This is a genomic window from Lentzea sp. NPDC102401 (assembly GCF_044765805.1).
GTDB classification, from domain to species: domain Bacteria; phylum Actinomycetota; class Actinomycetes; order Mycobacteriales; family Pseudonocardiaceae; genus Lentzea; species Lentzea sokolovensis.
Window position 1 is genome coordinate 1 of sequence record NZ_JBIWKS010000024.1, and the last position, 53,665, is coordinate 53,665.

General features: G+C 68.1%; 65 protein-coding genes (1 of these 65 cut by a window edge). 38 read left to right on the forward strand and 27 right to left on the reverse strand.

Annotated features, from left to right (window positions below):
- Positions 1-134: 134 nt before the first annotated feature.
- Positions 135-2,318, reverse strand: coding sequence for a P-loop NTPase fold protein (locus ACIRG5_RS46525; RefSeq protein WP_402917628.1), 2,184 nt, complete (start codon positions 2,316-2,318; stop codon positions 135-137).
- 98 nt (positions 2,319-2,416) lie between these two features.
- Between ACIRG5_RS46525 and ACIRG5_RS46530 the strand changes: the two genes are divergently transcribed.
- The 5 genes from ACIRG5_RS46530 (at position 2,417) to ACIRG5_RS46550 (ending at position 6,899) form a co-directional block, all read left to right on the forward strand.
- A complete protein-coding gene (locus tag ACIRG5_RS46530; RefSeq protein WP_402917631.1) occupies positions 2,417-4,048 on the forward strand; it encodes a circularly permuted type 2 ATP-grasp protein in 1,632 nt (543 codons plus the stop codon).
- Positions 4,049-4,061: 13 nt separating this feature from the next.
- The gene (locus tag ACIRG5_RS46535) at positions 4,062-5,009 is read left to right on the forward strand and encodes an alpha-E domain-containing protein (protein ID WP_402917634.1); all 948 of its coding nucleotides are present in this window, start codon (positions 4,062-4,064) and stop codon (positions 5,007-5,009) included.
- 2 nt (positions 5,010-5,011) lie between these two features.
- Entirely contained in the window at positions 5,012-5,854 is an 843-nt protein-coding gene (locus ACIRG5_RS46540) for a transglutaminase domain-containing protein (RefSeq protein WP_402917637.1), read from the forward strand.
- A 174-nt stretch (positions 5,855-6,028) separates the two neighbouring features.
- Positions 6,029-6,748, forward strand: a complete 720-nt coding sequence (locus ACIRG5_RS46545; protein WP_402917640.1) for a DUF5753 domain-containing protein — start codon at positions 6,029-6,031, stop codon at positions 6,746-6,748.
- The gene (locus tag ACIRG5_RS46550) at positions 6,723-6,899 is read left to right on the forward strand and encodes a DUF397 domain-containing protein (protein WP_093600601.1); all 177 of its coding nucleotides are present in this window, start codon (positions 6,723-6,725) and stop codon (positions 6,897-6,899) included. The genes ACIRG5_RS46545 and ACIRG5_RS46550 overlap by 26 nt, the downstream gene beginning before the upstream one ends.
- Here ACIRG5_RS46550 and ACIRG5_RS46555 read toward each other — a convergent pair.
- On the reverse strand, positions 6,884-7,312 hold the full coding sequence (locus ACIRG5_RS46555) for a type II toxin-antitoxin system PemK/MazF family toxin (protein WP_402917644.1): 429 nt from the start codon (positions 7,310-7,312) through the stop codon (positions 6,884-6,886). The two genes, ACIRG5_RS46550 and ACIRG5_RS46555, sit on opposite strands and share 16 nt — an antisense overlap.
- Before the next feature lie 83 nt (positions 7,313-7,395).
- Here ACIRG5_RS46555 and lepA point away from each other — a divergent pair, with 83 nt between their 5' ends.
- Both lepA and ACIRG5_RS46565 read left to right on the forward strand, forming a co-directional pair.
- Complete coding sequence (gene lepA / locus ACIRG5_RS46560) at positions 7,396-9,231, forward strand: translation elongation factor 4 (protein WP_319978692.1); 1,836 nt, start codon at positions 7,396-7,398, stop codon at positions 9,229-9,231.
- 57 nt (positions 9,232-9,288) lie between these two features.
- Positions 9,289-9,825 carry an EF-hand domain-containing protein gene (locus tag ACIRG5_RS46565; RefSeq protein ID WP_402917647.1) on the forward strand — a complete coding sequence of 179 codons (537 nt, stop codon included), beginning with the start codon at positions 9,289-9,291 and terminating at the stop codon, positions 9,823-9,825.
- A 6-nt stretch (positions 9,826-9,831) separates the two neighbouring features.
- On the opposite strand, the gene ACIRG5_RS46570 is transcribed toward ACIRG5_RS46565, so the two are convergent.
- Both ACIRG5_RS46570 and ACIRG5_RS46575 read right to left on the reverse strand, forming a co-directional pair.
- Positions 9,832-10,194 carry a PPOX class F420-dependent oxidoreductase gene (locus tag ACIRG5_RS46570; RefSeq protein ID WP_402917650.1) on the reverse strand — a complete coding sequence of 121 codons (363 nt, stop codon included), beginning with the start codon at positions 10,192-10,194 and terminating at the stop codon, positions 9,832-9,834.
- Complete coding sequence (locus ACIRG5_RS46575) at positions 10,191-10,778, reverse strand: dihydrofolate reductase family protein (RefSeq protein WP_402917653.1); 588 nt, start codon at positions 10,776-10,778, stop codon at positions 10,191-10,193. The genes ACIRG5_RS46570 and ACIRG5_RS46575 overlap by 4 nt, the downstream gene beginning before the upstream one ends.
- Positions 10,779-10,867: 89 nt before the next feature.
- On the opposite strand from ACIRG5_RS46575, the gene ACIRG5_RS46580 reads away from it, so the two are divergent.
- The gene (locus ACIRG5_RS46580; protein WP_360041804.1) at positions 10,868-11,329 is read left to right on the forward strand and encodes a helix-turn-helix domain-containing protein; all 462 of its coding nucleotides are present in this window, start codon (positions 10,868-10,870) and stop codon (positions 11,327-11,329) included.
- A gap of 37 nt (positions 11,330-11,366) precedes the next feature.
- Positions 11,367-11,978, forward strand: coding sequence for a class I SAM-dependent methyltransferase (locus ACIRG5_RS46585; protein ID WP_402917656.1), 612 nt, complete (start codon positions 11,367-11,369; stop codon positions 11,976-11,978).
- A 54-nt stretch (positions 11,979-12,032) separates the two neighbouring features.
- Here ACIRG5_RS46585 and ACIRG5_RS46590 read toward each other — a convergent pair whose 3' ends face one another.
- Both ACIRG5_RS46590 and ACIRG5_RS46595 read right to left on the reverse strand, forming a co-directional pair.
- Positions 12,033-12,260, reverse strand: coding sequence for a hypothetical protein (locus tag ACIRG5_RS46590; protein ID WP_319978659.1), 228 nt, complete (start codon positions 12,258-12,260; stop codon positions 12,033-12,035).
- 73 nt (positions 12,261-12,333) lie between these two features.
- Positions 12,334-12,765, reverse strand: coding sequence for a phosphohydrolase (locus ACIRG5_RS46595; RefSeq protein ID WP_402917659.1), 432 nt, complete (start codon positions 12,763-12,765; stop codon positions 12,334-12,336).
- 98 nt (positions 12,766-12,863) lie between these two features.
- Between ACIRG5_RS46595 and ACIRG5_RS46600 the strand changes: the two genes are divergently transcribed.
- The 4 genes from ACIRG5_RS46600 (at position 12,864) to ACIRG5_RS46615 (ending at position 18,578) form a co-directional block, all read left to right on the forward strand.
- A complete protein-coding gene (locus ACIRG5_RS46600) occupies positions 12,864-14,336 on the forward strand; it encodes a chitinase (RefSeq protein ID WP_402917662.1) in 1,473 nt (490 codons plus the stop codon).
- 129 nt (positions 14,337-14,465) lie between these two features.
- The gene (locus ACIRG5_RS46605) at positions 14,466-15,512 is read left to right on the forward strand and encodes an NAD(P)H-dependent flavin oxidoreductase (RefSeq protein ID WP_402917665.1); all 1,047 of its coding nucleotides are present in this window, start codon (positions 14,466-14,468) and stop codon (positions 15,510-15,512) included.
- Between the two features lie 10 nt (positions 15,513-15,522).
- Positions 15,523-17,046 (forward strand): DUF885 domain-containing protein, encoded by a 1,524-nt coding sequence (locus ACIRG5_RS46610; protein WP_402917668.1) that lies wholly within the window; start codon positions 15,523-15,525, stop codon positions 17,044-17,046.
- Positions 17,046-18,578: a DUF885 domain-containing protein gene (locus ACIRG5_RS46615; RefSeq protein ID WP_402917671.1), complete on the forward strand. Its 1,533-nt coding sequence runs from the start codon at positions 17,046-17,048 to the stop codon at positions 18,576-18,578. Before ACIRG5_RS46610 ends, ACIRG5_RS46615 begins: the two co-directional genes overlap by 1 nt.
- Here the strand turns inward: ACIRG5_RS46615 and ACIRG5_RS46620 are convergent.
- Both ACIRG5_RS46620 and ACIRG5_RS46625 read right to left on the reverse strand, forming a co-directional pair.
- Complete coding sequence (locus tag ACIRG5_RS46620) at positions 18,553-19,971, reverse strand: amino acid permease (RefSeq protein ID WP_402917674.1); 1,419 nt, start codon at positions 19,969-19,971, stop codon at positions 18,553-18,555. The two genes, ACIRG5_RS46615 and ACIRG5_RS46620, sit on opposite strands and share 26 nt — an antisense overlap.
- 69 nt (positions 19,972-20,040) lie before the next feature.
- On the reverse strand, positions 20,041-21,009 hold the full coding sequence (locus ACIRG5_RS46625; RefSeq protein ID WP_402917676.1) for a zinc-binding dehydrogenase: 969 nt from the start codon (positions 21,007-21,009) through the stop codon (positions 20,041-20,043).
- A gap of 70 nt (positions 21,010-21,079) precedes the next feature.
- Between ACIRG5_RS46625 and ACIRG5_RS46630 the strand changes: the two genes are divergently transcribed.
- The 4 genes from ACIRG5_RS46630 to ACIRG5_RS46645 are packed head-to-tail and all read left to right on the forward strand — an operon-like array spanning position 21,080 to position 22,458.
- Positions 21,080-21,292 (forward strand): hypothetical protein, encoded by a 213-nt coding sequence (locus ACIRG5_RS46630; RefSeq protein WP_402917679.1) that lies wholly within the window; start codon positions 21,080-21,082, stop codon positions 21,290-21,292.
- On the forward strand, positions 21,289-21,738 hold the full coding sequence (locus ACIRG5_RS46635) for a ribonuclease domain-containing protein (RefSeq protein ID WP_402917682.1): 450 nt from the start codon (positions 21,289-21,291) through the stop codon (positions 21,736-21,738). Before ACIRG5_RS46630 ends, ACIRG5_RS46635 begins: the two co-directional genes overlap by 4 nt.
- Positions 21,735-21,998 (forward strand): barstar family protein, encoded by a 264-nt coding sequence (locus tag ACIRG5_RS46640; RefSeq protein WP_402917685.1) that lies wholly within the window; start codon positions 21,735-21,737, stop codon positions 21,996-21,998. The genes ACIRG5_RS46635 and ACIRG5_RS46640 overlap by 4 nt, the downstream gene beginning before the upstream one ends.
- Positions 21,999-22,041: 43 nt before the next feature.
- A complete protein-coding gene (locus tag ACIRG5_RS46645) occupies positions 22,042-22,458 on the forward strand; it encodes a hypothetical protein (RefSeq protein ID WP_402917688.1) in 417 nt (138 codons plus the stop codon).
- Between the two features lie 9 nt (positions 22,459-22,467).
- On the opposite strand, the gene ACIRG5_RS46650 is transcribed toward ACIRG5_RS46645, so the two are convergent.
- Positions 22,468-23,238: an enoyl-CoA hydratase family protein gene (locus ACIRG5_RS46650; RefSeq protein ID WP_402917691.1), complete on the reverse strand. Its 771-nt coding sequence runs from the start codon at positions 23,236-23,238 to the stop codon at positions 22,468-22,470.
- A gap of 62 nt (positions 23,239-23,300) precedes the next feature.
- Here ACIRG5_RS46650 and ACIRG5_RS46655 point away from each other — a divergent pair, with 62 nt between their 5' ends.
- Both ACIRG5_RS46655 and ACIRG5_RS46660 read left to right on the forward strand, forming a co-directional pair.
- Positions 23,301-23,915 (forward strand): DJ-1/PfpI family protein, encoded by a 615-nt coding sequence (locus ACIRG5_RS46655; protein ID WP_402917693.1) that lies wholly within the window; start codon positions 23,301-23,303, stop codon positions 23,913-23,915.
- Positions 23,902-24,354: a MarR family winged helix-turn-helix transcriptional regulator gene (locus ACIRG5_RS46660; protein WP_402917696.1), complete on the forward strand. Its 453-nt coding sequence runs from the start codon at positions 23,902-23,904 to the stop codon at positions 24,352-24,354. Before ACIRG5_RS46655 ends, ACIRG5_RS46660 begins: the two co-directional genes overlap by 14 nt.
- Before the next feature lie 30 nt (positions 24,355-24,384).
- On the opposite strand, the gene ACIRG5_RS46665 is transcribed toward ACIRG5_RS46660, so the two are convergent.
- The 4 genes from ACIRG5_RS46665 to ACIRG5_RS46680 form a co-directional block, all read right to left on the reverse strand.
- Entirely contained in the window at positions 24,385-24,999 is a 615-nt protein-coding gene (locus ACIRG5_RS46665) for a cyclase (protein WP_402917699.1), read from the reverse strand.
- A 302-nt stretch (positions 25,000-25,301) separates the two neighbouring features.
- Complete coding sequence (locus tag ACIRG5_RS46670) at positions 25,302-25,790, reverse strand: hypothetical protein (RefSeq protein WP_402917702.1); 489 nt, start codon at positions 25,788-25,790, stop codon at positions 25,302-25,304.
- A gap of 45 nt (positions 25,791-25,835) precedes the next feature.
- Positions 25,836-26,453 (reverse strand): response regulator, encoded by a 618-nt coding sequence (locus tag ACIRG5_RS46675; protein ID WP_402917705.1) that lies wholly within the window; start codon positions 26,451-26,453, stop codon positions 25,836-25,838.
- Entirely contained in the window at positions 26,450-27,553 is a 1,104-nt protein-coding gene (locus ACIRG5_RS46680) for a sensor histidine kinase (RefSeq protein ID WP_402917708.1), read from the reverse strand. Before ACIRG5_RS46680 ends, ACIRG5_RS46675 begins: the two co-directional genes overlap by 4 nt.
- 112 nt (positions 27,554-27,665) lie before the next feature.
- On the opposite strand from ACIRG5_RS46680, the gene ACIRG5_RS46685 reads away from it, so the two are divergent.
- Positions 27,666-27,842 (forward strand): hypothetical protein, encoded by a 177-nt coding sequence (locus ACIRG5_RS46685; RefSeq protein ID WP_402917711.1) that lies wholly within the window; start codon positions 27,666-27,668, stop codon positions 27,840-27,842.
- Here ACIRG5_RS46685 and ACIRG5_RS46690 read toward each other — a convergent pair.
- The 10 genes from ACIRG5_RS46690 to ACIRG5_RS46735 form a co-directional block, all read right to left on the reverse strand.
- Entirely contained in the window at positions 27,839-28,534 is a 696-nt protein-coding gene (locus ACIRG5_RS46690; RefSeq protein WP_402917713.1) for a sirohydrochlorin chelatase, read from the reverse strand. The genes ACIRG5_RS46685 and ACIRG5_RS46690 overlap by 4 nt on opposite strands.
- Positions 28,531-29,403 (reverse strand): ABC transporter permease, encoded by an 873-nt coding sequence (locus ACIRG5_RS46695; RefSeq protein WP_402917716.1) that lies wholly within the window; start codon positions 29,401-29,403, stop codon positions 28,531-28,533. The genes ACIRG5_RS46690 and ACIRG5_RS46695 overlap by 4 nt, the downstream gene beginning before the upstream one ends.
- Positions 29,387-30,163, reverse strand: a complete 777-nt coding sequence (locus tag ACIRG5_RS46700) for an ABC transporter ATP-binding protein (protein WP_330270247.1) — start codon at positions 30,161-30,163, stop codon at positions 29,387-29,389. Before ACIRG5_RS46700 ends, ACIRG5_RS46695 begins: the two co-directional genes overlap by 17 nt.
- A 31-nt stretch (positions 30,164-30,194) precedes the next feature.
- Positions 30,195-31,283, reverse strand: a complete 1,089-nt coding sequence (locus ACIRG5_RS46705) for an ABC transporter substrate-binding protein (protein WP_402917720.1) — start codon at positions 31,281-31,283, stop codon at positions 30,195-30,197.
- On the reverse strand, positions 31,258-32,604 hold the full coding sequence (locus tag ACIRG5_RS46710; protein ID WP_402917723.1) for a sulfate adenylyltransferase subunit 1: 1,347 nt from the start codon (positions 32,602-32,604) through the stop codon (positions 31,258-31,260). The genes ACIRG5_RS46705 and ACIRG5_RS46710 overlap by 26 nt, the downstream gene beginning before the upstream one ends.
- On the reverse strand, positions 32,605-33,504 hold the full coding sequence (gene cysD, locus ACIRG5_RS46715; RefSeq protein ID WP_402917726.1) for a sulfate adenylyltransferase subunit CysD: 900 nt from the start codon (positions 33,502-33,504) through the stop codon (positions 32,605-32,607).
- Entirely contained in the window at positions 33,501-34,196 is a 696-nt protein-coding gene (locus ACIRG5_RS46720) for a phosphoadenylyl-sulfate reductase (protein ID WP_402917729.1), read from the reverse strand. The genes cysD and ACIRG5_RS46720 overlap by 4 nt, the downstream gene beginning before the upstream one ends.
- Positions 34,193-34,351, reverse strand: a complete 159-nt coding sequence (locus ACIRG5_RS46725) for an Insertion element protein (protein ID WP_090006108.1) — start codon at positions 34,349-34,351, stop codon at positions 34,193-34,195. Before ACIRG5_RS46725 ends, ACIRG5_RS46720 begins: the two co-directional genes overlap by 4 nt.
- Positions 34,348-36,027, reverse strand: coding sequence for a nitrite/sulfite reductase (locus ACIRG5_RS46730; protein ID WP_402917732.1), 1,680 nt, complete (start codon positions 36,025-36,027; stop codon positions 34,348-34,350). Before ACIRG5_RS46730 ends, ACIRG5_RS46725 begins: the two co-directional genes overlap by 4 nt.
- A 110-nt stretch (positions 36,028-36,137) precedes the next feature.
- Positions 36,138-36,224 carry a putative leader peptide gene (locus ACIRG5_RS46735; RefSeq protein WP_402917845.1) on the reverse strand — a complete coding sequence of 29 codons (87 nt, stop codon included), beginning with the start codon at positions 36,222-36,224 and terminating at the stop codon, positions 36,138-36,140.
- 172 nt (positions 36,225-36,396) lie between these two features.
- Between ACIRG5_RS46735 and hemW the strand changes: the two genes are divergently transcribed.
- Positions 36,397-37,605, forward strand: coding sequence for a radical SAM family heme chaperone HemW (gene hemW, locus ACIRG5_RS46740; RefSeq protein ID WP_402917735.1), 1,209 nt, complete (start codon positions 36,397-36,399; stop codon positions 37,603-37,605).
- Here hemW and ACIRG5_RS46745 read toward each other — a convergent pair whose 3' ends face one another.
- Positions 37,606-37,800, reverse strand: a complete 195-nt coding sequence (locus ACIRG5_RS46745) for a hypothetical protein (RefSeq protein ID WP_402917738.1) — start codon at positions 37,798-37,800, stop codon at positions 37,606-37,608.
- A 125-nt stretch (positions 37,801-37,925) separates the two neighbouring features.
- Between ACIRG5_RS46745 and hrcA the strand changes: the two genes are divergently transcribed.
- The 6 genes from hrcA to ACIRG5_RS46775 all read left to right on the forward strand — a co-directional run bounded on the left by hrcA (position 37,926) and on the right by ACIRG5_RS46775 (position 42,955).
- Positions 37,926-38,948, forward strand: coding sequence for a heat-inducible transcriptional repressor HrcA (gene hrcA, locus ACIRG5_RS46750; protein WP_319978632.1), 1,023 nt, complete (start codon positions 37,926-37,928; stop codon positions 38,946-38,948).
- A 43-nt stretch (positions 38,949-38,991) separates the two neighbouring features.
- Entirely contained in the window at positions 38,992-40,140 is a 1,149-nt protein-coding gene (dnaJ, locus tag ACIRG5_RS46755) for a molecular chaperone DnaJ (protein ID WP_319978691.1), read from the forward strand.
- Complete coding sequence (locus ACIRG5_RS46760; protein ID WP_402917741.1) at positions 40,137-40,868, forward strand: 16S rRNA (uracil(1498)-N(3))-methyltransferase; 732 nt, start codon at positions 40,137-40,139, stop codon at positions 40,866-40,868. Before dnaJ ends, ACIRG5_RS46760 begins: the two co-directional genes overlap by 4 nt.
- Positions 40,869-41,372: 504 nt before the next feature.
- Entirely contained in the window at positions 41,373-42,029 is a 657-nt protein-coding gene (locus tag ACIRG5_RS46765; protein ID WP_402917744.1) for an alpha/beta hydrolase family protein, read from the forward strand.
- Positions 42,030-42,038: 9 nt separating this feature from the next.
- Positions 42,039-42,629, forward strand: a complete 591-nt coding sequence (locus ACIRG5_RS46770) for a TetR/AcrR family transcriptional regulator (RefSeq protein WP_402917747.1) — start codon at positions 42,039-42,041, stop codon at positions 42,627-42,629.
- A gap of 8 nt (positions 42,630-42,637) precedes the next feature.
- Positions 42,638-42,955 carry a histidine triad nucleotide-binding protein gene (locus ACIRG5_RS46775; RefSeq protein ID WP_402917750.1) on the forward strand — a complete coding sequence of 106 codons (318 nt, stop codon included), beginning with the start codon at positions 42,638-42,640 and terminating at the stop codon, positions 42,953-42,955.
- On the opposite strand, the gene ACIRG5_RS46780 is transcribed toward ACIRG5_RS46775, so the two are convergent.
- Both ACIRG5_RS46780 and ACIRG5_RS46785 read right to left on the reverse strand, forming a co-directional pair.
- Positions 42,952-43,749: a GNAT family N-acetyltransferase gene (locus ACIRG5_RS46780; protein ID WP_402917753.1), complete on the reverse strand. Its 798-nt coding sequence runs from the start codon at positions 43,747-43,749 to the stop codon at positions 42,952-42,954. The genes ACIRG5_RS46775 and ACIRG5_RS46780 overlap by 4 nt on opposite strands.
- On the reverse strand, positions 43,746-44,492 hold the full coding sequence (locus ACIRG5_RS46785) for a hypothetical protein (RefSeq protein WP_402917756.1): 747 nt from the start codon (positions 44,490-44,492) through the stop codon (positions 43,746-43,748). The genes ACIRG5_RS46780 and ACIRG5_RS46785 overlap by 4 nt, the downstream gene beginning before the upstream one ends.
- 145 nt (positions 44,493-44,637) lie before the next feature.
- Between ACIRG5_RS46785 and ACIRG5_RS46790 the strand changes: the two genes are divergently transcribed.
- Genes ACIRG5_RS46790 through ACIRG5_RS46840 form a run of 11 tightly spaced genes read left to right on the forward strand, consistent with a single transcriptional unit; the run spans position 44,638 to position 52,998 of the window.
- Positions 44,638-45,687, forward strand: a complete 1,050-nt coding sequence (locus ACIRG5_RS46790; protein ID WP_402917759.1) for a PhoH family protein — start codon at positions 44,638-44,640, stop codon at positions 45,685-45,687.
- A 5-nt stretch (positions 45,688-45,692) separates the two neighbouring features.
- Positions 45,693-46,238: an rRNA maturation RNase YbeY gene (ybeY, locus tag ACIRG5_RS46795; protein WP_030474423.1), complete on the forward strand. Its 546-nt coding sequence runs from the start codon at positions 45,693-45,695 to the stop codon at positions 46,236-46,238.
- 4 nt (positions 46,239-46,242) lie between these two features.
- A complete protein-coding gene (locus ACIRG5_RS46800; RefSeq protein WP_402917763.1) occupies positions 46,243-47,529 on the forward strand; it encodes a hemolysin family protein in 1,287 nt (428 codons plus the stop codon).
- Positions 47,522-47,854, forward strand: a complete 333-nt coding sequence (locus ACIRG5_RS46805; RefSeq protein ID WP_402917766.1) for a cytidine deaminase — start codon at positions 47,522-47,524, stop codon at positions 47,852-47,854. The genes ACIRG5_RS46800 and ACIRG5_RS46805 overlap by 8 nt, the downstream gene beginning before the upstream one ends.
- A gap of 53 nt (positions 47,855-47,907) precedes the next feature.
- Positions 47,908-48,804 (forward strand): GTPase Era, encoded by an 897-nt coding sequence (gene era, locus ACIRG5_RS46810; protein ID WP_090006121.1) that lies wholly within the window; start codon positions 47,908-47,910, stop codon positions 48,802-48,804.
- A 13-nt stretch (positions 48,805-48,817) separates the two neighbouring features.
- On the forward strand, positions 48,818-49,570 hold the full coding sequence (gene recO / locus ACIRG5_RS46815; protein WP_401039279.1) for a DNA repair protein RecO: 753 nt from the start codon (positions 48,818-48,820) through the stop codon (positions 49,568-49,570).
- Positions 49,571-49,618: 48 nt separating this feature from the next.
- Entirely contained in the window at positions 49,619-50,443 is an 825-nt protein-coding gene (locus tag ACIRG5_RS46820) for an isoprenyl transferase (protein ID WP_319978621.1), read from the forward strand.
- The gene (locus ACIRG5_RS46825) at positions 50,440-50,838 is read left to right on the forward strand and encodes a YbjN domain-containing protein (protein ID WP_402917771.1); all 399 of its coding nucleotides are present in this window, start codon (positions 50,440-50,442) and stop codon (positions 50,836-50,838) included. The genes ACIRG5_RS46820 and ACIRG5_RS46825 overlap by 4 nt, the downstream gene beginning before the upstream one ends.
- Positions 50,839-50,861: 23 nt before the next feature.
- Positions 50,862-51,293 (forward strand): hypothetical protein, encoded by a 432-nt coding sequence (locus tag ACIRG5_RS46830; RefSeq protein WP_319978620.1) that lies wholly within the window; start codon positions 50,862-50,864, stop codon positions 51,291-51,293.
- Complete coding sequence (locus tag ACIRG5_RS46835; protein ID WP_402917775.1) at positions 51,290-52,300, forward strand: permease; 1,011 nt, start codon at positions 51,290-51,292, stop codon at positions 52,298-52,300. The genes ACIRG5_RS46830 and ACIRG5_RS46835 overlap by 4 nt, the downstream gene beginning before the upstream one ends.
- Positions 52,297-52,998, forward strand: coding sequence for a TIGR03943 family putative permease subunit (locus tag ACIRG5_RS46840; protein ID WP_402917778.1), 702 nt, complete (start codon positions 52,297-52,299; stop codon positions 52,996-52,998). Before ACIRG5_RS46835 ends, ACIRG5_RS46840 begins: the two co-directional genes overlap by 4 nt.
- Before the next feature lie 560 nt (positions 52,999-53,558).
- Here the strand turns inward: ACIRG5_RS46840 and ACIRG5_RS46845 are convergent.
- Positions 53,559-53,665 carry the final stretch of a Fur family transcriptional regulator gene (locus ACIRG5_RS46845; RefSeq protein ID WP_090100492.1) on the reverse strand. The gene runs 292 nt beyond the window's last position, so 107 of the gene's 399 nt are visible here — the last part of the coding sequence; the start codon falls outside the window, past its right edge — the gene reads right to left on this strand; it ends in the stop codon at positions 53,559-53,561.

Genomic DNA, 53,665 nt, shown 5'->3' on the forward strand with positions numbered 1-53,665 from the left:
CGAACCCGGTAGTTAAGCCCTTCTGCGCCGATGGTACTGCACTGGTTACGGTGTGGGAGAGTAGGTCGCCGCCGAACTTAATTTGCCCTGCGGGTTGAGCGCCACAAGCGCTCCCCGCAGGGTTTTTTCTCGTTCTAGAACAATCTGTTCGCCAACTCCGCGACCGCCCGCGCATCGCAGTCGCGCAGCAGCTCACGGAGACTCGCCGCAGGGTTGCGGTCCGAGTAGGCGAAGCCCAGCCGTGCGATCGTCGCGCCCCACTGGACGTCGTCGCCGACCGCGTCGGCCAGCTCTCGCCAGCCACCACGCGTCCGGTGCAGGTAGGCGGGCCACCGCGTGGCGATCTCGGCGACGGCCACGAGATCGCCGGCCTCCTGCGCATCCACTGTGCCGAGCATGCGCAGGTAGAACTGCCAGACGTTCAGCAGCCGCTTCTCCTCCCGCACCGACTGCTCGGGCTGGGCCCTGAGCCGGCGTCGCAGTTGTTCGCGGACGTCCGGGTGTCGCTCGATCGCGACCACGTCCTTACCCAGCCTGCCGATGGTCGCGATCTCCGACATGGAGAACAGGACCTGCTCGGGAACGGTTTCGGCCGGGACGGTCTCGCTTTCGCGATGCACCGGGCCAAGCTGGGACAGCAACACCTGGTCGACGTTGTCCGCAGTGGTGCGCGGCAGCCGCACCGGGAGTTGGACCAGCTTGCGCAGGAACGTCCACCCGGGACTCGGATCATCGGGATGCGTCACGATCTTCGCGTCGGCGAGCTCCTTGTAGGCGTTGTCGACGTGGGCCGCCACGACGGTGGTGTCGAGCCCCAGCACGAACCTGGTGGCGGGGAAGTCGTCCGACAGGAACACGTTGATCGCCTCGAACACCTGAGCTGTCGTGCGAGGTGTGCAGCGGTCGAGATCATCGATCAGCAGAATCAGCTCGTGATGGCTGGCGGCCAGGTCCTTCACCAACGCCTCGACGTCGTGCTGCACCAGGTAGAGGTAGCCGGCGCGGGCGTTGTAGTAGGGATCGCGGATCAGCGGATCTGTTGTGGTGCCTGCGAAAGCGTTGCTCACGACCGGTCCCGCGAACAGCTCACCCGGCAGGAACGCCGAGGCTCTGGCGAACAGGTACCGGAGTCCCGTGTGCAGCACCCCGGCCGAAGCCAGGCCCGCGGTGACCCACCACGCCCAGCCGAACTTCAGGTTGGTGAGGGCGTTGAGCACCGACAGACCGAACCCCAGGGCCGCCAGCGACAAGAGCGGCGAAAGGATGCGCCGCCACAGCTGACGCTGGAGGTGCCGGCGGTCGACGCGACCGGCGTTGCGGGTGAACCAGTACTGCTCGCGGGCGTTCTGATGCGGCAGGATCACCGATTCGGCCGCCTCCGTCACGGCCCTCGCGAGCCCCGCCCACACCTGTTCGCTCGACTGGTGCCGCCACGGGTTGAACGACACGAGGACCGGCGTGGACTGCGGCAGGATCTTCGAAGGCTTCTGCTTCGTCCTGGTGTGCGGCCGCCACAGCAGGCGGTCCGCGCCGAACGCCGTGAGCCTGCGCCCCTTCGGCGTCGGCCTCGGTGGCGGGGACAACCTGCCCTTGACGAGCTCCAGCAGCGTGCTCTTCCCCGAGCCCCAGGCACCTTCGAGCGTGATTACGGTCGGTGCGTCCGTGCCTCTCGGGCTGAGCATGTCCCTGAGCGCCTCCACCAGTGCGCCGCGGTCGAGCAGGTCCTGCTGGGCCACCCGGTCGCTGAATCCGTAGGTCGACACCAGACCGGTCAGTGACGTCAACGGCAACCGTGGGTTCCAGATGCGCAGCTGTCCGGAAGGGCTACCCGACGCGATGCGCGGCTGTGCGTCCGGTCCGTTGAAGACGATCAGCACCGAGACGCTGCACAGCGGGCTCTGACTCACGAGGTTGCCGGTGCGCAGGTTCCAGACCTTGATCGACCCGCCTTCGCTGCCCGACATCAGCAGTGGTGCACCCGAGGCGGGGAAAAGACCCAGCGTGGTGACCGGACTGGCGTGTCCGGTCAACCGGAGAACCTGGCTGGAGCTCGAGGTCACAACGATCTCGTTGCCTTCGGCCTGGACGAGGACGTCCGATGTCGCCAGGGACCGTTCTGCGCGGCGTGGCCTCGTGTCGGGGACCGCATCGTCGACACGCGCACCGGTGGCGGCGGCGACGACCGCCGGGGGTCCCTGCTCGAAGTACACGAAGAGCAGCGGCAGTTCCAGATCGGAGTTGACGGCGAGGCCGTTGATGGGCGAGCGGAACTCGACGGTGCCTTCGAGTTCCATCTGCTGCGGCTCGGCTGAGGTCACGCCTGCAAGGTCGGGAAAGGGACGAGTTTCGTTTCCGGCAGGTTTCTGTCCGGTCGGACTAGTGCGAAATCGGCCTGAACAGGGTGAAGATGTGGACCATGGAACGCCGAGCCCGCACCTCAGGACTGCGCCGCAGCCGCACGGTCACCGCGCCGAGGCTCGGTGAGCTGTTCAACGGCTATCTCAATCCGGAACGGCCGCACGCCGGCGCCTACGACGAGATGTTCTCCACGGACAACGGGGTGCGGAGTGCTTACCGCGCGCTGTACGAGTCGGTGGCTCCGTCGCAGGTCAACGAGCTGAACGCGCGTTCCGAAGCGTTGGGACGGGCCTTTGTCGACCAAGGGATCACGTTCTCGCTGAGCGGCCAGGAAAGGCCGTTCCCGCTTGATCTGATTCCCCGGATCATCACTGCCAGTGAGTGGTCGAAGCTCGAAAAAGGCATCGTTCAACGGGTACGGGCGATGGAGATGTTCCTCGCGGACATCTACGGCGACGCGCAGATCGTTCGGGATGGAGTGTTGCCTCGGCGTCTCATTACGAGCTGCGAGCACTTCCATCGGGAGGCGGCCGGCATCAGTCCGCCCAACGGGGTGCGCATCCACGTGTCGGGTGTGGACCTGGTGCGGGACGAGCAGGGGACGTTCCGGGTTCTCGAAGACAATCTGCGGTGTCCCAGTGGCGTTTCCTACGTCATGGAGAACCGGCGGACGATGGCGCGGGTGTTCCCCGATCTGTTCGCACGGCATCGCGTGCGCGCGGTGGGTGACTACGCGGTGCATCTGCTCAGGGCGTTGAGGAACGCTGCCGCGCCCAACGCGGCGGATCCGAACGTTGTTGTGCTGACGCCTGGTCTCGGCAACAGCGCCTACTTCGAGCACTCGCTGCTCGCGCGGCAGATGGGTGTGGAACTGGTCGAGGGGCGGGACCTGTTCTGTCGCGACAACTTCGTTTACCTCCGGACGACCGAGGGTGAGCGCCAGGTCGACGTCATCTATCGGCGCATCGACGACGACTTCCTCGATCCCGTGCACTTCCGGCCGGACTCGGTGCTCGGTATTGCCGGGCTGTTGAACTCGGCGCGGGCGGGCAACGTCGTCGTGGCCAACGCCGTGGGCAACGGGGTGGCGGACGACAAGCTCGTCTACACGTACATGCCGGAGATCGTGAAGTACTACCTCCAAGAGAAGCCGTTGCTGCCGAACGTCGACACGTTCCGGTGCTGGCTGTCCGAGGAGCGGGCGCACGTGTTCGACCGCATCGACGAGCTGGTGGTGAAGCCCGTCGAGGGGTCCGGCGGGTACGGGATCGTGTTCGGGCCGGACGCGACGGTCCGGGAACTGAACTCGCTGCGGAAGCGGATCAAGAGCAACCCTCGCGGGTGGATCGCGCAGCCTGTCGTGCAGCTGAGCACCGTGCCGACCAAGGTCGGGGACAGGCTCGCGCCGCGGCACGTCGACCTGCGGCCGTTCGCGGTCAACGACGGCAACTTCATCTTCGTGTTGCCCGGCGGGCTCACTCGCGTGGCGTTGCCGGAGGGGAGTCTCATCGTGAACTCCTCGCAGGGCGGCGGGTCCAAGGACACGTGGGTGCTCGCGGCGAAGTCGTCGAACCAGGAACAGGAGCTCGCGGAACCCGGACTGGCCGGGCCGGGCGAGATGGAGGCCGCTGCCGCCGAGCAGGGGCCGGAGCTGTCCACTTCCCAGCAACAGCAACAACAGCAGCAGTAAGGAGGCGCGCGAAATGCTGGCACGCAACGCGGAGTCGCTGTACTGGATCGGCCGTTACGTCGAACGGGCCGACGACACGGCGCGCATTCTGGACGTCTCGGTCCACCAACTGCTGGAGGACGCGACCGTCGACCCGGACGCGACGTCGCGGCAGTTGCTGACGGTTCTGGGCATCAAGCCGCCGGTCGGGGCCGCCCAGTTCGACGTGTGGTCGCTCACGGAACTGGTGGCGTACAACAAGGACAACCCCGCTTCGATCGTCTCGTCGGTCAACAGCGCGCGCGAGAACACGCGTGGTGCTCGTGAGGTCGTGTCGACCGAAATGTGGGAGTGCCTCAACGCGATGTGGAACGCCGTCGCGGAACGGGAGACCTACGCGCGCACGATGGGACCGCACGCGTTCTTCAGCTTTGTCGAGGAACGGGCGGCGATGTTCGCCGGGCTGGCGGACTCCACGATGTCACGGGACGACGGTTGGCGGTTCCTCGTGCTGGGACGGTCGGTCGAACGCGTCGACATGATCGTGCGGCTGCTGTTGGCTCGTGTGGGAGACAAGGCTTCTTCGCCTGGATGGGTCACGGTTCTGCGGTCGGCCGGTGCGCACGACACGTACCTGAGGACGTACCGCGGCGCGTTGGACGCGTCGAGAGTGGTGCAGTTCCTGTTGCTGGACAGGCTGTTCCCGCGGTCGGTGTTCCACGCGCTGAGGCAGGCCGAGTCCTGTTTGGAACAGCTGGAGAACCAGCCGTCGGTGCGCGTGGGGGCGCGGGCGGAGGCGCTTCGGTTGCTGGGCCAGGCGCGCAGTGAGCTGGAGTTCCTGCGGCCGCACGACCTGCTGGACGACCTGCCGAAGCGGCTGGCGGCGTTGCAGAAGACGGTTCGTGACGTCGGTGAAGCCGTGTCGCAGCAGTACTTCCACGTGGCGCAGTGGGTCGCCTGGACGAACACCGAGGTGGGCTGACCATGAGCTGGCGAGTACGTGTCGTGCACACGACGGGCTACCAGTACGACGCACCTGTTTCGCAGTCGTACAACGAGGCGCGACTGACACCGCGTGGTGACCGCCGACAGAACGTGGTCGTCTCACGCGTCGAGACCACCCCTGCGACCCGTGCGTACCGGTACACGGACTACTGGGGCACGGAGGTCACGTCGTTCGACCTGCACGCCCCGCACAAGGAACTGCAGGTAGTCGCGTCATCGGTCGTCGAGACGAGCGCGGAGATCGAGCCGGTGACCACGGGCACGTGGGGTGACGTGCGCGCGGAGAACATCGTTGACCGCTACACGGAGTTCCTCGAGCCCACCCTCTACACGCCGCGCAACCGCGACCTGCTGGCCGTGGCACGCGATCTCAAGAAGGGGCAGTCGCCCTCGGGCGCGGTGCTCGCGGCGTCGCAGTGGGTCTGGGAGCAGTTGACGTACCAGCCAGGGTCGACCGGCGTGCACAGTTCGGCCGTCGACGCGTGGCAGGAGAAGAAGGGCGTCTGCCAGGACTTCGCGCATCTGACGTTGGTGTTGTTGCGGGGCATGGGGATTCCGGCGCGTTATGTGTCCGGATACCTGCACACGAAGAAGGACGGCGCGCTGCGAGAGACGGTGCGCGGCGAGTCGCACGCGTGGATCGAGGCGTGGACCGGCGGATGGTGGGGGTACGACCCCACGAACGCGATGCCGGTCGGGCCGCGGCACGTGTGGGTGGCGCTCGGGCGCGACTACGCGGATGTGGCTCCGTTGAAGGGGATCTACTCGGGTAGCGCGGCGACCGCGTTGGAGGTGACGGTCGACATCACGCGCCTTGCGTAGGACGTTTTCACCCGAATGAGCGCCTTATTTGGACCTGCTACAAACCCTAGTTTCGGCCTATGACTGTGATCACATCCACTGCGTACAGCCGGGATCTCGGGGACGAACTGCGTCGGTTGCGGGAGACCTGCACCGAGCTGGGTGGCCGCGCGGCTCGGCTGGGATCCGAGCAAGATGTCCACCATCGAGCACGGCAAGGCTCGTGCGACCGAGATCGACCTGGTGCAGTTCCTGACCGCGTGCGGCAAGGACGCCGACTTCTTCGAGGAGTTCCGGCGGCGCTATGCGAAGGCCTTCGACGAGTACATCGTGCAGGTGCCGGACAACACGCGGACGATGGCTCTCGCCGAGGCGACCGCCAAGACGATCACCAGTTACGACCCGCGGTCCGTGCCCGGTCTCTCGCAGACGCCGGAGTACGCCGACGCGCTGTACCGGTTGGGCGGCTTCATCGCGGAGGAACGAATCCCGACGATCGTTCAGTTCCGCATCGAACGCCAGGCGATCCTTCGACGACACGATCGGCCGACTTGCTTGTTCTACGTCCACGAGCTCGCGCTGCGGCAGCAGGTCGGGAACGACCAGATCATGGAAGACCAGTGCGCGAAGCTCCTGTTCGGAGCGCCCGAGATCCGGATCGTGCCGGCCCACATCGTGGTTCCGTCGTCGGGCTGCGTGCTCTGGGAGTACGAGAAGGCGTACCCGGTCGCCTTCGGTGAGACCGACCTCGCGAAGGTGTTCGTGCAGGATCCAGGGGCCATCGCGCGCACCAGGCTGCTCTTCAACCACCTGGATGAGGTCGCGCTGGATGCGGAACAATCGCGGAGCAGGCTGGCGGAGTACGTCAGCCCACCGCGAGAGGAATTCGATGGCCGAGGACCGCGTCTGGCGTAAGAGCAGCTACAGCGATGCGACCGAGGACGGGAACTGCGTCGAGGTCTCGATCGCTCAGGACGTGCTGGTTCGTGACTCCAAGAACGCCGACGCGGGCACGCTGAGCTTCAGCGCACCCGCGTGGCGTGCGTTCGTTCAGCGCCAGCCGTGACGTTCGCGTAGGGCGTCCACGACCTGGCCGAAGGCGGCGGGTGCCAGCACGGCACCCTCACGCCGGATGTCGTCGTCCGAGTCGAGGGCGAAGACCCGGTCGAGGCGCAGGTAGGAAGGCCTGCCCTCGCGGTCCCAGGCGCCCGCGCCCAGTTCCAGGAAGTCGTCGCGCGGCTCCTTCGACGAGAGCATCAGCGCCACGAGGTCGCCGCCCGCGTGGCCCACGACCAGCAGCGGGCGGTCCTTGCCGCGGTTGGCGTCCTCCTCGAAGGGCACCCACGCCCACACGACCTCACCGGGGTCGGCGTCGCCGTCCATGGTGGGCGCGTAGTCCAGCTTGGCGGCCTGTGCCGCGTCGAAAACCTCACGGACCGCGCCCTTCGCCGGGCGGGGGTCTTCACCGTTCGTCTGCACGGACGCACCCTAGTGGTGCAGGGCACAGCGACCTCTATGGGACCATAAGGGGACACCCGTCCGATTTCCTGTTGAGGACTGCCTTGACCTCGTTCGCCGACACGACCTTCACGCCGCCGGAGCTCATCCGGAACTTCTGCATCATCGCGCACATCGACCACGGCAAGTCGACGCTGGCCGACCGCATGCTGCAGCTCACCGGCGTGGTCGACGCGCGGGCGATGCGGGCGCAGTACCTCGACCGCATGGACATCGAGCGCGAGCGCGGCATCACCATCAAGGCGCAGAACGTGCGCCTGCCGTGGCAGCTCGACGGGCAGGACCACGTCCTGCACATGATCGACACGCCCGGCCACGTCGACTTCACCTACGAGGTGTCCCGCGCACTGGAGGCCTGTGAGGGCGCCGTGCTGCTGGTCGACGCCGCGCAGGGCATCGAGGCGCAGACGCTGGCCAACCTGTACCTGGCGATGGAGAACGACCTCACCATCATCCCGGTGCTGAACAAGATCGACCTGCCCGCCGCGGACCCGGACAAGTACGCGAAGGAGATCGCGCACATCACCGGCTGTGAGCCGGACGAGGTGCTGCGCGTCTCCGCGAAGACCGGTCTCGGCGTCGGCGCGCTGCTCGACGAGGTCGTGAAGAAGGTGCCGGCCCCCGTCGGCAGCGACGACGCCCCGGCCCGCGCGATGATCTTCGACTCGGTCTACGACACCTACCGCGGCGTCGTCACCTACATCCGCGTCGTCGACGGCAAGATCACGCCGCGCGAGCGCATCAAGATGATGTCGACCGGTGCGACCCACGAGATCCTCGAGGTCGGCATCGTCTCGCCGGAGCCCAAGCCGTCGCAGGGCCTCGGCGTCGGCGAGGTGGGTTACCTGATCACCGGCGTGAAGGACGTGCGCCAGTCCAAGGTCGGCGACACCGTCACGTCGGAGCGCAAGGGCGCCACGGAGCCGCTGGCCGGCTACCGCGAGCCCCGTCCGATGGTCTACTCGGGCCTCTACCCGGTCGACGGCTCGGACTACCCGGAGCTGCGCGAGGCGCTGGACAAGCTCCAGCTCAACGACGCCGCCCTGACCTACGAGCCGGAGACCTCCGCCGCGCTGGGCTTCGGCTTCCGCTGTGGCTTCCTCGGCCTGCTGCACCTGGAGATCACCCGCGACCGCCTGGAGCGCGAGTACGGTCTCGACCTCATCTCCACGGCCCCGAACGTCGTGTACCGCGTGGTGATGGAGGACGGCGCCGAGATCGTCGTGACGAACCCGTCCGACTGGCCGGAGGGCAAGCGCGCCGAGGTCTACGAGCCCATCACCAAGTGCACCATCATCGCGCCGTCCGACTACATCGGCCCGATCATGGAGCTCTGCCAGTCCAAGCGCGGCCAGCTCGGCGGCATGGACTACCTGTCCGAGGACCGTGTCGAGCTGCGCTACACGATGCCGCTCGGCGAGATCATCTTCGACTTCTTCGACTCCCTGAAGTCGCGCACCCGCGGTTACGCCTCGCTGGACTACGAAGAGTCCGGCGAGCAGGACGCGGAGCTCGTCAAGGTCGACATCCTGCTGCAGGGCGAGACGGTCGACGCGTTCAGCGCGATCGTGCACAAGGACTACGCCTACGCGTACGGCACGCGCATGGCGACGCGTCTGCGTGAGCTCATCCCCAGGCAGCAGTTCGAGGTGCCGATCCAGGCCGCGATCGGTGCCCGCGTGATCGCCCGCGAGACGATTCGCGCCATCCGCAAGGACGTGCTGGCCAAGTGCTACGGCGGTGACATCACCCGTAAGCGCAAGCTGCTGGAGAAGCAGAAGGAAGGCAAGAAGCGCATGAAGATGGTCGGCCGCGTCGAGGTGCCCCAGGAGGCCTTCGTCGCCGCGCTGTCCACCGATGAGCCGAAGGGCAAGAAGTAGGTTTCAGCTGTTCGAGCGACTGTCGGCGTCCGAACAGGATGCCTACAGTCGTTTGACATGACAACCGCTTTGAGCCGTGAGAACGACGTCCGCCGCTTCCAGAAGTGGGATGCGGACAACGACGGGATCATCGACCGCAGCGACTACGGGGCCGAGGCGAGGCGGATCGTCGGGGCGTTCGGGGAGAGCCTGAACAGCGGACGTGGCCGTGCCGTCATGGAGGCGTTGATCGTTCTCCACCGACGCCAGGCGGACGCGGCGGGCGTCGGCCTCGGCGGCGCGATGAACCAGCGGCAGTACCTCGCGGCGAACCAGGAACTGATGTTCGGCCGCGGCGACGAGGGCTTCGACGAACTGCTGCGGCCGGTCATCGCCGCGATCGCGGACCTGTGCGACACGGACCGCGACGGCCTGGTGAGCAAGGTGGAGCTGCGCCGGTGGCTCGGCAACGCGGTGGGTCTGAGCGACGCCGACTCCGACGCCGCGTTCGACCGCATCGATCTCGACGGCGACGGCACCCTCACGGTCGACGAACTCGTCGTGGCGGTGCGCGAGTTCCACTACGGGCGGCTGGACATCCCGCTGCTGGGCTGAGTTCCTTCATCCGGTGGGTTCTATGAGCGCGACGACCCGTTCTTCGTCGCGCGAGTAGGGCCCGCCGATGTACTTCTGGGCGATCGAGTCGATGATCTCCCACGCCGCGTCCCCTTCGAGCCACTCCACGACCCGGCCGCGCAGGGCGACCGGCTGGAACGGGTTGTCCGGCGGTGTCAGGGAGATCGCCACGCGCGGGTCGCGGCGCAGGTTGCGGGCCTTCTGGGAACCAGGGCCGGTGAGGATCGCGATGTGGTCGCCGTGCGTGCCGATCCACAGCGGCACCGAGTGAGGCGCGCCGTCGGGCAGGAGCGTGGCGAGGTGGGCGATCGGGGTGCCGTCGAGCACCGTGCGGACGTCCGCGTTCATCGCTGCACCTCGTAACGGAGGTGGGTCACGCCGGGGGCCGGGGTGGCGTCGATCAGGGTGAGGCGCACGTGCTTCGGGAGTTCCTGGAAGAACGGGCGGCCGCCGCCCAGCAGGATCGGCACCTGGTGCAGCACGACCTCGTCGACCAGTCCCGCCTGGAGCGCCGCGTTCAGCACGCCGCCGCCCATCAGGCCGACGTCCTTGCCGTCAGCGAGTTCCAGGGCCTTCGTGAGCGCGTCCTCGATGGACGTGGCCGGCGTCTGGCGGTCGGTCAGGTCTGCGGCGCGGTGGGAGAGCAGGACGAGCTTGGCGTTCGAGTGCGGGCTGCCGCCGCCGAAGCTCTCGGAGTCGTCGAACGTGTTGCGGCCGGCGACCACGGCGCCGACGCGTCCGGCGTGGAAGTCGAAGACCTCGGCGCTGGGCTCGCTCAGCTTGAAGCCGCCGAACTCCTGGCTCTCCACCGTGCCGTCGAAGTACCAGTCGAACAGCATGCCGCCGTCGCCGAGGCCCTGACCCGGACGGGGGTCGTGACCGGTGATGTATCCGTCGACCGACACCGAGTGGGCGCTGATCACCTTGCTCATCTCGTGCTCCCTTGAGTTCCTTTAAGAGACTCCAAGACCGTAGCAGACTTAAGTTCCTTAAGGGAACCCCAAGTTGCTAGAGTGGGGACATGCAGCGGACGAGCTTCAGTGGGATGGCGTGTTCGATCGCGCGCACGCTCGACGTCATCGGGGAGCCGTGGTCGCCGCTGATCCTGCGTGACGTGTGGGTCGGGATGAACCGGTTCGAGCAGCTCCAGGCCGACCTCGGGATCTCGCGCAAGGTGCTGACCGAGCGGCTGAATCACCTTGTGGAGCAAGGGGTTCTGGAGCGCCGTCCGTACGACCAACGGCCGCGCTACGAGTACGTGCTGACGGTCAAGGGCACCGAGCTCATCGACCTGCTCATGGTCATGAAGGGCTGGGGCGACCGGTGGCTCGCGGGCGAGGCGGGGCCGCCCGTGCTGTACCGCCACCACGCGTGCGGAGAGATCGCGGACGTCGAACTGCGGTGCGACCACTGCGGTGAGCCGATGCGGGCCGGCGACGTCGACCTGCTGCCCGGCCCTGGTGTTGCTGGATCGGCAACGTAGTTTGCCAATCTGGCACGGTCGGGAGCATCGTCGAAGCATGACGACCGCACAGGAGTTCTGGGAGACCTTCTACTCGGAGCGGGACCAGGTCTGGTCCGGCAAGCCGAACCCGTTGCTGGTGCGCGAGGCCGAACGGCTCACGCCCGGCAGCGCGCTCGACATCGGGTGCGCGGAAGGTGGTGACGCCGTCTGGCTCGCGAAGAGGGGCTGGCGGGTGCTGGGCGTCGACGTGTCGCAGGTCGCGCTGGACCGGGCGCTGAAGCACGCGTACGACGCCGGCGTCGAGATCTCCGTGGAGCGGCACGATCTCAAGGCCACGTTCCCCGCCGGCCTGTACGACCTGGTCAGTGCGCAGTTCCTGCACTCGCCGGTCGAGGAGGACGGGGAGCGCAACAGCATCCTGAAGAAGGCGGCGGGGGCCGTGGCGCCCGGCGGGTACCTGATCGTCGGCGGGCACGCGGGGGCGCCGTCGTGGTCCGAGCACCAGGACTACTATTTCCCGACGACGAAGGACGTGCTCGACCACCTCGCGCTGAAGGACAACTGGATCATCGTCACCGACGAGGTGGTGGAACGGCCGCTCGTCGGGCCGGACGGCCAGCAGGAGACGCGCAAGGACAACGTCCTGACCCTCAAGAGGTTGTTCTAGAAAACGCGAAGGCCACCCTCGGCAACGTTGCCGGGGTGGCCCCAGGGTGATTCGTCAGGCGGACCGCAGGAGGCGGTCCATCGCCTGCCGGTTGATGATCGAACGGAGCTCGCCGGTCTCCTCCGCGCTGTGGCGCGACAGGATGGCGTCCAGTTCGAGACGGTCGCTCTCGGTGGTGTAGCTGGCCAACTGCCGTTCGAGGCTCCGGCGCGAGAAGCGAGCTTCACGGCGCGAGGCCAGGCTCGAACGCAGGGACTTCACGGACAGGTCGTGGCGGGTCATCGTGTCCTTCCAATCTTGGTTACGTTTCGATAATACACCCTGTTCAAGAGACCTGTACCGATGAAGAAGCGAGTTAGCTCACGTACTCCGCGAGCAACCCGAGGGCGCGCGCGTACTTGGCCTTCAAACGATCTTGTGTGGCGTCGTCCAGACGGGCCATCCGGGCGGGGGAGAGGTTGTCGCTGATGTCCGCGCGCTTCACGGAGAGTGCCAACGGGTTCGCGGCGACGCGGCGGAGGTAGTCCTCCTGCGGCTCCTCCGGGAGATGCGACAGGGCCACCACGGCGTCGACGACTACCTCGGGGCAGCCGCGCGCCAGCAAGTCCGAAGCGGTGACTGGGGTGTCCTCGATGACGTCGTGCAGGACGGCGGCCATCTGCTCGTGCTCGCCTGTCATCGACGCCATGACCCGCAACGGGTGCCCGATGTACGGCCGGCCCGACTTGTCGACCTGGCCGTCGTGGGCCGCGGTGGCGATCGTGATGGCGTCTTCGAGGGTGAACACGCCCCTCAAGTTAAACCAGGGCTTGACCAGACGCAGTGGTCTAGTCCATTTTTAGTCCACTCACAACATGGCCGCCGCATGATGTGTGGAGGTGGACCATGTCCAAGACCAGACGAGCAGCTGTAGCGCTGCTGTCCGCGCTGTTCGCTTGTGCCGGTCTGGTGTTGGTGATCAACGGAAGCGCTGCCGCCGCGAACCTCGCGGCCAACAGCGGCTTCGAGGCCGGCAACCTGAGCGGCTGGACCTGCACCGAGGGCACGAGCGTCACCAGCAGCACGAAGCGCACCGGCACGTACGCCCTGCAGGGCGCACCCGCCGGACAGAGCAACGCGCGGTGCCAGCAGACCGTGACGGTGCAACCGAACACGGCCTACAAGCTGTCCGCGTGGGTGCAGGGCAGCTACGTCTACCTCGGCGTCACCGGTGGCGTGGAGAAGAACACCTGGACGCCCGGCACGAGCGGGTTCTCGCAGCTGACCGTGGACTTCACCACCGGCAGCGCCACCAGCGTCACGATCTACCTGCACGGCTGGTACGGCCAGCCCGCGTACTTCGCCGACGACGTCAACCTCGACGGCCCTGGCACGCCGCCGACGACCACGAGCACCACGACGTCGACCACCACCACTACGACGACGACCACGACGACCACCACCACGACCAGCAACCCGCCGAACACCGGTCTGCCGAAGCACGTCCTGACGGGCTACTGGCAGAACTTCTACAACGGTGCGCGCGCCCTGAAGCTGGCGGACGTTCCCACCACCTACGACATCATCGCGGTCTCGTTCGCCGACGCCACGGCGGTGCAGGGCCAGGTCGCGTTCAACCTCGACCCCGGTCTGAGCAGCCAGCTCGGCGGCTACACCGACGCGCAGTTCCGCGCGGACATCAAGACCGTGCAGAACCGCGGCCAGAAGGTGATCATCTCCGTCGGCGGTGAGAAGGGCACGATCAGCGTCGGCAACTCCACGGCGGCGACCAACTTCTCCAACAGCGTCAAGAGCCTGATCTCCACCTACGGCTTCAACGGCGTCGACATCGACCTGGAGAACGGCGTCAACGCCACCTACATGGGTCAGGCGCTGCGCAGCATCGCGGCCGGCGGAGGCAGCGTCATCACCATGGCGCCGCAGACGATCGACATGCAGAACGTCAACTCCGAGTACTTCAAGCTGGCGCTGGCCACCAAGGACATCCTGACCATCGTCAACATGCAGTACTACAACTCCGGCTCGATGCTCGGCTGTGACCAGCAGGTCTACAGCCAGGGCACGGTCAACTTCCTGACCGCGCTCGCGTGCATCCAGTTGCAGAGCGGCCTGCGCGCCGACCAGGTGGGCCTCGGTCTGCCGGCGTCGCCGTCCGGTGCCGGTGGCGGTTACCAGTCGCCGTCCAACGTCAACAACGCGCTCAGCTGTCTCGCCCGCGGCACCGGCTGCGGGACGTTCAAGCCGAGCACGACCTGGCCGTCCATCCGCGGCGCCATGACGTGGTCGATCAACTGGGACGCCTCGAACAACTGGCAGTTCGCGAACACCGTTGCCCCTCATCTGGACTCCCTGCCCTAGATGATGGAACCGTCGGCGTCACGTCCACAGTGGACGTGACGCCGACGTCCGTTCGGAGCAGTCCTTGCGTCATCAAGGACACAGGGCTTCACCAGGCATTTGCCGCCCGACCCCACTAGGTTGTCCCCCATGTTCCACACGCTGGCCGTGCCCGTGATCGCCGCGCCCATGGCAGGTGGCCCGTCCACCCCCGAACTGGTCGCCGCGGTGAACGAGGCAGGCGGGTTCGGGTTCCTCGCAGCCGGGTACGTCACCGTCGAGCAGCTCGCGGAGAAGATCACACGCACGAGCGAGCTCACCACAAAGCCGTTCGGGGTCAACCTTTTCGTGCCTGGAACACGGCCTACCAGCGACATCTCGTCCTACGTGCGTCGCGTCACGGCCTGCGCCGAGAAGGTCGGCGCCGCGCCGGGTGATCCCCGCTGGGACGACGACAACTACGCGGCGAAGCTCGAACTCGTGCTGGCGCTGCGGGTTCCGGTGGTGTCGTTCACTTTCGGCCTGCCCGACGCCGACGACGTCCAGCGGCTCAAGGCGGCGGGCTCCACGATCGTCGTGACGGTCACCACCCCGAGTGAAGCGCGGCAGGCGCGGCAGATCGGCGCCGACGTCCTGTGCGTGCAGGGCTCGGACGCGGGCGGCCACCGCGGCACGTTCGCCGACGACGGCATCTCGCCCGGTGGTGGTGAGCTCTACGGCACCCTCGCGGCGATCAGGCTGGTGAAGAGCACCGTCGACCTGCCGGTGATCGCGACCGGTGGCCTCGTCAGCGGCGCCGACGTCGCCGCCGTGCTGGCAGCGGGTGCGGTCGCGGCGCAGCTCGGCACCGCGTTCCTCGGCTGCCCGGAGGCGGGAACCAATGCGACGCAACGGGAAGCGCTCGCCGAAGGAGCCCGGCGCACGGCGCTCACGCGGGCGTTCAGCGGACGGCCCGCCCGAGGGCTCGTGAACCGGTTCCTGATCGAGCACACCCCGCACGCGCCCGCCGCGTACCCGAACGTCCACCACCTGACGCGACCAGTGCGTGCGACCGGTGAGGTGGAGGTCATGTCGCTGTGGGCGGGCACCACGTATCCGCTCGCGACGGCCGAACCGGCGGGCGAGGTCGTGAGGCGAATCGGCTCGGAGCTGACCGAAACGATCAAATCCCTGGCTCAGAGGTTCCCGCGCGGCTAAGAAGGAGAGCGTGACCTCGCTCTCCGATGAGATGTTCCACGCTCTGATGGACTGGAACCCGTTGTTCGCCACGCTCGTCGGTGTGCCGGGCTGGGACGATCGGCTCGAAGACCTCGGCGTCGACGGCCACCAGGCCCTGCGGGCGCGACTGACAGGCATCCTCGAGCGCCTCGACGACAGCGACGAGGACCAGGTCTCGCGAGACGTGATCCGGCACCAGGCCGAGTCGATCATCACCCGCGTCGACGCGCGGCTGGTCGAGCACACGGTGTCGCGAGGAGCCAACGCGCCGGTCGCGGGTCTGCTCAGGGCCGCCTCCCAGGTGGACTTCTCGCAGCGGCTGCACCTCGTTCCGCGCTTCCTGGAACAGGCACAGCGACGGTTGCTCGACACCGACCGCACACCGTTGCGCCGGCACGTGGAGAACGGCGCGGCCTACGTCGAACGGTTCCTCGCTTCTCCGCGCCAGCAGTGGGAGGGCGACGCGGACCTGCGTCCGGCGTTCGCCCGCTACCGCGAGGTCCTGCTCGGCCTGCCGGGCCGGGACGACGAGCAGGCTGGTCTGTGCTGGCTGCCCGACGGCGAGGAGAACTACCGCAAGCTCGTTCACGACTACACGACCGCTCCCTACAGCCCCGCCGAGCTGCATCGGCTCGGGCTCGACCTGATCGCGTCGCTGCGGGACGAGTACGCGGAGATCGGTTCGCGGGTGTGGGGCATCTCGGACGTGCCGGAGATCTTCCGGCGGTTGCGCACGGATCTGTTGTGGGACAACGAGGACGACATGCTCGTCAGCGCGGTCGACGCCGTCGCGCGGGCCGAGGCCGAGGCGCCGAACTGGTTCGGGCGGTTGCCGAAGGCGCGCTGTGAGATCAGGTTCGTGCCGGAGGTCGACCGCCACAACGCCGCGTTCGCGTACTACGAGGACGCCGCGCTCGACGGGTCCCGTCCGGGTACGTACTTCGTGAACCCGTTGAACGCCACCGGACGCAGCCGCACGGTGTCCGAGGTGACGGCGTTCCACGAGGCCATTCCCGGCCACCACTTCCAGCTCTCGATCGCCGCCGAGACCGAGCTGTCGAACGTGCGCAAGTTCGCGTTCATCGAGTCCTACCTCGAAGGCTGGGGCCTCTACACCGAGCGCCTGGCCGACGAGATGGGCCTGTACTCGTCGGACGAGGCCCGCCTGGGCATGCTGGGTCTCGACGCGATGCGCGCGGGCCGGCTGGTGGTCGACACGGGCCTGCACGCGCTCGGGTGGCCCCGGCAGCAGGCCGTCGACTACCTGCGCGAGAACACCGCGATGGACGACGCGGAGATCAACTCCGAGGTCGACCGGTACATCGAGGCACCGGGGCAGGCGCTCGCGTACATGGTGGGGCGCCTGGAGATCCAGCGCGTGCGCGAGGAGGCCAGGGCCGCGATGGGTGACCGGTTCGACATCAGGGCGTTCCACGACCTCGTGCTGGAGAACGGCATCGTGCCGTTGCCCACGCTCGGCAAACTTGTCTCCGACTGGTCCGGGAGGGCCTGATGTCACTCGCTGATGAGATGTTCCAGGCGTCCATGGACTACTCGCCGTTGTCGGCCACGATGCTGGGGGTGCCGGGCTGGGAGGACAGGCTCGAGGACCTGAGCGCGGACGGCGAGCGCGTGGTCAGGGACCGGATCGCCGGCATCCTGGACAAGGCCGAGACGGACGACACCGAGGACCCCGTCACGCTCGCGGTCATCAAGCAACAGGGCAGGGCGATCGTCGACCGCATCGACGCCAGGCTGATCGAGCACACCGTCGCCACCGGACTGAGCGCACCGGTCAACGGCCTGCTCATGATCTCGTCGCGACTCGACGTGTCCGGGCGCGTCGACCAGTTCGCGCGCTACATCGGACAGGCGGGGGAGCGGGTCCGCGACTCCGACCGCCGGCCGTTGCGCCGCCACCTCGAGGTCGGGGCGAAGCGCATGGAGAGCGTGCTGGCCGCGCCGGTGCAGGAGTGGGAGGGCGAGCACTCCGCCGAGATCCGCACGGCCATCGCCGGGTTCCGCGACGTGCTGACGTCGATCGAGGACGGCCGCTCCGACGACCAACCGGGCCTGTGCTGGTTGCCGGACGGCGAGCAGAACTACACGAAGCTGGCCCGCAACTACACGACGACCACCCGCACGCCCGACGAACTGCACCGGCTGGGTCTCGACCTGATCGCGTCGCTGCGGGAGGAGTACGCGGAGATCGGCTCGCGGTTGTGGGGCACGAGGGACGTGCCGGAGATCTTCCGCCGGTTGCGCACGGAACTGTTGTGGGACAACGAAGAGCAGATGATCGAGAACGCCCTGGAGGCGATCGCGCGGGCGGAGGCGGAGGCGCCGAACTGGTTCGGCCGCATGCCCACGGCCGCCTGCCAGGTGCGCGCCGTCGAGGAGGCGGAACGGCCGACGTCGGCGATCGCGTTCTACCAGCCGGGGCTGCCGGACGGGTCGCGTCCCGGCACGTACTGGCTGAACCCCTTGGGCGCCACCGAACGCAGCCGCACGCTGTCCGAGGTGACGGCGTTCCACGAGGCGGTACCGGGCCACCACTACCAGTTCTCGATCGCGTCCGAACTCGACCTGCCCAACATGCGCAAGTTCGCGTTCATCGAGGCGTACCTGGAGGGCTGGGGTCTCTACACCGAGCGCCTCGCGGACGAGATGGGTCTCTACTCGTCGGACGAGCAGCGCTTCGGCATGCTGGGTCTCGACGCGATGCGCGCCGGCCGGTTGGTGGTCGACACGGGCATCCACGCGTTCGGCTGGACGCGGCAGCAGGCCGTCGACTACCTGCGCGAGAACACCGTGATGCCGGAGCCGGAGATCAACGCCGAGATCGACCGGTACATCGAGTCCCCGGGCCAGGCGCTCGCGTACATGGTGGGGCGCCTGGAGATCCAGCGCGTGCGGGCCGAGGCCGAGACGAAGATGGGCGACCGGTTCGACGTCCGCGCGTTCCACGACCTGGTGGTGGGGAGCGGCGCGGTGCCGCTCTCCACCCTCGACCAGATCGTCACCGCTTGGGCTGACGCTCCATGACGGAGTGCTTCTTCGAGTAGGTGAAGTAGATGACCAGGCCGATCACGAACCAGATCGCGAACCGCAGCCAGGTCTCCGGGTTGAGGAACGTGATCAGCCAGATCGAGAAGATCACGCCGATGATCGGCACCACGGGCATGCCCGGCGTCCTGAACGTGCGCGGGAGGTCGGGCTGCTTGTAGCGCAACACGATCACGGCGACGCAGACGACGACGAACGCCAGCAGGATGCCGATGTTGGTGAGTTCGGCGGCCTCCGCGATCGGCAGGAAACCGGCGATGAGCGCCGACGCGATGCCCAGCACCCAGGTGATGCGCGACGGCACGTGCTTCACCGGGTGCGTCTTCGCGAACCACTGGGGCAGCAGGCCGTCGCGGCTCATCGAGTAGCCGACGCGGGCCGCGCCCAGCAGGAACGTGAAGAGCACCGTCGTGATGCCGAGGATCGCGCCGACGCTGATGATGATGCCCAGCGCGGGCAGGCCGACGTCGGCGAACGCCGTGGCGAACGCGGACTCCGCGTCGACGTCCTTGTAGTTCACCATTCCGGTCAGCACCAGGCAGGCCAGCACGTACAGCACCATCGACACCGCGAGCGAGTAGATGATCGCCTTCGGCATGTGCTTCTGGGAGTCCTTCGACTCCTCGGCCGCCGTCGACATGGCGTCGTAGCCGAACACCGCGAAGAACACCGTCGCCGCACCCGTGAGCGCACCGGAGATGCCGAAGGGGAAGAACGGGTTGTAGTTGTCGGTGTCGATGTGGAACGCGCCGACGATGACGACCAGGGCCACGACCGCGACCTTCAGGTACACCAACGTGGTCTCGAACCGCGCCGCGTTCTTCATGCCCGTGTTCAGCACGTACGCGATCAGCAGGCACAGCAGCACCGCGAACAGGTTGACCTTGTAACTGCCCGCGGCGACGTCACCGGTCTCCGTGCCCGGCGCACCGAGCATCCATTGCGGTAGGTGGATGTCGAGCAACGACAGCAGTTCCGTGAAGTAGCCGGAGATGCCGATCGCCACCACCGCCACGATCGCGGTGTACTCCAGCAGCAGGTCCCAGCCGATGAACCAGCCGACGATCTCACCGAGCACCGCGTAGCCGTAGGTGTAGGCGCTGCCGGCCTTCGGGATCATGCCCGCGAACTCCGCGTACGAGAACGCCGCCGCCGCGCTCGCGACACCCGCGATGAGGAACGAGACCAGCACGGCCGGTCCGGCCGTCTTGTTCGCGACGGCGCCCGCGAGCGAGAAGATGCCCGCGCCGATGATGCCGCCGATGCCGATCGCCGTCAGCTGCCACAGACCCAGTGTTCTGGTGAGCCCGTCGCCCTTGTCCTCCGCGATCTGGTCTATGGGCTTGCGCCTGAAAACGCCCTGGGTGGTCATGACGACCACTGTCACGCGGTTCGTCCGAACCCGCTGGGCAGAAGGGCGTTTTCAGGCGTCTTGCGCGTTTTACGGGCGGGTGAAGACGATCTTGCCCGCTGTGTCGCCGTCGAGCATCGCCTGCAGACCCTGCTCGGCGTCCTCGAACTTCAGCTCGGCGCCGATCTGCGGCTTGAGGTCGTTGAGGGCGCAGAACCGGATCAAGTCGCCCAACTCCTCACGCGTGCCCATGGTCGAGCCGACCACGCGCAGCTGCAGGAAGAACAGTCGCTGGAGCTCGGCCGCGGAGGCGTCACCGGACGTCGCGCCGGAGATCACCACGATGCCGCCGGGCTTCAACGCCTTCATCGAGTGCGACCAGGTGGCCTTGCCGACGGTCTCGAACACCGCGTCGACCCGTTCGGGCAGCCTGGCGCCGGACTCGAACGTGTCGTGGGCGCCGAGGGTGGTCGCCAGCGCGCGCTTCTCTTCGCTACGGCCCGTGACCCACACGCGGAAGCCCGCGGCGCGGCCTAGTTGGATCAGCGCCGTCGACACACCGCCCGACGCGCCCTGCACGAGCATCGTCTGGCCGGGGCGCAGACCGGACTTCACGAACAGCATCCGGTACGCCGTCAGCCACGCCGTGCCCATGCAGGCGGCCTCGGCGAACGTGAGGTCCGCGGGCTTGGGCAGCGCGTTGTTGGCCGGCACCGTGACGTAGTCGGCGAACGTGCCCTGGTGCTTCTCGGTGAGCAGCGTGCGCTTCGGGTCCAGCGTCTCCTCGCCGGACCAGTTCGGGTCGCCGATGACGGAGTGCAGCACCACCTCGGTGCCGTCGTCGAGGACGCCGGCACCGTCGCAGCCCAGGATCATCGGGAACTGCTCCGGCTTGATGCCGACCCCGCGCAACGTCCACAGGTCGTGCATGTTGAGGCTGGCCGCCTTGACCACGACGCGCACCCACCCGGCGGGGACCTCAGGTTCGGGGCGCTCGCCCACGCGAAGCGAGGCCAGCGGGTTCTCGGGACTGGGTTCTGCTGCGTATACGGCGAACATGGTTCGCAACATACCCACCTGGATCGTGGCCAAATGCCGTGACACGGGTCACGGGACTACGCTCAGGTGCGTGGACTGGCTGGTGCAGTGGTGGGACGGGGTCGAGCTGTGGGTCGTGCAGCTGCCCGTCGCCGTGCAGTTCCCCGTCGTGATGATCGTGGTGTTGCCCTTGTGCCTGGGCGTGGCGCGGCTGATCGACCGGGTCGCCGACTGGGGAGCGAACAATCCCGCGTCGGTCCCTGAGCCGGAGCCGGAACCCGAATCGGAGAAGGTCGCAGCGTGAGTCCTGGTCGTCGCCTGACCGTCGCACTGGTCGGGCTCGTTGCCCTGGTCGTGGTCGGATGGTTCTTCAAGGACAACTCGTCCGGGCCGCCCACCCAGACCTCGAAGCCCGTGGTCACGAGCGCGGCGCAGGGCGAGACCGTGCCCGGCGCGAACTCCGGGCTGAACGTCGAGGCGCTGTCGAAGCTGCCCGCCGAGGCCGGCAAGACCTGGAAGCTGATCGAGGCGAAGGGTCCGTTCCCGTACCCGCGCAACGACGGCGTGACGTTCCAGAACCGGGAGAAGCGGCTGCCCGCCAAGGACTCCGGGTACTACAAGGAGTACACGGTGCCGACGCCGGGAAGTCCCGACCGAGGTGCGCGGCGCATCGTCACCGGTTCCGAAAAGGAAGTCTTCTACACCGGCGACCACTATTCGTCGTTCGTCGTCGTGGACGTGAAGAAGTGAAACGGCGCATTCTCGTTTCGGAAAAGTCCGCCGCCATCTCGGCCATTGCCGCCGCGCTGGACTTCCCCGAGTGGTTCGGGCAGAACCTGGACGCCCTGTACGACAGCCTGACCGATCTGTCCTGGCTGCCCGCGGGCGAGTACACGCTGATCGTGCCCGCGAACCTGGACCCTTCCGTTTCGGAAGTGCTGCGTGACGCTGCGAAACAGACCGCCGAATCAGGTGACCGAAAAGTGCGCGTGATTCGCACGGAACGGTGACTGGCGCTGCGGGTTCGGCGTCCGGAGTGGACAGTGCCATTCCATGGGAACGCAATTCCGCCGCTTGAGCTGTGCGCTCGGCGTCGCCGTGGTTGTAGGAACGCTTTGTCCGGCGGTGTCGTTCGCCGGTGACCCCGACTGCTCGCAGGAGGGGCCCTTCTCGCCGTTCGAGACGCTCGACGGCGACAACCCCGTGACGATGCAGAACGGCCGTGTGGTCGAGCTGCGCGCGTCGAACAAATCCAAGTGCGCGTGGGGCCGCATCTCGCACGGCACGCCCGGCGAGGAGATCTGGACGGACCGCAAGGACCCCTCGGCCAACGGGCACGAGGGGTTCCTCGGCTACACCAGGATCGACTCGGGGACCGCGAAGTACACCGAGGCGTTCAAGAACGACGGCAAGCTGATGCGCGCGTGCGGGTCCTCGCAGGGCAAGATCGAGTGCACCGGCTGGTTCTAGTCCGCCGGATCAGTTCTCGGCGGGCACCCAGGACGGCTTGCGCTTCTCCCTGAACGCCGTGATGCCCTCTTGGCCCTCGGGTCCGCCGAAGTGCCGGGCTGACAGCTTGAGCATGTCCGCGAAGACCTCGCCGAGGTTCGTGGACCGCTCCTGCTGCAGCATCTCCTTGGTGGCCGCGAGCGCGTTGGGTGCGCCGAGCGCGAGCATGTCCGTGTAGCGGCGGACCTCCGCGTCGACGTCGTCGGTCGCGGCGTTGAGCAGGCCGATTTCCACGGCGCGCTCGGCGTCGAACGTCTCGCCGGTCAGGAACAGCTCGTGGGCCTGGCGGGGGAGCAGCCGCGGCAGCACCGTCACCGAGATGACGGCCGGCACGACGCCGATCCGGACCTCGCTGAACGCGAACGTGGCGCTGCTGGCGGCGATGGAGATGTCGCATGCCGCGACGATGCCGACGCCACCCGCGCGGGCCGGGCCGTTGAGTGCCGCGACGACCGGCTTCGGGCTGGTCCAGAGCTGTTCGAGGATCGCGGGGAACTCGTTGACGCCCTGGTCGCCCGCGCTCGCGCCGGCGGCCTCCTTGAGGTCCATGCCGGAACAGAACACGGAGCCCGTGTGGGTCAGCACGACCACGCGCACGCCGTCGTCCTTCGCCGCTGTGCTCAGGTGCTCCTTGAGCTCCCGGCGCAGCTGTGAGGACAGCGCGTTGCGGTTGTGGGGGGAGTCCAGCGTGATCGTCGCGATGCCACGCCGCACCTCGTAGTGGACCAGCTCATCTGCCATGGGGCTGACCTTAGCCGCGGTGGTGTTTGACAGGATGCTGTCACTTATGACAGTCTGCTGTCATGACGCAGACGGTGTACCTCGTTCTGGCCGACAAGCTCGCCGACTGGGAGTACGGCCACGTGGCCGCGCAGGTGAGCCTGCAGCAGTTCCAGCAGCAGCCGGGGCGGTACGAGATTCGGACGGTCGGGCTGACCACGGACCCGATCCGCACTCTCGGTGGCGTGCGGATGCTGCCCGATGTCGCTCTGGAGGACGTCTCGCTGGACGACGCGGCGATGCTCGTGATGCCGGGCGGCGAAGGCTGGGAGACCGGTGAGCTGGCGGCGTTCGGGAAACTCGCGCGGCGGTTCCGCGAGGCCGGCAAACCGATCGCGGCGATCTGCGGCGCGACGGTCGCGCTGGCGGCCGAGGGGTTGCTGGACGACGTGGCGCACACGTCGAACTTCCTTGAGGGGCTTGGTTCTTACGGCGGCGCGGCGCTGTACCGCGACGAACGCGTGGTGCGCGCCGATGGTGTGATCACGGCTGGTGGCGCCTCTGCTCTGGAGTTCGCTCGCGAGGTGCTGGCGGAACTGGAGACGTTCTCCGCGGGCACGTTGGAGGCTTGGTACGAGTTCAACCGCGACGACACGCCCGCGGCGTTCGGGAAGCTGGTGGCCAGTGTCCACGAGTGAGTCGGCGTCCAGGACCGAGTCAGGTGATGTGCTGACCGACGTCGTGATGAGGACTTTCCGTTTGTACGGGGCGTTTCTCGACGCGGCCGAGGTGATGACGAAGCCGGTCGGCCTGACCGCGGCGTGGTGGCAGGTGCTCGGCGCGGTGCTGCGCGAGCCGTTGTCCGTCTCCGGGATCGCACGGGAGATGGGGCTGGCTCGGCAGTCCGTGCAGCGGATCGCGGACCTGTTGGTGGACAAGGGTTTGGCGGAGTACCTGCCGAACCCGGCGCATGCCCGCGCGAAGCTCGTCCAGCCCACTCCTGAGGGATATGCGGCTATCGAACGGTTGCGGGACGCGCAGCACGAGTGGGCCAACCGCGTCAGTGCGCAGGTCTCCTTGGAAGACCTGCGCACGACGCTCGCCACGATGACCGCGTTGGTCGCGGCTACTTCCTGATGCCCGGCAGGGGGTGGGGCATCGGGGTTTCTAGCCGATCGTGGTCGTGGTCAGCACGGGGCTGGGGTCCGGGTAGCCCTTCGCGGCGGCGTTGATCGGGAACCCGATCACCACGACGACCGCGGTGAAGGTGAGGCCAGGGGCGTCGTAGCTGGTGCCACCCAGCTTCGTGGTGATCGTCCCGGTGCCGCCGGCCTGCAGGTTGATCGTGACGGTGGGCAGCTCGAAGTCGGCGCCGCCCTTGATCGGACCGGGCACGTTCAGCACGACGTCGTTGCCCGACAGGGCGACCGTCGGCGTGCCACCCAGTCCGGAGCCGCCCGACAGCGACGCGGACTGGAACTTCGAGTTGGCCGGCACCGGCAACCTGAGCGCGAGACCCTTGATCTCCCGCACCTGCCGCCCGCCGGCCTCGGTCGGAATCTTGTTGGGCGCGGGGTCGACGGTGACCGCGACCGTGCCACCGGGGGCGACGGTCGCCGGCGCCGACGCGTCGACGCCCTGGTCGAGTGTGAAGTCGGACGTCTGCCCGACAGCACTCGCCCGGAGCTTGTAGGTGATCGTCTGCGGAGCGGCTGCTGACGCGTTGACGGCGAACATCAGCATCGGTACCAGTGCGGCTGCGGCAATTCCGGCTAGCTTCATGGCCTCTCCCCGTTGAGTGGACGAGGGACACTTCCAGCACGCGACGTAGTCACCTGACTACTCATGAGTAGGTTTCACGTCAACAGTTCACACTTCACATCGCCCGAACGGCTCTGCGCATTCGATCTTGTGGCGGCGGCTGAAAGTGGCGTGCTGCGGGGGAACGTCGTGTGCCGCAGCGGTTGGGCTCAAATGTGCTAGGCTGCTCACATAGCCTCTGCCACTAGGCGGAGGAAGTGAGCCCAGGTGCGCTTCCGGACGGTTGCTGCCTGGGCTTCGCGCTTTCTAGGGCTCGACGCGGGTCACCACGGGATGATCCGCCGCACCCAGTCGCCACCGGCTCCCAGGCACCACGCGACCGCGTCGCTCACCCACAGTGCAGGTTCGGCGGACGACTGGATGTGCTCGTAGACGATGCCCGCATCGCGGGCCTTGGTGCGAGCCAGCACCACACGGTCGCGCCCGTTGCCCGCGTGGTCACGGGAGTCGAGAACGAGCCTGCTCACGCCCCGATCGATCGCTTCCAGCACCAGTCGTTCCAGCAGGACGCCACGCGCGGTATCGCCTTTCTCGCAGCTGGACACCACGACTACTTCGAAGGTTCGTTCAACGAGGCGCGACACGATGAACTTGCGGCGGCTGTCCTTTTCGGACTTGAAGTGCACTCGCCGCTCGCCGGGCAGGAGGAGACTCCGCATCAGCGACCGGGTCGAGTGCAGTGCGGCGGGAGCGACGAGCGTCGCGGCGAGCAGGTGACCGCCGCGTTCGGTCTCGTCGACGAACATATGCATCCAAACAGGATCGCAGGCGCCGCCGACAATTCTCGTTCGGGTGGCTCAGACCGGCGGCGGCAGCCAGCCGCGGCTCATCGCCACGGTCACCGCGGCCGTCCGGTCACTCACGTCGAGCTTGCTGAACACGTGCAGCAGATGGCTTTTCACCGTCGCCTCACTGACGTTCAACGCCTGACTGATCGCACCGTTGGACAACCCACGGGCAACCAGCCCAAGCACTTCAGTCTCCCGTGCACTCAGTCCAGGTCGTTGCACCGCACTCACGAGCTTGGTGGCGACAGGAGAAGCCAGCACGGTCTGGCCGCGTGAGGCGGCACGCACCGCGTCGATCAACTCCTCGCTCGGCGCGTCCTTCAGCAGATAGGCCGTGGCACCCGCTTCGATGGCGCGCAGGATGTCGCCGTCGGTGTCGAAGGTGGTCAACACGACGACCCGGCAGGAAGTTGCCGCGACTACAGCGGCGGTGGCCGTGGCGCCGTCCACGCCGGGCATCTTGAGGTCCATCAGCACGACGTCCGGCTGCAGTTCCGAAGCCAGCCGGATTGCCTCGGAACCGGAGCCGCATTCACCGATGACGGTCAGATCTTCTTGCGCCTCAAGGATTGTGCGCAGGCCGAAGCGGACGACCGGGTGGTCGTCGACCAGCAGCACCCGGATCACGCGTCCTCCAGTCGTACGTGCACGCGGACTCCTGAGCCCGGCGAGGAACGGATGTCGAACTCGCCGCCCGCTGCGCGCACACGATCTCGCAACCCGTCCAGGCCGTAGCCGCGCGGGGTGTCCGAAGAGAAACCGCAGCCATCGTCCACGATCGACAGCGAAACTCCGGCCGCGTAGTCGAGAGAGACGGTCACAGTCGAGGCGTGTGCGTGCTTGCGGACGTTCGCCAACGCTTCCTGCGTGACGCGCAACAGCGTGACTTCGTGGTCCGGTGGCAACGGGCGATACGTGCCGTGAACGGTCATCGACGCGGAGAGCCCTAGCTCGTGGCCCAACCGGGACGTGAGGCGTTCGAGAGCGGCGGGGAGGGCGGCGCCGTTCAGTTCCACCGGCGTCAGTGCGGCGACCAATGCGCGGATCTCGGCCAGGTTTTCGGACGTGGTCTGCTCGGCCAGGGCCAAGTGCTGGTCGCGCGCACCGGGATCGGTGGCGGTTCTGGCCGCTCGCAACAGGAGTAGCACCGAGGTCGCGCCCTGGGCGAGGATGTCGTGCAGGTCGCGGGCCAGGCGTTCGCGTTCGGTGAGGACGCCGGCTTCGTGGCTGACGACGGCCAACGCGGCTCGTTCGCGGCTCTGCGAGATGATCCTGGCAATCCACAGGCCCAGCATCACGGCGGGCACGACGCTCAGGAAGATGACCACCGCGGCGCCGACCGAGTTCTCGCTGAAGCTGCCGGACACCAGCACGACGGTGCCGATCGACAGGGACGTCAGCGCGGTCGCCCAGATGGCGAGCCTGGGTTCCAGCAGCGACCAGATGTGCGGGTACAGCGTGAAGAAAAGTACCGACAGCGCGGGCACCAGTGCGAACATCGCGATCACCAACGGGATCGCGACGGCCAGGTAGCGCACGCCGCGTGCGTCACGGGCGAGCGGTGCTCCGACGCGCCAGTACCAAACGCACAGCGCGGCCAGCAGCACCAGGGCGACCGGCACGAAACGGTCTTCCGCGAACACCAGCACCACGCCGACCAGAGCGAACGCCGCGAAGGCCACGTGCCAGGCGACCTTGGTGCGGTCCCAGGCGTCATCGGAGGACACCGGGAAACTGTGCGGCCCCACGCGCGAAAACACCAGTAACCGGTCGGCTGAGCGCGAAACCCACCGGTCCGTCGATGTGCCCGGAGTTCGCGAAGGCCGAGGATTCGGAGCCATGACGAGAAAGAAGTCCGGACTGGTCCTGCTGATCCTGTCGATGGTCTACGCGGCCGTCATCGCCCTGCTCGCGGTCGCCGATTCGACCGCGCTCACCCCCGTCGCGATCGCCGGGGGAGCGTTGCTCGGCATCGGCTGGGCGACCGTCGGCTACCTGTCGAACCAGAAGGCCTAGGCGGCGACGGTCTGCCGCGCCAGGGCGAGGTCGTACCGGTCCAGCACGAGCTGCGCGACCTCGACGTCGTCACCCAACGGCCGCGCCACGACGGCGTCGCCCGCGAGCGCCGCCACCTTGTCCGGCAGCAGGCCGGGCGCGAGGAACCACGACGACACGGCGATCTTCGTGGCTCCCCTCATCCGCAACCGCTCGATCGCCTCGGGCACGGTCGGCGAGGCGATCGACGCGAACGCCGCCTCCACGCCGGCCCAGCCCGACTCGCGAGCCCAGCGCCGGGCCACGCGCGCCACGGCCTCGTTCGCCGGGGCGTGCGAGGACCCGGCGCCGGCCAGCACCACACCCAGGTTCTCGTCCCCGAAGGAAACCCCGGCCTCGGACAGCCGGCGCAGAGCGGCCGACTCCAGTCGCGGGTCCGGGCCCAGCACATCGGTGACGACGGCAGGCACCTGGGACTCGGCGACGGCGGCCGGAACGTCGACGCGGGCGTGATAAGCCTTGCCCAGCAACAAAGGCACGACCACCGCGGGCTCGCGCAACACGTCGTGAAGCCGGGGCGCGCACAGGTCGAGGAAGCAGCCGCGCACGTCCAGCTCGGGTCGCAACGACCGCACCACGTCCAGCAGGGCGTGGATCGATGCGGCCGAGCGGGGATCACGACTGCCGTGCGCTACGGCGACAAGCGGAGTCACAGCGCCCCCGTGAGACCACGAGCCCGCAGCACGGCGCGCTCCAACGGACGGAACAACAGCAGCTCGATCCCGATGCCCACCAACAGGATCAGGAAGATCGCCGCGATCACCATGTTGATGTCGTTCAACGACGACCCGTTGTGCAGGTACTGGCCAAGGCCGACGCCGAGCTGGGGCGAGGTCGCGATGATCTCCGCGGCCATCAGCGACCGCCACGAGAACGCCCAGCCCTGCTTCAGCCCGGCCAGATATCCAGGCAGAGCCGCCGGAAGCAGGATGTGCCGAGCCGAAGCCAGCCGTCCCGCACCCAACGCGCGTCCCACCCGCGGCAGCAGCGGCGGAATCTGGTCGATACCGGCCACCAACCCGTTCGCGATGGACGGCACCGAGCCCATCAGCACCACGAAGTAGATCGTGGACGGCGTCACGCCGAACCACAGGATCGCGGCCGGAACCCAGGCGACGGAGGGAAGTGACTGCAGACCGGTCAGCAACGACCCGATCGCCGCACGCACCACCCGCACCTTGGCGATCAGCAGCCCCAGCGGCGTGGCGATCAGCACCGCCGCGAGGAACCCGAGCACCGCGCGGTGCAACGAGGTCCACAGGATGCCGAACGCCTCGCCGGTGGAGATCGACCGGACGAGTTCGTTCCACACGTCGACCGGAGCGGGCAGCTGGAACTCGGGCAACAGGGCCGAGGCCCACAGTCCCTGCCACACGCCCAAAAGCAGTGCGAACGCGATGATCGGTGGCACGCCGGTCTTCAGGAAACGCTGCCACCGCGACGCTCTGTACGCCTCGGCGGGCGCATCCAGTGCGTCGAGGCCGGCGCCTACCTTGTCGAGCGTGTCAGGAGGCGTGGCCACTGATGACCTCTCGCAGATGAGTGTTGATCTCGTCCAGAACCTCGTCACGCGAGTCCGTCACGTCCCACTCGCGCACGACGCGGCCGGGACGGGACGACAGCAGCACCACCCGCTGGCCGAGGCGCACGGCCTCGCGCACGTCGTGCGTCACGAAGATGATCGCGGTGTTCGTGGTCTCCCACACCCGGATCAGCTCGGCCTGCAGCACGTCGCGCGTGATGGCGTCGAGCGCGGCGAACGGCTCGTCCATCAGCAGCAGGGCGGGAGCGCCGTCGGAGGACACGGTGGTGGACGCCAGCGCGCGAGCCAGAGCCACGCGCTGACGCATACCACCGGAAAGCTCGTGCGGACGCTTGTCCGCGACGTCGCCGAGCCGCACCAGTTCGAGCAGCTCCTGAGCACGCCGCCGGCGCGCCAGGCGGCCGACACCGGCGAACCGCAGCGCCAGTTCGACGTTGCGCGACGCCGTCAGCCACGGCATCAGAGCGGGCTCCTGGAACATCACGGCCGGGCGCGAGGTGTTGATCTGCAGCTCGCCCGACGTCGCGGCGTCGAGGCCCGCGACGATGTTGAGCAGCGTGCTCTTGCCGCAGCCCGAAGCGCCGAGAAGACACACGAACTCACCCGGCTTGACCTTGAGGTCGACGCCGTCGAGCGCCACCACGGCCGAGCTGCCGTGGCCGAACACCTTGCGGACTCCTGTCAGCTCGACAGCGACGTCCACAGTGGACCGAACAGTGGTCTCGAGCGTGGCGGTCATGGTCGTGTGCCTTCCCCTCAACGACTCGGAACTACTTCTTGTCCAGGCCCGCTGCTTGGACCTGCGGCTTGCCCTGCGCCTGCAGAACCTTGTTCAGCAACGTGAAGTCGGCGTACCCGGCGACGTTCGCGGCCTCCTTGGCCACCCCGGCGGTCACGGCGTCCTTCGCGAGCTGCGGGAAGTGCTTGGCCTGCGCGTCCGTGGTCAGCTCGATGTTGTCCCACGCGGCGTCGAGGATCTTGTCGCCGAGCTTCTTGGACGTGAGCTTCTCCAGGTGGGCGTTGGCGGCCTTCTTCGCCTCGTCCTTGTTCGCCTTCGCCCAGTCGATCGCCGCGACGTGACCCTTCAGCACGGCCTCGACCGTCTCCGGGTGCTCCTGCAGGAACTTCGTCCGCACGATGACCACGGTGGTCGGGAACGCCCCGCCGTCCCACAGCGTCTTCTCGTCGAGCAGCACCTTCGCGCCGGCCTCGGCGACCAGGCGTGCCGACCACGGCTGCGGCGCCCAGGCGGCCTGGATGTCGCCCTTCTTGAACAGGTCGAGCGACGCCGCGTTCTCCACGTTCTGCACGGTCACCTGGCCGGTGAGGTTCTTCTCCGCCAGGTACTTCTTCAGCGACACGTCCTGCGTGTTCGCGAGCTGCGGCGTGGCGACGACCTTGCCCCTGAGCTCCTCGATCGAGTTGATCTCGGGCTTCACCACGAGCTGCGCACCACCCGAGGTGGCGCCCGCGATGAGCTTCACGGCCTCGCCCTTGGACTTCGCGTAGGCGTTGATCGCCGGTCCTGACCCGATGTAGGCGATGTCGAGGGACTCGCCCAGCAGGGCGTTCACCTCGTCGGGGCCCGCGTTGAACGTCTGCGTCGTCAGCTTGGTGCTGCCGAGCTCCTTGGTGAACAGGCCGTTCTCGACACCGATCAACGCCGCGGCGTGGGTGATGTTCGGGAAGTACCCGAGGCGGACCTCGGCGGCGGCACCCTTGGACTCGGCGGCGGGAGTGTCACCGCTGCCGGCGCGGCTGCAACCGGACAGGGCTGTCAGGGCGATCAGCGTGACGGCGATGGCGGGCTTGAGGTTCACGGGGAAAGGCCTTTCAGGGACCGGGGGAGACGAGGGCATGGGTGTCGGGGGTGGCGTTGACGCCACCCCCGGTACAGCTCTCCACGCCGTCCTCAAGCAGCGGCAGCGGAGCCCCGACCAGTCCGGCGGCGAGCGTGGAACCATCGCTCGCGTCGATCACCAGGAAGGACCCGGTGCGCCGGCTGAAGCTGTAGTCGTCCAGCGGAACGGGCTCTGCCAGACGCAGAGCCACTCGGCCGATCTCGTTGAGCTCCAACGAGCTGGGGCTGTCCACACTGGACAGCTTCTGCTCGTCGAAGCGGTCGCGCAGGTCGGTGACCATCGCCTGCACGGTGCGCGTGCCGTGCTTGACGAGGACTCGGGCGCCGGGTCGCAGCGGCTTCTCCGCGAGCCAGCAGAGGGTGGCGTCCAGTTCGTCGGTGACCGTGGGCTCGTTGCCCGCCACCGAGATCAGGTCGCCGCGGGAGATGTCGATGTCGTCCGCCAGCAGCAGCGTGACGGACTGACCTGCCGCCGCCTCGGTCAGTTCGCCGTCCGCCGTGTCGATCTTCGTGACCGTCGAGCGACGGCCCGACGGCAGCACCACGATCTCGTCGCCCGGCTTGATCGTGCCGGCCGCGATCAGACCGGCGTACCCCCGGTAGTCGAGGTGCTCGGCCGTGCGCGGGCGGATCACGTACTGCACCGGGAAGCGGAACGGGGCGTCGTGCGGGTCGGGCTCGACCGGCACGTTCTCCAGGTGCTCCAGCAGGGTCGGGCCGGAGTACCACGGCGTGTTCGCGGACTTGTCCACGACGTTGTCGCCCGCCAGCGCGGACACCGGGATCTCGACGACCGCGTCCTCGGTGTAGCCGAGAGCCGTGGCGTGAGCGGTGAACTCCTTGGCGATGCGGGAGAACGTCACCTCGTCGTAGTCCACGAGGTCGATCTTGTTGACCGCGAGGACGAGCCGGGGCACGCCCAGCAGCGCGAGAACCGCCGCGTGGCGCCGGGTCTGCTCGATGACGCCCTTGCGCGCGTCGACGAGCAGCACCGCCAGCTGCGCGGTGGAGGCGCCGGTGACGGTGTTGCGGGTGTACTGCACGTGGCCGGGGGTGTCCGCGAGCACGAACGACCGCTTCGGCGTCGCGAAGTACCGGTACGCCACGTCGATCGTGATGCCCTGCTCGCGTTCCGAACGCAGGCCGTCGACCAGCAACGACAGGTCCGGCGTCGCGAGACCCCGGTCGGCGCTCGCCCGGTGCACGGCGTCGAGCGTGTCCGCGAGCACGGACTTGGTGTCGTAGAGCAACCTGCCGACGAGCGTGGACTTTCCGTCGTCCACGCTGCCAGCGGTAGCCAACCTCAACAGGTCGCTCATTTAGAAGTAGCCCTCCCGCTTGCGGTCTTCCATGGCGGCCTCGGACAGCCGGTCGTCGGCACGTGTGGCGCCGCGCTCGGTCAGTCGTGACGCGGAGACCTCGGCGATCACCGCTTGGATGTCGGCTGCATCTGACTCGACTGCACCCGTGCAGGAGCCGTCACCGACCGTGCGGTAACGAACTGTCTTGCGCAGCAACGTTTCGCCGTCGCGCGCCGTGCCCCACGGGCCTTCGGCGAGCCACATGCCGTCGCGCAGGAACACGTCGCGCTGGTGCGAGTAGTAGATGTCCGGGAGTTCGATGCCCTCGCGCTCGATGTAGTTCCAGACGTCGAGCTCGGTCCAGTTCGACAGCGGGAACACGCGGACGTGCTCACCGGCGCGGTGCCGGCCGTTGTAGAGGTTCCACAGCTCGGGGCGCTGACGCTTCGGGTCCCACTGGCCGAACGCCGTGCGCAGGCTGAAGATCCGCTCCTTGGCGCGAGCGCGTTCCTCGTCCCGGCGGCCGCCGCCGAAGACCGCGTCGTACTTGTGCTGCGTGATGGAGTCCAGCAGCGGCACCGTCTGCAAGGGGTTGCGCGTGCCGTCCGGACGTTCTTCCAGGCGGCCGTCGTCGATCCAGTCCTGGACCTTCGCGACCTCCAGACGCAGACCGTGCTGCGCGACGACGCGGTCGCGGAACTCGATGACCTCGTCGAAGTTGTGCCCGGTGTCGACGTGCAGCAGCGGGAACGGCACCGGCGCCGGGTAGAACGCCTTGATCGCGAGGTGCAGCAGCAGCGTCGAGTCCTTGCCGCCGGAGAAGAGGATCACCGGCCGGTCGAACTCTCCCGCCACCTCGCGGAAGATGTGGATCGCCTCGGATTCCAGGCGTCCCAAGGTGTCGAGCGCGAGCGTCATCCGTGCAACCCACATTCCGTCTTGGACTGACCGGCCCACCGGCCGCTGCGGGCGTCCTGCCCCGGCAACGGCTTCGCGGTGCACGGCAGGCAGCCGATGGAGGGATAACCCTCCTGCACCAACAGGTTCTCGAGGACGCCCTTCTCGCGGATGTAGGCGTTGAACTCGTCGTCGCTCCACGGCGCGATCGGGTTGATCTTCACCAGGCCGTTGCGGTCGTCCCACTGCACGATCGGCGTGTTCGCCCTGGTCGGGGCGTCCACGCGGCGCACACCGGTGACCCACGCGTCGTACTTCGCGAGTTCCCGGCGCAGCGGCACGACCTTGCGCAGGTTGCAGCACTTGGCCGGGTCCGACTGGTACAGCAGGCCGAACTCGCGTTCCTGGTCCTCGACCGACTGCTCGGCCGCGGCGTTCACGATCCGCACGTCCGGGTAGACGACACCGACCGCGTCCCGCACACCGATCGTCTCCGGGAAGTGGTAGCCCGTCTCCAGGAACAGCACGTCGAAGTTCGGCTTCACCTTGGCGGCGAGGTCGATCAGCACGGCGTCCTGCATGTTGGAGGCGACGATGTAGTTGTCGCCGAACGTCCGCGCGACCCACTCCAGCGCCTCTTCGGCGTTCGCGTCCTTCAGCTCCAGCTCGGCGGCCTCGGCGACGATCTTGAGGTCTTCCTTGAGATCGCTCACTTCTTCACCTCCTGCGGCAGGTTGAGCCCGACGAACGAGACCTTGAAGACGCGGCGGCATCCGGTGCACAGCCACGCGTAGCTGGGTTCCTCCTGCGGCCGGAGGTCCTCGTCGCCGCAGTAGGGGCAGTAGAACGGCGTCGCGCGCTCGGTCATCGCAGCGAACCCTCTTCCGCCCGGCCGACCCACTGCGCGAACCGCTCGTCGGTTTCGCGCTGGGCGACGAAGTTCCGCACGACCCGCTCGACGTACTCGGGCAGCTCGGCCGAGGTCACCTTGTGGCCGCGCAACTTCCGGCCGAACCCGGCGTCGAGGCCGAGCCCGCCGCCGAGGTGCACCTGGAAGCCCTCGACCTGGTTGCCCTGCTCGTCCGTGACGATCTGACCCTTGAGGCCGATGTCCGCGGTCTGGATGCGGGCGCAGGAGTTGGGGCAGCCGTTGATGTGCACGGTGATCGGCGCCGTGACGCCGTCGACGATGTCCTTGAGGTTGGCTTCGAGCTGCGTGACCAGGTCGAGGGCGCGGGCCTTGGTCTCGACGATCGCGAGCTTGCAGAACTCGATGCCGGTGCAGGCCATGATGCCCCGGCGCCACGGCGACGGATCGACCTGCAGGCCCAGCTTGGCGAGACCGCTCTTGAGCTCGGGGATCTCGGACTCGGCGACGTCCAGCACGATGATCTTCTGCTGCGGCGTGAAGCGGACGCGCGTGGAGCCCGCCCGTTCGGCGATCTTCGCGACCTCGACCAGGATCGAGCCCGAGACGCGGCCCGCGACCGGCGCGGCGCCGACGTAGAACAGGCCGTCCTTCTGCTTGTTCACGCCGATGTGGTCGAGTTGCTGCTTCAGGGTTTCCGGCGCGGGACCGTCGATCATCTTGCGCTTGAGGTACTCGTCCTCCACGACCTGGCGGAACTTCTCCGGGCCCCAGTCGGCGACGAGGAACTTGATACGCGCGCGGTGCCGCAGCCGGCGGTAGCCGTAGTCTCGGAAGACGGAGATGACCGCCTCCCACACGTCCGGCACCTCGTCGAGCGGCACCCAGGCGCCCAGACGCTTGCCCAGCATGGGGTTCGTGGACAGGCCGCCGCCGACCCAGAGGTCGAAACCGGGTCCGTGCTCGGGGTGGTTCACGCCGACGAACGCGATGTCGTGGATCTCGTGCGCGACGTCCTGCAGGCCGGAGATGGCGGTCTTGAACTTGCGCGGCAGGTTCGAGAACCGCGGGTCGCCGATGTAGCGCTCGAGGATTGTGTCGATTGCCGGCTGCCCGTCGATGATCTCGTCCTGCGAGATGCCCGCGACCGGCGAGCCGAGGATGACGCGCGGGCTGTCGCCACACGCCTCCATCGTCGTCAGGCCAACGGCTTCGAGCTTCTGCCAGATCGTGGGAACGTCCTCGATCGCGATCCAGTGGTACTGGATGTTCTGCCGATCGGTGATGTCCGCGGTGTCGCGCGCATAGGTCTGCGAGATCTCGCCGAGAACCTTCAGCTGCTGCGTGGTGAGCGCACCGCCGTCGCTGCGGACGCGCATCATGAAGTACTCGTCGTCCAGCTCTTCCGGCTCCAGCGTGGCCGTGCGGCCGCCGTCGATGCCGGGCTTGCGCTGCGTGTACAGGCCGTACCAGCGGAAACGTCCGCGCAGGTCGGCTGGGTCGATCGAGTCGAAACCACCGTGGGCGTAGATGTTCTCGATGCGGGTGCGGACGTTGAGCGGGTCGTCGTCCTTCTTGCTCCGCTCGTTGGGGTTCAGCGGCTCTCGGTAGCCGAGTGCCCACTGTCCCTCGCCGCGACGCTGCTTGGCGCGCGGTGACGTCTGCGGCGGGACCATCGCCATCCTCCGGGGTTTCGAGGCGCTCGGTGCGCATGCGAGCCCGGAGGTGCTTGTGGTGGGGGCGTCGTCAGCGCGCCGGGCGCCGACGGGAACAAATCAGCGCGCGGTCAGGCCGAACGACGGCACATCGCGCTGGAGACACGACGGAAGTCGACGTGGCGGCGGGCCACGAGGCGGACTCCAGTCGAATGCATGTCCCCAGTGTGCCCCGCGTCCAGTACCTGGTCCACCAGCAACCGAATGCTGGGATCTACGAGGGGAAGTTGACATCAAAGGCTGGTTTCACTCCGTAGTAATTCTGTCACCGACAGATACTTTCCCTGGTCGAACACCGCCATTCGGGCCGTGTAGGGGACACTGGGAGTCATGCCCTCCGCTTTGCCCGAAGGCGAGCCCGCGCCCGCCGACGGTGCGCTTCCCGCGTCCGCTCTCGCCGGTGTCGGTTCCCGCCCGTTCGGCATCTACGTGCACGTGCCGTTCTGCGCGACCCGCTGCGGCTACTGCGACTTCAACACCTACACCCCCGGCGAACTCGGTACCTCCGCCTCGCCCGAGTCGTGGCTGGAGGGCTTGCGCCGCGAACTGGACCTGGCCGCGTCCGTTCTCGGGACCGCCCCGTTGGCCGAAACCGTGTTCGTCGGCGGCGGTACGCCATCTCTGCTGGGCGCTTCGGGGCTCGGCGAGGTGCTGGACGCGGTGCGGCAGTCGTTCGGCCTGGCTCCCGGCGCCGAGGTGACCACCGAGTCGAACCCCGAGTCGACGTCCGTTCCGTTCTTCGAAGGCATTCGTTCGGCCGGCTACACGCGCGTGTCGTTGGGCATGCAGTCGGCCGCCCGGCACGTTCTCGCCGTGCTGGACCGCAAGCACACCCCCGGCCGTCCGGGTGAAGCGGCGCTGGAGGCCCGGAAAGCCGGCTTCGAGCACGTGAACCTGGACCTGATCTACGGCACGCCGGGGGAGCGGCCCTCGGACCTGGCCTCGTCGCTGGACGCCGTGCTGGCCGCGGGCGTCGACCACGTGTCCGCCTACGCGTTGATCGTGGAGGACGGCACCGGCCTGGCCCGCCGCATCCGCCGCGGCGACCTGCCGATGCCCGACGACGACGTGCTGGCCTCGTCGTACGAGATGGTCGATTCCGTTCTGAGCGGTGCCGGGTTCTCCTGGTACGAGGTGTCGAACTGGGCGACCTCCGTCGAGGCCCAGTGCCGGCACAACGTCCTGTACTGGAAGGGCGCGGACTGGTGGGGCTTCGGGCCCGGCGCGCACAGCCACGTCGGCGGGGTGCGCTTCTGGAACGTGAAGCACCCGGCCCGCTACTCGTCCCTGCTGGCCGAAGGCACGTCGCCCGCCGCCGGTCGCGAGCTGTTGTCGGCCGAAGATCAGCGGGTCGAGCGCGTGCTGCTGGAACTGCGCCTCGCCGAAGGACTGCCCGTCGACGTGCTGGACGACGCCGGCCGCGAGGAGGCCAAGCAGGCGATCGCCGACGGGCTGCTGGAGCCGTACGACGACCGCTGCGTGCTGACCGACCGCGGCCGCCTGCTGGCCGACGCCGTGGTCAGACGCCTGCTGCCGTGATCACCGGGCGCGCAGGTCGTGCTGACTGCGCACCTCGACGATCTCCTGGCCTTCTTTCTCGTACGTCACCGTGCCCCACCAGAGCCCGTCCTCCCTGCGGGCCTCTTCCCAGACAACCGTGCCCCTCCACCACTCGTCGTCGCTGAGCACCATGCATGGTTTGCCGGGTGGCCGCAGCCACACCACGTTGTCCACGTTTGGACCCTAGCGACCGCCACCGACAAAAACCGGAGGCCGGATCGAGCACGACTTCAGAGGGGGCACCAGGCAGGAAACCGGCTGGGTAAACTCGGGAGTAGTGGACACGGAGGTGAACAGCGATGAACGCCGATGAGCGTCGGTTCGAGGTGCTGCGTGCCATCGTCGCCGACTACGTGTCCAACCAGGAGCCCGTGGGGTCGAAGGCCCTGGTCGACCGGCACAACCTGGGTGTGTCGAGCGCGACCGTGCGCAACGACATGGCCGCGCTGGAGGACGAGGGCTACATCGCCCAGCCGCACACCAGCGCCGGACGCGTGCCGACGGACAAGGGCTACCGGCTCTTCGTGGACAGGCTGAGCGAGATCAAGCCGCTCTCGCAGGCCGAGAAGCGGGCGATCCGGAGTTTCCTGGACGGGGCGATCGACCTCGACGACGTGATGCGCCGCAGCGTGCGGTTGCTCGCGCAGCTGACCAGGCAGGTGGCGGTGATCCAGGTGCCGACGCTGTCGCGTGCGGCCGTGCGTCACCTGGAGGTGCTGCCGATCACGCCGTCGCGGCTGATGCTGGTGCTCATCACCGACACCGGCCGCGTCGACCAGCGGATCGTCGAGCTCGGGGACGTGATCAGCGAGGAGCACACGGCGCAGTTGCGCGGCGTGCTCAACCAGGCGATGGCGGGACAGCGGCTCGCCGAGGCGAGTGCCAAGGTCGCCGAACTGCCCGACGAGGTTCCGTCGAATCTCCGCGACCCGATGCTGCGGGTCGCTACTGTGCTCATCGAAACGCTGGTGGAGCACCCAGAGGAACGGCTCGTGCTCGGCGGTACCGCGAACCTCACGCGCAGCATCACCGACTTCCCGGGCTCGCTCCGGCAGGTGCTGGAGGCGTTGGAGGAGCAGGTCGTCGTGCTCAAGCTGCTCGCCGCCTCCCGCGACCCCGGTCGCGTGCTGGTGCGCATCGGCGAGGAGAACGAAGCCGCTGAGATGCGCAGCACTTCCGTGGTGTCCATCGGCTATGGCAGCCGTGACAATCCGCTCGGGGGCCTGGGCGTCGTCGGACCGACGCGTATGGACTACCCCGGAACCATGGCGGCCGTCCGCGCGGTCGCCAACTACGTCGGTGAGATCCTGACCGGTCGTTGACCAGAAACGTCTTGCACTTGAGATGAACATGAAAGCGAACAAGGTGGCCAGGGATTACTACGGCATCCTCGGTGTCTCGCAGAACGCGACACAGGATGAGATCAAGCGCGCCTATCGCAAGCTCGCCAGGCAGCTGCACCCGGACGTCAATCCCAACGAGGAGGCCCGCTTCAAGGAGGTGACGGCCGCCTACGAGGTGTTGTCGAACCCCGAGAAGCGGCGCGTCGTCGACCTGGGAGGCGACCCGCTCGACTCGGGCGGCGGTGGCCGCCCCGGCGGGGACCCGTTCTCCGGCTTCGGCCTCGGCGACATCATGGACGCGTTCTTCGGCGCCTCGACCGGTGGCGGCCGTGGTCCGCGCAGCCGCGTGCAGCCCGGCTCCGACGCGCTCATCCGGCTCGACATGACGCTGGAGGAGTGCGCGGCGGGCGCCACCCGTGAGCTGACCGTCGACACGGCGATCCTGTGCGACCGCTGTCACGGCGCGGGCACCCAGAACAACTCCAAGCCGGTCCAGTGCGACACGTGCCACGGCCGCGGCGAGGTCCAGTCGGTGCAGCGCTCGTTCCTCGGCCAGGTCGTGACGTCACGCCCGTGCCCGGTGTGCCGCGGCTACGGCGAGGTCATCCCCGACCCGTGCCAGCAGTGCGCGGGCGACGGCCGCACGCGGTCGCGCCGCACGATCTCCGTGAACATCCCCGCCGGTGTCGCCGAGGGCATGCGCGTGCGCCTCGCGGGCCAGGGCGAGGTCGGCCCCGGCGGTGGCCCGGCCGGCGACCTCTACGTCGAGGTCGAGGAGCACCCGCACGAGATCTTCGAACGTGACGGCGCCGACCTGCACTGCATCGTCCAGATCCCGATGACGACGGCCGCCCTCGGCGCCACGTTGCCGTTGAAGACCCTGGACGGCGAGGAAGAACTGCAGATCGACCCCGGCACGCAGCCGAACACGCAGCTCGTCATGACGGGCCGCGGCATGCCGAAGCTGCGTTCCACCGGCCGCGTCGACGGCCGCGGCGACCTGCACGTGCACCTCGAGGTCCTCGTGCCGACCAAGCTCGACGCCGCCCAGTCCGCGTTGCTGCGCGACCTCGCCGAGATGCGCGGCGAGAACGAGCCCTCCCTGTCCCACAACGGCAAGGGCGGCGGCGGACTGTTCTCCCGCCTGCGTGCCTCGCGCGGCAACCGGTGACCCTGCCCGTCTTCCTCGTCTCGTCGTTGCCGGCGGGCGAGGAGTTCGTGCTGGACGGCCCGGAAGGCCGCCACGCCGCGACGGTGAAGCGTCTGCGCGTGGGCGAGGAACTCGTGCTGTCGGACGGATCCGGTGCCCAGGTGCGGTGCTCGGTGACGGCGGTGGAGCGCGACTCCTTGGCGTTGCGCGTGGTCGAGCGCTGGGTGGAGCCCGAACCGGCGCCACGTGTGGTGCTCGCCCAGGCGCTGGTGAAGGGCGACCGCGGCGAGCTCGCGGTCGAACTCGCCACCGAGGCCGGAGTGGATGGCGTGGTGCCGTGGCGCGCCGCCCGGTGCATCACCAAGTGGGAGGACGGGCCTCGCGGCGCGAAAGCGCTGGGGCGCTGGCGATCCACCGTCCGTGAGGCGGCGAAGCAGGCCCGCCGCGCGCGCGTGCCGGCGGTCGACGAACCCGTGAGCACGACTCAGCTCTCTCACCGCGTGTCGTCGTCCGCGCTGACGCTCGTGCTGCACGAGAGTGCGACCGAACGGCTTGCCGACGTCCCGTTGCCCGAATCCGGGGACGTGCTGCTCGTCGTGGGGCCCGAAGGCGGAATCACGCCTGAGGAACTCGACGCTCTGCGATCTTCGGGTGCACGGATCGTCCGATTGGGCCCAACCGTTCTGCGTGCATCTACCGCCGCAGCGGTTGCTCTTGGTGCCATTGGGGTACGTACAGCTCGGTGGTGACCCCGATCACTCCTGGGATGAACATCGGATGGATTGGCTTGACGGAAGTTGTAGCGAATCCCAGGCCGATGGGGTTACCCTGGTTTGCAGAGGGGCCGATTGGTCTATCCGGAAACGGCGTAGACGATTAGCCCTTCTGACCAAAAGACTCGCCGGACACCTCCCCCCTCGGTCCGGCGTCGGCGCCTCGCGGCGAAGCGACCCCCAGGCTTCGGACCGCGGGGCGCCCCTTTTGGTTTTGGTGGTGGCTGCTCGGCGCTGGCGCGCCTTCGCCGCCTGCACCAAAAGGGCGTCTTTTGGGGGCCGAGCCCCCAAACCCCACGCCGGGGGCAAGCCCCCGGACCCCCGGCCACCTCGCCTTCGGCATCGGGGCCCCATCAGGTGTACGGGCGCGGCAGCCGTCAGGTCTGTTAGATGAGGGGTCTTATCTTTGTTGTGGGTGGCGGTTGCTGTCGGTTGTTGTGTCTTCCTTGTTATTTGTTGGCGTTGACGTAAGTTCTGCGTGTGCAGCGAATTGCTTACGGTGACCATCCCAGTCAGTTTGGCGAGCTTTACCTTCCTGAAGGTGTTGCTCTGGGTGCTGTTGTCGTCATTCACGGTGGTTTTTGGCATCAGCGGTATGGCTTGGAACTTGGCCGGCCCCTTGCGGACGTGCTCGTCGCCGACGGATTTGCTGTCTGGAACATCGAGTACCGGCGGGTTGGCGGTGGTGGTGGGTGGCCGCGGACCGGTGAGGACGTGCTTGCCGCCATCGACGCCGTCGACGTCGGGCCTGTCGTCGCGCTCGGGCACAGTGCTGGAGGGCACCTCGCTGTGTGGGCGGCCAAGCACAGTGCGCGAGTGGTCGGAGCGGTGGCTCAGGCCGCCGTGCTGGACTTCACGCGGCACATCACACCGCGGGCGTTGGAGCTGTGCACCGAGGAGCAGTTCGCGGAGGCCTCACCGGTCGCGCTGGTTCCCATCGGCAAGCCGGTGGTGTGCGTGCACGGTGACCAGGACGAGGACGTCCCGGTCGAGCAGTCCATCGGGTTCTGCGCGGTGGAGCCGCAGGCCGAACTCGTCGTGGTGGAAGGGGCCGGGCACATGGACGTGATCACGCCGGGCACCGAGTCGTGGGAGAGGTGCCGCGCGGCTGTCGGGCGCCTTGCGAGCGGCTGCTAAAAAGGGCCGGTGCCGAAGGTTGTCGACCATGAGGAACGCCGCCGCGAACTCGCTGAGGCCGTGTGGCGCATCGTGCAGCGGGACGGGATAGACCACGCTTCCGTACGCGCCGTCGCGGCCGAGTCCGGGTGGTCCAGCGGGTCGCTGCGCCACTACTTCCCGACACAGGACGCCTTGCTGGGGTTCGCGATGGAGCTCGCGTACCGGCGGTTCCTCGCGCGACTGGAGAAGATCGACACCTCGGCCGGGAACCGGGAGGTGCTGCGGTCCTTCGCGCACGAGATGCTGGCGATGGACGACGATCGCCGGGTCGAGGCGGCGGTGCTGTTGTCGTTCCTGCCGCGGGCGATGGTGGAGCCGTCGTTGCACGAGCTGGAACGCCTCGGCACGCGCGAGTTGTACGCCGGGATCGCGCGCCTTCTCGTTGCCTCGCAGGAAGCCGGTGAGCTGCGGGACGGCGTCGTGCCGATGAAGGCCGCGCGGCGGTTCATCGTGCTGATCGACGGGCTCAACATCCACCACGGGCTCGGGCCCGACGAGCTCACGGTCGACGACATGATCGAGGCCGTCGACGAGCAGCTGGACCGGCTGTTCGTCTAGCTTGGGGCATGTCCTGTTTGTTCTGCCGGATCGTCGCCGGTGAGATTCCCGCGACGATCGTGCACGAGACCAAGACGACGCTGGCGTTCCGCGACATCCAGCCCAAGGCGCCCGTGCACGTGCTGCTGATTCCGCGCGAGCACGTGCCGAACGCCGTCGACCTGAACGGCGAGCAGCTCGGCGACCTCTTCGCCGCGGCGCGAGAGGTCGCCGACGCCGAGGGCATCGCCGAGAGCGGGTACCGGCTGCTGTTCAACACCGGGCCGGACAGCGGGCAGGAGGTCTTTCACGCCCACCTGCACGTGCTCGGCGGCAAACGTCTTTAACCGAGGGCCTGCAGCAGCGGCGCGTGGTAGCGGGTGCGGTCGCCGGGCAGGGTTTCGGCGCCCCGGACCATCCAGGCGGCCTCACCCCACGACTCCATGCCGTGTTCCCGGACGTACGCGATCACTTCTGGGTCGTGCACGTCCACGCGCACACGGCCGTTGCCGACGGCCGAGTCGGCGATGAGCGCGCACGCGTCGGTGGGGGAGTCCGCGATGACCGGGCCGATCAGGAGCAGGTCATCGCTCACGCGCCACGACCCGGCGACGCCACGGTCGGAGGCCCTGACGGATCCCCTGGTGAGCAACGACTCCCACAGGAATGGCCGCGTGAGACCGGTGACCTTGGTGTCGACCGCGACGAGGTCGTCGAGGTCAGCGTGCGTGGCGATATGCGATATATCAGCTGCCGGTCCCGTGAACTGGCCCGCGTGGATGTCGGTGAAGCCCACGGCGTGGAAGCCGAGCTGTTCGTAGAGCGGGCGGCCCATCGACGTCGCGAACAACGTCGAGACACCGGTATCCAATACATGGGACACCAGTCGGCGGGCGTGGCCCTGGCGCGCGGCGCGTGCGGCCACCAGCACCATGCTGACCGACGCCAGTTCCGGATAGCGCGTCACGATCGTCGTGCCGACGAGGCCGTGCTCGTCGAACAGGCCCCAGCCCTCGCCGTGCGTGAGCAGGAACTCCCACTTGGTCTCGTCGCGCGACCACGACCGGCTCTCGGCCAGGTCGGAGCACGCGAGGAGGTCGTCCAGTTCGAGTCGTCGCAGTTCCACGGATTCCTCAGTCATCCCAGCGCGAGTGACGCGGGCGCGAAGTAGCGCGCACGATCGCCGCCGACGTCGTCCACGCCGTGCACCATCAGCGCACAGCTCCCGCGCACCTCGTAACCCTTGCTCAGCAGGAACGCCGCCACGTCCGGGTCGCTGACGTCGACGCGGGACGGCCCGGCGCCGGCGACCACGTCAACGATGATCTCGCACGCCGCCGCCGCGTTCGGTGCCACCAACGGACCGATGACCAACGTCTCACCCATGCGCCGTGTGCAGACGAAACCGTCCTGCGCGATGTGGGGCGTGTACACCGACGACGGACCGAACACGTGCGTCCAGAACGCTTCCCGCGTGAATCCACTCGCCGCCTGGTCCAGCGCCACCACCGCGGGCAGATCGGAGTGCGTCGCCCGTCGTGTCACGCCGGTCGCCGCGCCACCTAGTTCGCCGTGGTGCGCGGAGGCTTGCCCGACCGAGTGAAAGCCGAGCCGCCGGTACAGCGGTTCACCCATCGCCGTCGCGTACAACACCGAGGGTCCCGTATCCAATACATTGGATATCAGTGCACCCGCGATGCCCCTGCGTTCGGCCCACGAGCCGACCAGCACGCCGCTGATCGCCTGCACCTCGGGATACGGCGTGACCACGGTCGTGCCGAGCAACCCCGTCTCGTCGAAGGCGCCGAAGCCCGGACCGAGCGACAGCAACATCTCCCACTGCGCGGGCGTCCACGCCCAACCCCGGTCCGTGATCAGCTTCATGCACTCGGGTATGTCGTCGGCACCAAGCCTGCGGATCTCCACAGCTCCCGAGCACACACCGTGAGCAATGCGCTAGCCACCCATTTTCGGCCGGACTAGCATCGACGGCACCAGATCCGAGCGACAGGAAGCAGGCCGGGGCCACGTGGCCGACGAAACACAGCAGAGCAACAAGGAAGGTCAGTCCCGGTTCGCCGTGCCGGAAGGTGCGGTGCTCACGCTGCTCGGGTCGCGCGACGAGAACCTCCGGCTCGCGGAGGAACTGCTCGACGCCGATGTGCACGTGCGCGGGAACGAGATCACCTTGTCCGGCGATCCCGCCGACGTGGCCTTCGCCGAGCGCGTCTTCTCCGAGCTCATCACCCTCGCGGGCCGTGGCCAGCCCATCGACCAGAACGCCGTCCGCCGCGTCGTCGCGATGCTCAGCGCCAACGACGTCGAGTCGCCCGCCGAGGTGCTGAGCCTCGACATCGTGAGCCGCCGCGGCCGCACGATCAGACCGAAGACGCTGAACCAGAAGCACTACGTCGACGCGATCGACAAGAACACCATCGTGTTCGGCATCGGCCCCGCCGGCACCGGCAAGACCTACCTGGCCATGGCCAAGGCCGTGCAGGCGCTGCAGGCCAAGCAGGTCAACCGGATCATCCTCACCCGCCCGGCCGTCGAGGCGGGCGAGCGCCTGGGCTACCTGCCCGGCACGCTCTACGAGAAGATCGACCCGTACCTGCGCCCGCTCTACGACGCGCTGCACGACATGGTCGACCCGGAGTCGATCCCGCGCCTCACGCAGGCCGGCACGATCGAGGTCGCGCCGCTCGCGTTCATGCGCGGCCGGTCGTTGAACGACGCGTTCATCATCCTGGACGAGGCGCAGAACACGACGCCCGAGCAGATGAAGATGTTCCTCACCCGCCTGGGCTTCGGCTCGAAGGTGGTAGTCACGGGTGACATCACCCAGGTCGACCTCCCCGGCGGGCAGCGCAGCGGCCTGCGGGTCGTCAAGGACATCCTCGAAGGCGTCGACGACGTGCACTTCTCGACGTTGACCAGCCAGGACGTGGTGCGCCACCGCCTGGTCGGCGACATCGTGGACGCGTACGACAAGTGGCAGGTCCAGCAGGACCTCGTCGACCAGAACGGGCAACACCACGGACCCGGTGCACGCCGGGGGAACCAGCGCCGGGGACGATAGGCGCCGTGAGCATCGAGATCGCCAACGAGTCGGGTGTCGGAGTCGACGAAGGGTCCATCGTCTCCGCCGCCCGCTTCGCGCTGGACCGCATGGGCGTGAGCCCGCTGGCCGAGCTGTCCGTCCTGCTCGTGGAGCTGGACGTGATGGCAGACCTGCACGAGCGCTGGATGGACCTGCCGGGTCCGACGGACGTCATGGCCTTCCCCATGGACGAGCTGGACTCCGCGCGCCGTCCCGACGCCGCGGGCCTCGGCCCCGCGCTGCTCGGGGACATCGTGCTGTGCCCCGCGTTCGCCAAGGACCAGGCCAAGAAGGCGGGCCACGGCCTGCTGGACGAGCTGCACCTGCTGACCGTGCACGGAGTGCTGCACCTGCTCGGCTACGACCACGCCGAGCCCGCGGAGGAACGTGAGATGTTCACGTTGCAGAACCGCATCCTCGGCGACTTCCGCACCGCGCGGGACGAGGCAGAGCGGGCCGCTCACCAGCGCAGCACCGACGACAAGGTGCTCGGCGCCGTCGGCCTGGACGAGAAGAACGAAGAAGCCTGACGCGATGACCGCGAACCCTGCCAGTGTGATCGTGCTGGCCGTTCTGCTCGTGCTCGCCGCCGGACTGTTCGCGTGTGTGGATGCCGCTCTCGGCACCGTGTCACGCGCACGAGTGGAGGCCCTGCAACGGCAGGGTCGCTGGGGCACCGGGCAGTTGCTGCACGTCCTCAACGACCGGCCACGGCACGTCAACCTGTTGTTGCTGCTGCGCCTGGCCTGCGAGATGTCGGCGGCCGTGCTGACCACGACGGTGTTCCTCGACTTCGTGGAACAGGACGGCCTCGCTGTCCTGTACGCCTGCCTGAGCATGCTGATCGTGTCGTACGTCCTCGTCGGCGTCGGACCGCGCACGCTGGGCCGTCAGCACCCGTACGCCGTGAGCCTGCTCGCCGCCGGCACCGTCCGGCAGCTCGGGCGCGTGCTCGGGCCGCTGTCCAAGCTCCTGATCCTCATCGGTAACGCCATCACGCCCGGCAAGGGCTTCCGCGAGGGTCCGTTCAGCTCCGAGGTCGAGCTGCGCGAGCTGGTCGACATGGCGCAGGAACGCGGCGTCGTGGACGAGGGCGAGCGCGAGATGATCCACTCGGTGTTCGAGCTGGGCGACACGATCACGCGCGAGATCATGGTGCCGCGCACCGAGATCGTGTGGATCGAGCAGTCCAAGTCGCTGCGGCAGGCGCTCGCGCTGTCGTTGCGCACCGGCTACACCCGCGTTCCCGTGATCGGCGAGAGCGTGGACGACGTGCTCGGCGTGGTGAACCTCAAGGACCTGATGCGGGCCACGCTCGCCGAGGGCGAGGACCCGAAGTGCGTCTCCGAGCTGATGCGCCCGATGAGCTTCATCCCGGACTCGAAACCGATCGCCGACCTGCTGCGCGAGATGCAGGTGTCGCGCAGGCACATGGCGATCGTCGTGGACGAGTACGGCGGCACCGCGGGCCTGCTGACCATCGAGGACATCCTCGAGGAGATCGTCGGCGAGATCACCGACGAGTCCGACACCGACGACCGCCCGCCGATCGAGCACCTGGAGGACGGCGCGGTGCGGGTCAGCGCGCGCCTGCCGGTGGACGACCTGGACGCGTTGTTCGGCACCGAGCTCGACGACCACGAGGTCGAGACCGTCGGCGGCCTGCTCGCGCAACGGCTCGGGCGCGTGCCGCTGCCCGGCACCGAGGCGGAGATCGCCGGCCTGCGCATGCGGGCCGAGGGCGGCAAGGACGAACGCGGCCGCATCCGGGTCACGACGGTGCTCGTACGCCCCGTGCAGAAGGAGAACGAAGATGACTGACGTAGATCCGGAGAACGCCAAGCTCGTGACGCTCGCGCGGTCCGTCCGCGCACGCAACGGCGCCGCGGAAGGCGCGGCGGTGCGGGACCTCGACGGCCGCACCTACAACGCCTCCACGGTCTCGTTGCCGTCGCTGAAGCTCACCGCGCTGCAGGCGGCCGTCTCGGCAGCCGTGTCGAGCGGCGCGCAGGGGCTGGAGGCGGCGGCGGTCGTCACCGAGGCGTCCCAGGTGGACGAGGCGTCGCTGGCGGCGGTGCGGGATCTCACGCAGACCGGCCCGGTGCTCCTCGCGAGCGTTTCCGGTGAGGTGCGCGACCAGTTCTAGGTGGCCGGAAGGCCCCGCGAACGGCCATAACCAGCAAGAGGGACAATGGACGGATGGATGGTTACCGCTCCGGGTTCGCGTGCTTCGTCGGCCGCCCGAACGCAGGGAAGTCGACGCTGACGAACGCGCTGGTGGGCACGAAGGTCGCCATCACGTCCAGCAAGCCGCAGACCACCCGCCACACGATTCGCGGCATCGTGCACCGCGAGGACGGCCAGCTCGTGCTGGTCGACACCCCCGGTCTGCACCGGCCGCGCACGTTGCTGGGCCAGCGGCTCAACGACCTGGTGCGCGAGACGTGGTCGGAGGTCGACGTCGTCGGCTTCTGCGTGCCCGCGGACCAGAAGGTGGGCCCCGGTGACAAGTTCATCGCCGCCGAACTGGAGAAGGTCGCCAAGCGCACGCCCGTGCTGGGCATCGTCACCAAGACGGACCTGGTGTCGCAGCAGCAGGTGATGGAGCAGCTGCTCGCGCTGCAGAAGATCATGGAGTTCGCCGAGATCATCCCGGTGTCCGCGGTGGACGGCTTCCAGGTCGACACGCTGAGCGACCTGCTGCTGAAGAAGCTGCCCGAGGGCCCGCAGCTGTTCCCGGACGGCGACCTGACCGACGAGCCCGAGCAGACCCTCGTCGCCGAGCTGATCCGCGAGGCCGCACTGGAGGGCGTGCGCGACGAGCTGCCGCACTCCATCGCTGTCGTGGTGGAGGAGATGGAGCCGCGCGAGGGTCGCAACGACCTGATCGACATCCACGCGTTCGTGTTCGTGGAGCGGTCGTCGCAGAAGGCGATCATCCTGGGACATCGGGGCGAGCGGCTCAAGCAGGTCGGCATGGAGGCCCGCAAGCAGATCGAGCGTCTGCTGGGCAGCCGGGTGTACCTGAACCTGCACATCAAGATCGCCAAGGACTGGCAGCGGGACCCGAAGCAGTTGCGCCGCCTGGGTTTCTGACGATGGGAATCTGATGGCGAACCTGTACCGCGACACCGGAGTCGTGCTTCGTGTGCAGAAGCTGGGTGAAGCGGACCGGATCATCACCTTCCTGACCCAGCGCCACGGCAAGCTCCGCGCCGTGGCGAAGGGCGTGCGCAAGACGTCGTCGAAGTTCGGCGCCCGGCTCGAGCCGTTCTGCCACGTCGATGTTCAGTTCTACCCCGGCAGAACGCTCGACATCATCACGCAGGTGCAGACGCTGGACGCGTTCGGCGTGGGGATCGTGAAGGACTACCAGCGCTACACGGCGGCGTGCGCGATCGCCGAGACCGCGGACCGCCTTTCGGCCGAGGAGGGCGAGCCGGTCTTGCGGCTCTACATGCTCGTGGCCGGGGCGTTGAAGGCGTTGTCGACGGGGGAGCGTGACCCGTCGCTGTTGCTGGACGCGTTCCTCATGCGTGCGATGGCGTTCGCGGGGTGGGCGCCCGCGGTGAACGAGTGCGCGAAGTGCGGCAATCCCGGTCCGCACCGGGCGTTCAGCGTCCAGGCCGGCGGCTCGTGCTGCCCGACCTGCCGCCCGGCCGGCTCCTCGTCACCCTCCCAGGACACGCTGGCGCTGCTCTCGGCGCTGCTGCACGGCCAGTGGAACGTGGTCGACGAGATCCCGCACATCGCCCGCCGCGACGCGAGTGGCCTGGTCGCGGCGCACCTGCAGTGGCACCTCGAACGGCAGCTGCGGTCGTTGCCTCTGGTCGAGCGAAAGGCGCAGCCGGCCGACGGCTAATGTGGCGGCTACCGACAACGGTTTTCGCTCGAAAGGATGCCTGGAGTCATGCTGCGTCGCCGCCGCTCTGAGCGTGAGAAGCGCGTTCCGCGCCCGCCGGAGCCGCACGAGTCCGGTGCGACGCCTCCGGACATCCCGGCCGATCTGGTGCCCAAGCACATCGCGATCGTGATGGACGGCAACGGCCGTTGGGCGAACCAGCGCGGACTGTCGCGGGTGGAGGGGCACAAGCGCGGTGAGCAGGTCGTGCTCGACGTCGCGAAGGGCTCCATCGAGCTGGGCGTGAAGTGGCTTTCGCTGTACGCCTTCTCCACCGAGAACTGGAAGCGCAGCCCCGAAGAGGTCCGCTTCCTGATGAACTTCAACCGCGACGTGATCGCCCGCCGCACCGACGAGCTGGACGAGATGGGTGTCCGCATCCACTGGGCCGGCCGCTCGCCGAAGCTGTGGGGCAGCGTCATCAAGCAGCTGCAGGAGGCCGAGGTCCGCACGGCCGAGAACACCGTGCTGAACCTCGTGATGTGCGTGAACTACGGCGGCCGCGCGGAGATCGGCGACGCCGCTCGCGAGGTCGCGCGCCTGGTCGCCGCCGGGAAGATCAACCCGGACAAGGTCGACGAGCGCACCCTCGCGAAATACCTGTACAAGCCGGAGATGCCGGACGTCGACCTGTTCATCAGGCCGTCCGGTGAGCAGCGGATCTCGAACTTCCTGCTGTGGCAGTCCGCGTACGCCGAGATGGTCTACCAGGACATCCTCTGGCCCGATTTCGACCGCCGCGACCTGTGGCGCGCCTGCGAGAAGTTCGCGGACCGCGACCGTCGCTTCGGCGGTGCCGTCGACAAGCCCGGTGAGGAGGTGGCGTCGTCGTGAACGCGAGCGGTGAGGCCCTGGAGGCCGCACGCAAGGCGTTGGAGCTGTTCCACGACGTGTCCGTGGACGACGACGGCGCGCTGAGCTTCCGTCACGGCGACGTGCCGTGCGCGGTGCAGGGCATGGAACTGGCCGAAGGGCTGACTGTTCTCTCGCTGACGGTCGTCGTCGCGTGGGACATGCCTGCCGAGGCGGCCGGGTGGGTCGCTGAACGCGCTGGTCAAGGCCTGTTCGGCACGCTCGGCGTGATTCATTCCGAACGCGGCACGGACGTGATGCTGCGCTACGCGTTCCCGGCGGACGGCCTCAAGCCGGAACCTCTGAGCACGCTCCTCATGTTGGTCGTCTCGACCGCGTCGCAGGTGCGCGGCGAGCTCCTCTCCCGCTTTTCTTGAGAAAGGACCCTTCCATGGGTGGCGTGATCATTTACGAGCCGGAAGAGGACTCGGACGTCAACGAGTTCCCGTGGACCGTCACGTTCGAGCCCTCGGGCGGCGACGACTGGGACTCGTTCATCTGCGGCCCGTACGAGCGTGACCACGCCGTCGCGCTGGCCGAGGCAGTGGCGCTCGACGACGCCGAAGGTGGCGTGCTGGCCATCGTGAAGCCGATGCTGCCCGCGCTGTCGGCCGGGGACGTCTCCGCCACGATCGACGAACTCCGCGAAGCCGCCCTCGAAGAAGAGGCCGACGCCGAGGAGACCGTCAACGGCACGCCCGTCGACTTCGACGACGACGATCTCGAAGAGGAAGAGGCGGAGTTCGACGAGCCGCCCTCGCCCGAGGAGATCCGTGAGGGCATGGCGCGCCAGTACCGCCGCCTGCTCGACCTGGACGCGGACGCGGAATGACGATCACCGGCGAGATCCGCTCGTCGAAGCGGCGCTCAGGCCCGCCTCGGCTGAAGATCACGTCGTTGGAGGTGCTGTGCGGGATCCTCGTTCTCGCACTGCTCTTCCAGTCCAGGCTCGTCGATCTGCTCGACGTGCCGAAGCTGCGCACGGCCTCGACCGTGTTCGTGGCGATCTGCGTGCAGGCGATGCCGTTCCTCGTGCTGGGCGTGCTGATCTCGGGCGCCATCGCGGCGTTCGTGCCGGCTTCGGCGTTGCGTCGGTTGCTGCCTTCGAAGACGGCGCTGGCCGTGCCCGTGGCCGGTGTCGCGGGCATCGCGCTGCCGGGCTGTGAGTGCGCCTCTGTGCCGGTCGCCAAGAGGCTCATGCAGCAGGGGGTCGCGCCGGCAGTGGCGCTGACGTTCCTGCTGGCAGCGCCCGCGGTGAACCCGATCGTGCTGGTGTCGACCGCCGTGGCGTTCAACTACACCCCGATGATGGTCGTGGCCCGGTTCGTCGGCTCGTTGCTGACCGCGATGGTCATGGGCTGGCTGTGGGTGCGCTTCGGCAAGATGGAGTGGATCGCCGAACGCGCGCTGGCGCGGCTGGGAGATCATTCGGGTCAGAACAAGTGGGCCGTCTTCGCCGAGAGCGCGCGGCACGACCTCGTGGACGCCGGCGGGTTCCTGGTGCTGGGCGGGCTGTTCGCGGCCGCGTTCAAGACGTTCGTGCCGGTCGCGTGGATGCAGACGCTGGGCGGCCAGATCGTGCTCGGCGTGATCGTGATGGCCTTCCTGGCCGTCATCCTGGCGCTGTGCTCGGAGGCCGACGCGTTCGTGGCCGTCGCGTTCTCCGCGCTGCCGCTGCTGCCGCGCCTGGTGTTCCTCGTCGTCGGCCCGGCCGTCGACGTGAAGCTGATCGCGCTGCAGGCAGGTGCGTTCGGCAAGTCCTTCGCCTTCCGCTTCGCACCCGCCACGTTCGTGGTGGCGGTCCTGTGCGCCGTCGTGACAGGAGTGGTGCTGCTGTGAGGCGGGAAACCCAGAACATCCTGCTGGTCCTGCTCGGCGGCGCGCTGCTGAAGATCAGCTTCTCCGGGCTGTACCTCAGGTACGTGCAGAAGAGCCTGCTGCCGCTGCTCATCGCGGCCGGCGTGACCATGATCGGCCTGGCGCTGTTCGCGATCATCCGGGACATCCGCCGCGGCAAGGCCGCCGACGACGGCCACGAGCACTCGCACTCGTCGCGCTCGACGTGGCTGATGCTGCTGCCGGTCCTCGCGGTGTTCCTGATCTCGCCCCCGGCACTGGGCGGCGACGTCGTCAACTCGGCGGCCGACACGAACCAGACGCAGCGCTCCCGCAACCTGCTCGGCGAGCTGCCGTCCGGCGACGTGATCCCGTTGTCCATGACGGAGTTCGTCACGCGCACGGCGTGGGACGAGTCCGGCACCCTGGACGGCCGCCGGGTGAAGCTGACCGGGTTCCTGCTGCGCGCGGACGGCGACACGTACGTCGCGCGGCTCGCGATCTCGTGCTGCGCCGCCGACGCCCGCCCGTTGAAGGTGCGCGTGACCGGGGACGTGCCCGCGCTGCCGGACGAGCAGTGGGTCGAGGTGACCGGGCAGGTCGTGCCGAAGTCGGCCTCCGAGAAGAACTCGTGGGTGCCTAGCTTCACCGTCGAGTCGTTCACGGCCGTGGCCGAGCCGGTCGAGCCCTACGAGTCCTAGGCCGGCGACTCGCTCGTCACCGATATATCAGTTGCGGTGATCCCTGCTTGTCGGGCCTTTGCAACGAGTCTTTTGCGGCCGAAGTCCAAAGACCTGTTGCAAAGGTGCGGGTTGCGTGCGGGCCGTTCCTGTTCCAGCGGGGTTGGTCGCGTTCCGTGCGGGTGGTCGCCTTGCGAGGGTGGTCCTGCGGGTCGTGACGGAACTGAGCGGGGTTGCGATTGGGGCTTGACCTTGAGCCTCTGGCGGGATGCTGGACGGCCGGAAAAGGCGGGGCTGAAAAGCGCCCGGCCGTGCCCGTGGGGGGAGCATTCCGCCCACTCAAGGTCAAGCCCCAATCGCCTTGAGGGGCCCGAACCGCAACCCAGGCGGTAGAGGTTCAGACGGCTCGCTTCGCATCGCCACGCCAGGACTCGTACGTGGTTGCCTTGTAGTGGCTGGCGCCGGTTGGCATCGCGCGGGGCGGGATGCGGTGGCTGGCGCCGGTTCCAGCGGGGGTCGCGCTGGCGCGCGGACCGGTGCCTTGCGAGCCCATGTCGCCGTGCCGGTGCCGCGTCAGAGTCCTACTTGAGGCCCTTGGCCGTGCACTCCGCGCACGTGCCGAAGATCTCGACGGTGTGGCTGACCTCGGAGAAGCCGTTCTCGGCCGCCACCCGGTCCGCCCACTTCT

Bases quoted from the DNA above. Each gene is read 5' to 3' on its own strand.
- ACIRG5_RS46530 (WP_402917631.1), top strand. From the start codon at position 2,417: ATGGAACGCCGAGCCCGCACCTCAGGACTGCGCCGCAGCCGCACGGTC.
- ACIRG5_RS46535 (WP_402917634.1), top strand. From the start codon at position 4,062: ATGCTGGCACGCAACGCGGAGTCGCTGTACTGGATCGGCCGTTACGTC.
- ACIRG5_RS46540 (WP_402917637.1), top strand. From the start codon at position 5,012: ATGAGCTGGCGAGTACGTGTCGTGCACACGACGGGCTACCAGTACGAC.
- ACIRG5_RS46545 (WP_402917640.1), top strand. From the start codon at position 6,029: ATGTCCACCATCGAGCACGGCAAGGCTCGTGCGACCGAGATCGACCTG.
- ACIRG5_RS46550 (WP_093600601.1), top strand. From the start codon at position 6,723: ATGGCCGAGGACCGCGTCTGGCGTAAGAGCAGCTACAGCGATGCGACC.
- ACIRG5_RS46565 (WP_402917647.1), top strand. From the start codon at position 9,289: ATGACAACCGCTTTGAGCCGTGAGAACGACGTCCGCCGCTTCCAGAAG.
- ACIRG5_RS46570 (WP_402917650.1), bottom strand. From the start codon at position 10,194: ATGAACGCGGACGTCCGCACGGTGCTCGACGGCACCCCGATCGCCCAC.
- ACIRG5_RS46575 (WP_402917653.1), bottom strand. From the start codon at position 10,778: ATGAGCAAGGTGATCAGCGCCCACTCGGTGTCGGTCGACGGATACATC.
- ACIRG5_RS46580 (WP_360041804.1), top strand. From the start codon at position 10,868: ATGCAGCGGACGAGCTTCAGTGGGATGGCGTGTTCGATCGCGCGCACG.
- ACIRG5_RS46585 (WP_402917656.1), top strand. From the start codon at position 11,367: ATGACGACCGCACAGGAGTTCTGGGAGACCTTCTACTCGGAGCGGGAC.
- ACIRG5_RS46590 (WP_319978659.1), bottom strand. From the start codon at position 12,260: ATGACCCGCCACGACCTGTCCGTGAAGTCCCTGCGTTCGAGCCTGGCC.
- ACIRG5_RS46600 (WP_402917662.1), top strand. From the start codon at position 12,864: ATGTCCAAGACCAGACGAGCAGCTGTAGCGCTGCTGTCCGCGCTGTTC.
- ACIRG5_RS46605 (WP_402917665.1), top strand. From the start codon at position 14,466: ATGTTCCACACGCTGGCCGTGCCCGTGATCGCCGCGCCCATGGCAGGT.
- ACIRG5_RS46615 (WP_402917671.1), top strand. From the start codon at position 17,046: ATGTCACTCGCTGATGAGATGTTCCAGGCGTCCATGGACTACTCGCCG.
- ACIRG5_RS46620 (WP_402917674.1), bottom strand. From the start codon at position 19,971: ATGACCACCCAGGGCGTTTTCAGGCGCAAGCCCATAGACCAGATCGCG.
- ACIRG5_RS46625 (WP_402917676.1), bottom strand. From the start codon at position 21,009: ATGTTCGCCGTATACGCAGCAGAACCCAGTCCCGAGAACCCGCTGGCC.
- ACIRG5_RS46645 (WP_402917688.1), top strand. From the start codon at position 22,042: ATGGGAACGCAATTCCGCCGCTTGAGCTGTGCGCTCGGCGTCGCCGTG.
- ACIRG5_RS46650 (WP_402917691.1), bottom strand. From the start codon at position 23,238: ATGGCAGATGAGCTGGTCCACTACGAGGTGCGGCGTGGCATCGCGACG.
- ACIRG5_RS46655 (WP_402917693.1), top strand. From the start codon at position 23,301: ATGACGCAGACGGTGTACCTCGTTCTGGCCGACAAGCTCGCCGACTGG.
- ACIRG5_RS46665 (WP_402917699.1), bottom strand. From the start codon at position 24,999: ATGAAGCTAGCCGGAATTGCCGCAGCCGCACTGGTACCGATGCTGATG.
- ACIRG5_RS46670 (WP_402917702.1), bottom strand. From the start codon at position 25,790: ATGCATATGTTCGTCGACGAGACCGAACGCGGCGGTCACCTGCTCGCC.
- ACIRG5_RS46685 (WP_402917711.1), top strand. From the start codon at position 27,666: ATGACGAGAAAGAAGTCCGGACTGGTCCTGCTGATCCTGTCGATGGTC.
- ACIRG5_RS46700 (WP_330270247.1), bottom strand. From the start codon at position 30,163: ATGACCGCCACGCTCGAGACCACTGTTCGGTCCACTGTGGACGTCGCT.
- ACIRG5_RS46705 (WP_402917720.1), bottom strand. From the start codon at position 31,283: ATGCCCTCGTCTCCCCCGGTCCCTGAAAGGCCTTTCCCCGTGAACCTC.
- ACIRG5_RS46710 (WP_402917723.1), bottom strand. From the start codon at position 32,604: ATGAGCGACCTGTTGAGGTTGGCTACCGCTGGCAGCGTGGACGACGGA.
- cysD (WP_402917726.1), bottom strand. From the start codon at position 33,504: ATGACGCTCGCGCTCGACACCTTGGGACGCCTGGAATCCGAGGCGATC.
- ACIRG5_RS46725 (WP_090006108.1), bottom strand. From the start codon at position 34,351: ATGACCGAGCGCGCGACGCCGTTCTACTGCCCCTACTGCGGCGACGAG.
- ACIRG5_RS46730 (WP_402917732.1), bottom strand. From the start codon at position 36,027: ATGGTCCCGCCGCAGACGTCACCGCGCGCCAAGCAGCGTCGCGGCGAG.
- ACIRG5_RS46735 (WP_402917845.1), bottom strand. From the start codon at position 36,224: ATGCATTCGACTGGAGTCCGCCTCGTGGCCCGCCGCCACGTCGACTTC.
- hemW (WP_402917735.1), top strand. From the start codon at position 36,397: ATGCCCTCCGCTTTGCCCGAAGGCGAGCCCGCGCCCGCCGACGGTGCG.
- hrcA (WP_319978632.1), top strand. From the start codon at position 37,926: ATGAACGCCGATGAGCGTCGGTTCGAGGTGCTGCGTGCCATCGTCGCC.
- ACIRG5_RS46775 (WP_402917750.1), top strand. From the start codon at position 42,638: ATGTCCTGTTTGTTCTGCCGGATCGTCGCCGGTGAGATTCCCGCGACG.
- ACIRG5_RS46780 (WP_402917753.1), bottom strand. From the start codon at position 43,749: ATGACTGAGGAATCCGTGGAACTGCGACGACTCGAACTGGACGACCTC.
- ACIRG5_RS46785 (WP_402917756.1), bottom strand. From the start codon at position 44,492: ATGAAGCTGATCACGGACCGGGGTTGGGCGTGGACGCCCGCGCAGTGG.
- ACIRG5_RS46800 (WP_402917763.1), top strand. From the start codon at position 46,243: ATGACCGCGAACCCTGCCAGTGTGATCGTGCTGGCCGTTCTGCTCGTG.
- ACIRG5_RS46805 (WP_402917766.1), top strand. From the start codon at position 47,522: ATGACTGACGTAGATCCGGAGAACGCCAAGCTCGTGACGCTCGCGCGG.
- era (WP_090006121.1), top strand. From the start codon at position 47,908: ATGGATGGTTACCGCTCCGGGTTCGCGTGCTTCGTCGGCCGCCCGAAC.
- recO (WP_401039279.1), top strand. From the start codon at position 48,818: ATGGCGAACCTGTACCGCGACACCGGAGTCGTGCTTCGTGTGCAGAAG.
- ACIRG5_RS46820 (WP_319978621.1), top strand. From the start codon at position 49,619: ATGCTGCGTCGCCGCCGCTCTGAGCGTGAGAAGCGCGTTCCGCGCCCG.
- ACIRG5_RS46835 (WP_402917775.1), top strand. From the start codon at position 51,290: ATGACGATCACCGGCGAGATCCGCTCGTCGAAGCGGCGCTCAGGCCCG.